The organism is Actinoallomurus sp. NPDC052308, assembly GCF_040679195.1.
Lineage (GTDB): Bacteria > Actinomycetota > Actinomycetes > Streptosporangiales > Streptosporangiaceae > Actinoallomurus > Actinoallomurus liliacearum.
This window is the reverse complement of sequence record NZ_JBFAUM010000011.1, coordinates 126,474-182,819: the sequence shown is the minus strand read 5'-3', so window position 1 is coordinate 182,819 and position 56,346 is coordinate 126,474. Positions and strand designations below refer to the sequence as shown.

The window sequence follows — 56,346 nt, the reverse complement described above, 5'->3', positions numbered from 1 at the left end:
AGTGCAGCCCGGTCGACGACTCCTGCCACGCCCCGACGGAGTCCGGGGAGCGCCCCACGTCGGGCGCGTGCGTGTCGCCGTCGAACGACTCCCGGATCTCGGTGACCACGATCCGGTCCGCGACCGGCAGCGCCGCCCGATACACCGCCGTGCCGCCGATCACCCACACGTCCCCGGACACCGCGGCGAGCGCCTGTGACAGGTCGGGGAACGTGTCCACGCCCTCCTGCGGCGTGCGCGACAGCACGAGATTGCGCCTGCCCGGCAGCGGCCGGAACCGCGGTGGCAGCGACTCCCAGGTGCGGCGGCCCATGAGCACGGCCGCGCCCGCGGTCAGGGAGCGGAAGTGCTTCTGGTCCTCCGGCAGGTGCCACGGCAGCGTGCCGTCGCGGCCGATGACGCCGTTCGCCGACTGCGCCCAGACGAGCCCGATCACACCGCCACCGGCGCCTTGATGCCCGGATGCGGGTCGTAGCCGTCGAGCGTGATGTGCTCGTAGGTGTAGTCGAACAGGCTGTCCGCCGGCTTCAGGCTCAGCGTGGGGAACGGCCGCGCCTCGCGCGTGAGCTGCGTGCGGACCTGGTCCTCATGGTTGTCGTAGATGTGACAGTCGCCGCCGGTCCAGACGAAGTCACCGACGTCGAGGCCCACCTGCTCGGCGATCATGTGCGTCAGCAGCGCGTAGCTCGCGATGTTGAACGGCACGCCGAGGAACAGGTCCGCACTGCGCTGGTACAGCTGGCAGGAGAGCCTGCCGTCGGCGACGTAGAACTGGAAGAACGCGTGGCACGGCGGCAGCGCCATCCGCGGGATGTCGGCGACGTTCCACGCGGACACGATGATCCGCCGGGAGTCGGGGTTCTCGCGCAGCGTGCGCAGCACCTCGCTGATCTGGTCGACGTGGCCGCCGTCCGGGGTCGGCCACGACCGCCACTGCACGCCGTAGACCGGGCCGAGATCACCGTCCGGCGCCGCCCACTCGTCCCAGATCGTGACGCCGTTCTCGCGCAGCCACGTGACGTTCGCGTCACCGCGCAGGAACCACAGCAGCTCGTACGCGATCGAGCGGAAGTGGACCTTCTTCGTCGTGATCAGCGGGAAGCCGTCGGCCAGCCGGTAGCGCAGCTGGTGACCGAAGATCGACCGCGTGCCCGTTCCGGTGCGGTCCTCCTTGCGGGCACCCGTGTCGAGCACGTGGCGGAGCAGGTCTTCGTACTGCGTGTCCGGCATGCTCACGAGCCTAGACGAGTGGTCGCATCACTCGCGCCCCAGGCGAAGCGGCGCCCACCGGAAGGAGCCCCGTCGCCCGGCGCCGGTGAACGGCTACGCCGACTTCTCCGGGCGCTCCGCCCCGTCGTACGGGTGCTCGCGCGGCACCAGCGTGGGGTTGACGTTCCGCAGGACCGTCTCACGGGTGACCACGACCTTGGCGACGTCGTCCCGGCCCGGCACCTCGTACATGACGTTGAGGAGGACCTCCTCGCAGATCGCGCGCAGGGCCCGGGCGCCGGTGCGGCGCAGCAGGGCCTGGTCGGCGATCGCGTCGACGGCGTCGTCGGTGAACTCCAGCTCGACGCCGTCCATCGCGAACAGCTCGCGGTACTGCCGGAGCAGGGCGTTGCGCGGCTCGGTGAGGATGCGGACGAGCGCCGCGCGGTCCAGCGGCTCGACGGCCGACAGCACCGGGAGCCGGCCGACGAACTCCGGGATAAGCCCGAACTCCCGCAGGTCCTGCGGCATCACCCGGGCGGAGGAGTCCTCCCGGTCCTCGGCGCCGAACGCGGCGCCGAACCCGGCCGCCCGGCGGCCGGCCCGCCGCTCGATGATCCGCTCCAGGCCGGCGAACGCGCCACCGCAGATGAACAGCACGTCGGTCGTGTCGATCTGGACGAACTCCTGTTGGGGATGCTTGCGGCCGCCCTCCGGCGGAACGCTCGCGACCGTGCCCTCGAGAATCTTCAGCAGCGCCTGCTGGACGCCCTCCCCGGAGACGTCCCGCGTGATGGACGGGTTGTCGGCCTTGCGGGCGAGCTTGTCGATCTCGTCGATGTAGACGATCCCGGTCTCGGCCCGCCGGACGTCGTGGTCGGCGGCCCGCAACAGCGCGACCAGGATGTTCTCGACGTCCTCTCCGACGTAGCCGGCCTCGGTCAGCGAGGTCGCGTCGGCGATCGCGAACGGCACGTCGAGGAGCCGGGCCAGGGTCTGGGCCAGGTGCGTCTTGCCGGAGCCGGTCGGCCCGATCAGGAGGACGTTGGACTTGCCGACCTCGACGGCGTCCCGCCGGTCCGTACTGCGGCCGGGCCGCGCCCGCAGGCGCTTGTAGTGGTTGTACACGGCCACCGCGAGGATCTTCTTCGCCTCGTCCTGGCCGACGACGTACCGATCGAGGAAGGCGTGGATCTCACGGGGCTTCGGCGGCGCGCCCGCGGCGGCCGGACCGTCCTCGTCGTCCTCGATGAGCTCGTTGCAGATCGCCACGCACTCGTCGCAGATGTAGACGCCCGCCGGGCCCGCGATCAGCCTTCGCACCCGCCGTTGGCTCTTGCCACAGAATGTGCAGGTCAGCGGGTCGCCGTCGGCCTCGGTGCGGGTCATCGACAACGTCTCCTCACGAGTCCGCCAGTGCCGGATGACGAGACCATATGATCTCATCATCTGGAGGCGACGGTATCTTCTACCGCCACGTACGGCAATCCGGCGATCGGGGGACGATGATCCGGCTCACCAGGGCGGAGGCCCAGGAGCGCAACCGCGCCCGGGTCCTGGCCGCCGCCCGGGCGGAGTTCACCGAGTGCGGATACCGCGACGCCAAGGTCGACCACATCGCCGAGCGCGCGGGTCTGACCCGCGGCGCCGTCTACTCCAACTTCCCCGGCAAGCGGGCCCTGTACTTCTCGGTGCTGGCCGAGGACGCCGAGCGGGCGGCCCCGGCGCCCGCTCCGGCGACGGCCGGCACGGCGCGGGAGGCGCTCGCGGCGTTCGCCCGCGCCTGGGTCGGCCGGTTGCCCCTCGTCACCGACGAGGCGGACGGCCGGCGGATCGGCCGGGAGGTGCTGCCCGAGATCCTCGCCGATGACGCGGCCCGGGAGCCGTTCGCCCAGTTGATGAGGCTGGACGCGATCCTGCTCGGGCTGGCCCTGGAGCGGCTGCGCCCGGCAGGCGCGCCGCCCGTCCGCCTCGTCCGCGTCGCGGAGGCCGCGCTCACGATCCTGCACGGCGCGAGCCAGATGAGCGCCGCCGCGCCCGGCCTCCTCGAGCCCTTCGACCTCGTGACCGTCTGCGCGAGCCTGGCCGACCTCGATCTGGGGGGTGGGTGGCCGCCGGTGCCACCGGTCCCGCCCGCCCGGCCCGCCGACGACCCGTGGGACCCGCCCGACGCCGTCGACGCGGTGCGGGCGGCGCCCGTCCGGCCGGCCGGCGACGGCGTCGTGGCGATCCTCGGCCTGCGCCGTCTCGAGGCCGTGGAGGAGGCCGTCCGGGCCGCTCCGCCCGGCACCGGGGTCACCGCCGCCGTCGTCACCGGCGACCCCGGTGAGCTGGCGCCGCTGGCCAGGCTGGCCGTCGCCGACCTGTGCGACTGCCTCCGCCGGGCGTTCCCGCCGTCGGCGTGGCCGGGCCTGCGCGTCGTCCACGACCCGGCGGGGACCCTGGCCGCCGCGGCCGGGCTGCCCACGGTGAGCGACGTGACCGAGACGGCCGTCCGCGTCGAGGCCGGCCGGATCGTCGCCCGCGCCGACGGCCGGGGCGCCTGCCACGCCGCCGCCTCGGCGCCGTCCGGCCCGAAGCGGGCGCCCTCCGGCGAGCGACCCTGATGGCGGGACCCCGGATGGCCGGACGGCGCGGCCGGCCGGGCAGGATCGGGCCATGCGCGACCTGAACCCCGCGGACCTCTGGATCGTCTCCGGCCCGCCCGCCGCCGGTAAGTCGACGGTGGCGCGGCTGCTGCTGTCCCGGCTGCGGCCGGTGCCCGCTCTGCTGGACAAGGACACGATGTACGGGCCGTTCGTCGGCGCGACGCTGCGGGTGGCGGGACGCCCGGACGGCGAGCGCGAGGGGCCCTGGTACGACGAGTACGTCAAGGTTCACGAGTACGCGGGGATGACGGCCACGGCCCGGGAGGTCCGGTCGTACGGCTGCCCGGTGCTGCTGAGCGCGCCGTTCACCGGTCAGATCCACGACGCCGGGGGCTGGCGGGTCTGGGTCGAGGAGCTGGGTGGGCCGCCGGTCCGGCTCGTCTGGGTCCGGTCCGACGCCGAGACGCTGCGCGCCCGCCTGCTCAGCCGGGGGCTGGGGCGGGACGCCGGGAAGCTGGAGGGCTTCGACCGGTTCCTCGCCGGCGTACGGGCCGGCGAGCCGCCGGTCGTGCCGCACACCGCCCTGGACAACCGGTCCGGGGCCCGGCCGCTCGCCGACCAGGTCGACGAGGCGTTCTTCAGCGGTGGAACAGCTCGCGAAGGTTGACGACCAGGAGCACTCCGGCGACCACCACCAGCGGGGCCAGCAGGACGTACCGGCCGCCGTACTTGACCGCCAGTCCCAGCCCCACCGCCACGGCCAGGCCGCCGGCGAGCATCAGCAGCCCGGTGGCGAACGCCAGGAGCTTGCGCCGGACCCACGCCTCCATCGTGACGAACAGCAGCACGACGGCGGCGAGGAGGAAGGCGACGGGTTCGTGTGGGATCACGAAGACGCCGACCACCGCCAGCAGGAACAACGGCGTGCTCAGCGCCGCCCACGCGTGCAGGAACCGCGTGCGCGGCCCGCGGAACGGCGTGTACGGCAGGTGCGGCTCCCGCAGGTGCGCCTGCGGGGCGTCCGGAACGGGCGGGCGGGTCAGCGTCGCCTCGTGCGCGCTGCGTTCCTCGGCCAGCTCGGTGCGGTCGCGGACGAGCACGGCCAGGGCGGCCTCCGCCTTGGCGACGTCGGCGCTGCGCCGGCGGGCGAGGTTCCTGGTGTTGCGGTGCCCGGCCAGGGACGCCGCCGTCGTACGGAGCCGGCGCAGCTCCTCGCGGCCTCGTTCGATCTCGGCGTCGGCGGCCTTGATCTCCTCGTCGAGGGCCACGATCCGGGCTCGCAGGTCACGCCGCTCCGCCTCGGGGCTCGGCGGGATCTTCTGCAGCCCGGCCCAGCCGAGGGGGTCGGCCCACAGGGTTCGCACGCGGCCGTCCCGGTCGTAGCGTGGGCCGGCCGGGGCGCGCTCGCCGCCGACCCAGTCCCGGGTGTCCCGGCCCCACAGCCCGCGGAACCCCCGGACCCACGGCGTCTCGTCGGAGATGAGCACCGGACGCCACGTACGGTCCCGGCCGGGGCCGACGCGCTCCCCGTCGCCGAGGGCGTAGTCGATGAAGGGGATGCCGACCCCGTGATGCCGTTCCTCCCGCGACCAGGGGAAGGCCAGTCCCATCAGGCGCTGCACCCAGCGGACGTAGCGCCGGAGCCGTACGGGGTTGACGGTGACGAGGTACTGGCCGGGCAGGAACGCTCCGGAGTGCGACCCGGCCCCGACGAACACGATCGGGTGGTCCCCCTCCTTGCGCAGGTCGGGGTCGTCCCATCGGCGACGCAGGTCGTCGCCGCGCTCGTCGTGCGCGGACACCGCCACCCACGCCGGGCGCGGGCCGTCCTCGGTGTCGGCGAGGTACACGGTCACCGACTCCCAGTCGCCCTCGTGGTCGTTGACCCCGGCGAACGTCGTCCGCCAGTCGTTCATGGCGTACAGGAACCAGTACTGCAGCACGATGTAGCCGCCCTCACGGACCACCCGGCCGTAGTAGGTGGCGCGGTCCCGGCTCAGGTGCCGCTCGCCCAGGTCGGCGGCTGCCGCCGCGACCCCGCCGGGCACCGAGCCGCGCAGGAACAGCGAGGCGCGCAGCAGCACGTCGAAGACCCGCCCGATGAGGCCGACCGCGGCCAGGCGGCCGGAGCGGGCGATGGGCGGCTTGGCGTGGGCGCGGTGGGCGCGGACCTCCCGCCGGTCGAACGGCCGCTGCACGAGCAGCAGCGACAGAGCGGTGCCGGTGCGTTCGGCGGCCGTGGCGACCAGGCGCTCCGCCGTGAGCTCACCCGCCTCGACGAGCTGCCGCTCGCCCTGCCACAGGCTGCAGCAGCGGATGTAGTCCTCCGCGTCGACGGGGAAGAACCGCTCCCCCCGCGTGTAGGTCAGGATCGGCTCGTACCGCCGCAGCAGTGCCAGGTCGCGGTCGCTCGGAACGGCCCCGACTTCCTCTGTCACCAATCCCCCCATCGTGACGACGACTCCGCCCGTTTATACCGGGCCACATCACCACAAAGCGCGGAGGAACGACGCGCTTGAAAGGTTTCTTCCCGGGTAATCCGTAGGCGCCCGAGACTTCAGGGAGCTGATTTTCGATGACCGGGATGCTACGAGTACCTCGCAGCAGGGGTGCGCTCAGCGGCGTGATCCTCGTGCTGCTCGGCCTGTGGGGCGGGCTGGCCGCGCTCCTCGGCCCGTACTTCCACTTCGCGTTCGCTCCGGACAAGGCGTGGTCGTTCACGGCCGGCCGCGTCTGGCTGGAGCTCCTGCCGGCCTGCGCCCTGCTGGTCGGCGGCCTGATCCTGCTGGTGAGCGCCAACCGGGCCACGGCCGCCGCCGGCGCGTGGATCGCCGCGCTCGGCGGCGCCTGGTTCGTCGTCGGTGGCCCGCTCAGCGCGCTGTGGTCCGCCTCCGATCGGCTCGGCGCCCCCGTCGGGGGGACGACGCGCCAGGTGGTGGAGCAGATCGCGCTGCTGTACGGCGTGGGCGCGGTGGCCCTGTTCTTCGCCGCGGTGGCCCTCGGCCGTCTCGCGGTGGTCGGCGTCAAGGACGCCCGGCTCGCCGAGCGTGAGGCGCCGTACGTCGAGGAGGCTCCGACGGTGGAGGCACCGCGGCCGGTCCGTGAGGACCGGCCCGGGCCGATCCAGGCGACGCAGCCGCTGCCGCGCCGTACCGCCCCGCCTCCGATGACCCCGCCCGAGCAGCCGATGCCCCGGCCGGCCGAGCACACCGTGCCGCGGGCGCCCGAGCCGACGGATCGCCGGGTCGCCGGCGGTTCCGCCGACGACACCGGCACCTTCCGGCGGCCGGGCGAGGACACCGGAACGTTCCGGCGACCTGGCGAAGGCGTCTGATCCGCGAGCGTCCCGCCGGGGTGGGCGTCGGCCTCCCCCGGCGGGACGTTCCATGTCCGGCGGCGGCGCCGGCGAGCCGGCCCGTGCGACCGAGGAGTCAGGCGCCGTAGCGGTCGAGCATGGCGCGCGCGGACGCGATGACGCGCTCCCGGAGCTCCGGGGGTTCGAGGACCTCCGCCTCCGCCCCGAACTTGAGCAGCTCGGTGTGGGCGTGGCGGACGGACTCGATGGGGATCACGGTGCGCACCCAACCGTCCTCGTCCGGAGGTCCGGCGTTGCGCCGCGCCGCGCGGATCACCTCCGGCGTGACCAGGTGCTGGAGGATCCGCATCCCGGTCGGGGAGAACCGGACGACCGCCTCGCCGGTGAACATCGTGTCGCGGAACCGCGCCAGGTAGGACCGCCAGAACTCGGCGAGATCGAAGTCCGCCGGCCGCTCGAATCGTTCCTCGAGCATCTGCAGCGTCTGGATCCGGTCGACGCGGTAGGTGCGTTCGCCCCCCTCCGAGCGGCCGACGAGGTACCAGCTGCCCGCCTTCAGCACGAGGCCGAGCGGGTCGATGGTGCGGGTGACGGGCGTCGGCGTCTTCCACCGGCGGTAGCGCATGTGCAGGCGGCGCTGCTTCCAGACCGCGTCGGCGACGGTGTTGAGGTACGGCGTGGGCTCGCCGTCGTGGAACCAGCCCGGCGCGTCGAGGTGGAAGCGCTCGCGGAGCCGCGTCGCGCGGTCGGCCAGCTGCCGGGGCAGCGCCGCCATGAGCTTCAGCTCCGCCGCGGCGAGAACCGTGCCGAGACCGAGCTCGGCGGCGGGTCCGGGCAGGCCGGTGAGGAAGAGCGACTCGGCCTCCTCGGCGGTCAGCCCGGTCAGGCGCGTCCGGTAGCCGTCGAGCAGCTGATATCCACCGGCCGGGCCGCGGTCGGCGTACACCGGCACGCCCGACGCGGACAGGGACTCCACGTCGCGGTAGATCGTGCGCAGGGACACCTCCAGCTCATCCGCCAGCTCCTGGGCGGTCATGCGGCCCCGCGACTGCAGCAGCAGGAGGAGGGACACCAGGCGGCTCGCGCGCATGCGCCAAGTCTGCCCTGCGGTCGTCAGATGACGATGACCGTCTTCCCCCGGGCCCGCCCGGCCCTGCTGCGGGCGAGCGCGTCCGGCGCCTGGGGCAGGGTGACGGTGTCGCCGATGAGCACGCGGAGGTGGCCGGCGTCGATCTCCCGCGCGAGGTGTTCGAGCCGTTCGGTGCCCGCCTCGTTCAGGAAGTTGACGGCGTCGACGCCGGGCAGCCCCTCCTCCGGGACCGCGAACACCGGGCTGAGCACCGTACCGCCGGGCCGGACGACCGACAGCAGCTCACGCAGCCCCTGCGTGTCGCTGACCAGGTCGATCAGGGCGTCGACGGGGGCGGAGAGCCGTCCGGCGACCGGGCCGGAGGTGGGGTCGACGATCTCGGCCGCGCCCAGCGCCCGCATCAGGTCGGCCTTGTCGGCGGTCGCGGTGGCGACGACGATGATCCCGCGGGCGGCGGCCAACTGCGTGGCGAACGTGCCGACGCCTCCCGTCGCTCCGACGATGAGCAGCCGGCGGGCGTCACCGACCCGATCGACCAGGTTCAGCGCCGTCGTCCCGGCGGTCGGCACGGCCGCGGCCTCGCTCAGCGCGATCGTCCGCGGCGGAGCCGCGATGGCGTCCACCGGGGCGACGGCCCGCTCGGCGTACGAGCCGTGTCCGCGCCGGGGGTCCCCGAACTGGCCGAACACCGGATCGCCGGGCCGTACTCCGGTGACGCCCGGTCCCACCCGCTCGACGGTGCCCGCCCCGTCGGTGCCGACGACCAGCGGGAAGACCGCGTCCGGGATGGCGCCGTCGATGACCTTCCAGTCGAAGGGGTTCAGGCCCGCGGCGCTGATCCGGACCAGGACCTCGCCGGGACCCGGCTCGGGTACCGGCTGCTCGGTCAGCTCCGGCTGGGCCCCGAAATCGGACACCGTCACGGCTCGCATTGGTCCCCCCGAAATCCAGTGCGCTGCTCCGAGCACTACCCTGGGTAATCAAGGCTCATTCGTCGCGACGCGAAATGGCGATCTTGCTCGCCGCGGCGGATAACCTGCAGGGGTCCGTGCCCCTGGGGATCATTGGCAGGTTCGACAAGTGCGACCGACACGCCGTGGAGCGACCATGGCACGTCTTCATCTGGCCCGATCCGGCGCCGCGCTGGCGCTGCTCGCCGCGACGGTGACGGGGTGCAGCAGCGATTCCGGCGGAGGTACGGCGCACCCGCCGCGCGCGGCAGGAACCTCCGCGTCCCCGGCCGCCACGCCCACGCCCAACCCCCTCGCCACGTCGCCGGCGCCGTCCGGCGACCCGAGCGCGGCCGCGATCGACTCCTACCTTCGCGGGCTCGCGAAGAAGGGGAAGTTCACGGGGGCGGTCACGGTGGTGCGGCGCGGTCAGGTGCTGGCCCGCTTCGCCGCCGGTCAGGCCGACGAGGCGAAGAACGTCCCGAACAGTCCGGACACCATCTTCCGGATCGCCTCGGTGAGCAAGCAGTTCACCGCCATGCTCGTGCTGAAGCTGCAGGACCAGGGCAAGGTGAAGCTGGACGACAAGGTCTGCCCGTACCTCGTCCCCACCTACATCAAGGCCTGCCCGGCCGCGTGGAAGCCGATCACGGTCCGCGAGATCCTCGTCCACACCTCCGGCATCCCGGATATCTCCGAGATGCCAGACTTCTTTACGAAGCTGGACCAGCCGACCACGCCCAAGGAGATCATCAGCCGGTTCGTCCACAAACCCCTTGATTTCAAACCGGGCACGAGCTGGAAGTACAGCAACTCCGGCTACATCCTCGCCGGCGCGATCATCGAGAAGGTCACCGGCAAGGGCCTCGGCGACGTGCTGCGCGACGAGATCACCTCACCACTCGGGCTGCAGCACACCGGCTACAGCGACGGCGACCCGCCGGACGGCTGGGCCAAGGGCTACCTCTCGACCGGCAAGCCGGCCGGCCGCATCAACGGGTCGCAGGCCTACGCGGCCGGCGGCGTCTACACGACCGCCGACGACCTGACCCGCTGGGACCGTTCGTTCGGCGCCCACCTCGTCGCGCCGGCGGACACGGTGAAGCTGGCCTTCACCTCCCAGGCCGACTGCCCGTCCGGCGGCTGCCTCGACTCCCCCTCCACCGGGTACGCCTTCGGGTGGCTCGTCGACCGGCTGAACGGGCACCGGTACCTCTACCACCCCGGCCTGCTCGAGGGATACCACGCCAGCAACGTGTACCTGCCGGACGACGACATCGCCGTCGCCGTTCTCAGCAACGTGCAGGACACCGATGTCAACGGCATCGCCCGCCACCTGGCCGAGCTGGCCCTCAAGTCCTGACGGCGGCCGCGCCGCTCGCTCAACGGCCGCCCGTGGCGCGCAGGCCGTCGAAGACGACGGCGAGGGCGCGGGCCCGTACCTCGGCGTCACCGCCGACGTGCTCGGCTGCCTGTGACGCGCCGACCAGGAGGGTCAGGATCTCGGGCAGCCCGACGTCCGCCCGCACCGTCCCGGCCTCTTGGGCACGGCCGAGCAGCGCGCCGAGCGCGCGCCTGAGCTCCCGGCCCGTCCCGGCCGTGGTCTCCCGGACGTCGACGCCCGCCTCGGCCAGCGCGGCGGCCAAGGCGTTCTTGGTCGCGGCGTGGCCGACGACGCGGGCGAAGAACCCGAAGAAGGCCGTGCCCGGGTCCTCCGCGCTCATCAGCGCGTCGGCCTCGGCGGCCAGCCGGCCCAGCCGCGCGACGAACACTGCCTCGAGCAGCGCCTCCTTCGTCGGGAAGTGACGGAAGACGGTGCCGACGCCGAGGCCGGCCCGCCGGGCCACCTGTTCCGTGGAAGCGGTCGTGCCGTGCGCGGCGAACACCGCCTCCGCCGCCTCCAGGACCCGCGCGCGGTTGCGCAGCGCGTCCGCGCGGACCGGCCGTCCGCCGTCCGGGGTGGACGCGCGCCGCGGTGCGGTCATGCACACCTTCCTCATTGACAGACGGAGTCGCCACTCCGGATAATTCGATCCGGAGTGATCACTCCGATTAGCTTCGACGATCTGGACAGGAGTCTCGCATGCCCGAACCCACCGGTCCGCGCGCCGTGTTCGAGCGGTTGATCCGCGGCATCGCGGAGGGACGCTGGAACGACCTGGCGGACCTGTACGCCGAGGACGCCGTGGCCCATCAGCCGTTCGCCCCGCCGGGACCCGGCGCCCCCCGCCTCCTGGAGGGCAGGGAGGTCATCCGGGCGCGGTTCGCCGGCGCGGCCCGGATGGGCCTGCGGTTCGGCGTCCGCAACGTGGTCGTGCACGAGACCGCGGATCCCGAGGTGGTCATCGCGGAGTTCGACTACGACATCCCGGCCGGCGACGAGGTGCTGACCGCGGCCAACATCCAGGTGCTGCGCGTCCGTGACGGCCTGATCGTCGAGACGCGCGACTACCACGACCACCTCACCATCGCCCGCGCCACCGGCGGTCTCCGCGCCCTCGCCACGGCCCTCGCCGAGGAGCCCGCGTGACGCCCCGCGAGGTCTTCGAGCGGCTGATCGAGGGCGTCACGGCCCGCGACTGGGACGCGCTGCCCGAGTTGTACGCCGAGGACGCCGTCGTCGTGCACCCGATGGCCACGCCGAGCGAACCCCTCGTCGGCCGGGAGGCGCTGCGCCGGCACTTCGCCGACGCGGCCGCGCTCCCCCTGCGGATGAGCGCGCGCGACGTCGTGGTGCACGAGACCGCGGATCCGGAGGTCGTCATCGGGGAGTTCGAGTACGTCGGCCGGATCACGACCACCGGACGACGGTTCGCGATCCGCAACGTCTTCGTCCTCCGGGTCCGCGACGGCCTCGTCGTCGAGTCCCGGGACTACGCCGACCACCTGGCGTTCGGTGTCGCGATCGGCCGGCCGCCCGGCCCGCTCGCCGCCGTCCTCGCGGACGACCCCTCCCGCGACGACGCGCTATTTCCGGACATGTAACAACACTTACGAGTGTGGCCGCAGGTGGCCAGGATTTACCGCGTTCATTACTGTTTGTCGGGCCGCCCCCTAGGCTTGTCGATCATGGAGGCACGGGTCCCCGACGTCATCGACGTCCACACGCCGTCCCCTGCCCGCATGTACGACTACTGGCTGGGCGGCAAGGACAACTTCGCAGCCGACCGGGAGGCGGCCGAGAAGGTCATCGCCGCCCACCCCGAGCAGCGCAAGCTCGTGCGGGCGAACCGCGACTTCCTCGTACGCGTCGTGCGCCACCTCGCGGAGCAGGGGGTCGAGCAGTTCCTGGACCTCGGGACGGGGATCCCGACCTCACCGAACGTGCACGAGGTGGCCCGCGAGATCCGCCCGGCCGCCCGCGTCGTGTACGTCGACAACGACCCGATCGTCTTCGCGCACAACCGGGCGTTCCGCGCCACCGACGACCGGATCGCCACCGTGCGGGCGGACATCCGCCGCCCCCGCGAGATCCTGGGCGACCCGGCCGTCGAGCGGCTGCTCGACTTCGACCGGCCGATCGCCCTGCTCGCCATCGCCGTCCTGCACTTCGTCCCAGAGGGCGAAGAGGTGATCGGGACGCTGCGGGAGAACATGGCGCCCGGCAGCTTCCTGGCGCTGTCGACCGGAACGTACGAGGGCCTGACCCTGGAGCAGCGCGAGCGGATAGAGAACGCCTACGCCAAGTCCAGCGCCCCCGCCGTGATCCGCTCCCGCACGGAGATCGAACGGCTGTTCACCGGCTTCGACCTCGTCGAACCGGGCCTCGTCCACGTGGCCAGGTGGCGGTCCGACGGCCCGGAGACCAAGGGGCGGCTGCTGGCCGGCGTCGGCCGGCTCGGAACCTCCTCCCCGGTCGGCTGAGCGCTCATGAGGTCGGCTCTCGGCGGCTCAGCGGTTCCTCCAGCACCGTCCGGGCGATCTCCTCGGCGAGCCGTTCCAGCAGTGGGCCCGCGTCCTCCATGCACCGCGCCGGATCGGGTTCGAGATCGGTGAGCGCGTACGCCCCGGCGAATCCCGCCTCGCGGAGCTGGTCATCGCTCAGCGCCCGCCGCCCGGACACGGCGACGACCGGCACCCCCGCCCGCCGGGCCGCCCGCGCCACGCCCACCGGCGCCTTGCCGCGCAGGCTCTGCGTGTCCAGGGAACCCTCGCCCGTCACCACGAGGCGCGCGCCGTCGAGCTGCGCGGCGAACCCCAGCAGGTCGAGGAGGTAGGCGATGCCCGGTTCGACCCGGGCGGCCAGGAACACCAGTGCGCCGAACCCCACTCCGCCGGCCGCGCCCGCCCCGAGGTACCCGGCCATCACCAGGCCGAGGTCGCGGCGGACGATCGCGTCGAGGCGGGCCAGCCCCGCCACGAGGATCTCGACCTGCTCCGGATCGGCCCCCTTCTGCGGCGCGAACACGCGGGCGGCGCCGTCCGGGCCCAGCAACGGGCTGTTCACGTCGCTCGCCACCACGACCGTGACCCCCTGCATCCGGTCGGTCAGCGCCGACGTGTCGACGGCGTCGAGGTCGCGCAGCGCGGCGCCGCCCGGCGGGAGGTCCCGGCCCTGCGAGTCCAGGAGGCGGGCGCCCAGGGCGGCGGCCATGCCCGCGCCGCCGTCGGTGCAGGCGCTGCCGCCCAGGCCGAGGACGACCTGGCGCGCCCCGTCCGCCACCGCCGCGGCGATCAGCTCGCCGGTGCCGTGGCTGGAGGCGGTCAGCGGCGCGGGCACGCCGCCGGGCAGCAGACGCAGCCCGGACGCCTCGGCCAGTTCGACGACGGCCGTCTCGTCACGGATCGCGTAGGACGCCGTGACGGGCTCACCGGTCGGCCCGCTGACGACGGCGCGGCGCCGGGTGAAGCCGGCGGCGACCGCGGCGTCCACGGTGCCGTCGCCGCCGTCCGCGACCGGCATGGTCGTCAGCCGGACCTCCGGATGGACGCGGCGCAGCCCGGCTGCGACGCGCGCGGCCACCTCGGGAGCGGTCAGCGACCCTTTGAACTTGTCGGGTGCGATGACGACGTGGCTGCTCATGGATTCCCTTCTCAACGGACCGGAATCACGATCTTGTGCCGCCGATTATCCAGTCTCGTCCGGGTCCTTCCGCACAGGTCGGCGGCCGGACGGGTCCGCACCCCGGTCCGAGGGCCCGCCGCTCCGGCCGGTCCTACCCGCATCCGTGGACGTCACCGCCCCTCCGGTCACGTGAGCAGGGACGACAGGACACCGGACGGAATCACCCGACCTTGGCAATGGTTACTCTTCATCGGAGGCACACGATTGGGGTTCCATCGATGACCGGCGACCAGCTCACCACCGACGAGCAGCCCACCACCGGCGACCAGCCCACCAGCGGCGAGCAGCCCACTCCGCGCAAGAAGTCCTATGAGGAGAAGTTCGCGGAGCGCCTCGCCAAGCGGCAGGCCGGGCGGGCGCCCCTGAAGGAGGGCAAGGTCTTCGAGCACGGCCCCGCCAAGTTCGTGTTCATGTTCATCATCGGATTCGTCATCGTGACGCACGTCGCCATCCTCATCGTCATGATGGCCAGCGGGATGCGCTGACCGCGCGGAACGCGCCGGCCGCCGGGACGCACCGACCGGCCGGCACGGACAAGCCGAACGATCTTGCCGTCGGGCGACCGCGCCTCTAAGGTGCGGAGTCCTACCGGTCAACGCACGTCGACGACGGCGCGCCGGCCGTTCCCCGTGACCCGGGACCGGGTCGCGATGGCTGCCTTCGAGGAGATCGTCCATGCGCCTGCGCCGGCTCGCCTCCCTCGTCTCCGTCGCCGCCGTCACCGTGTCGCTCGGCACCGCACCGGCCGCGGGCGCGACGACGGTGCCCGACGACCGGCCGCTGCCGCCGTACACGATCAGCAACCCGGCGCTCCCGCCGCTGACGGCCGACGGCCGGACGACCACCGTGCGCCAGGGCGTCTTCCATCACGCGGCGTACGACATCGAGGTGCCGGCGGACTGGAACGGCGAACTGGTGATGTGGTCGCACGGCTACCGCGGCGCGTCGACGACGCTGACCGTGGATCCGCCCGCCTTCGGGCTGCGGCAGAAGCTGATCGGCGAGGGCTACGCCTGGGCCGCGTCGTCGTACGCCGACAACGACTACGACGTGCGCTCCGGAGTCGTGGAGACCCGCGACCTCGCCGACCTGTTCACCCGGCTGCTGCGCAGACCACGCCGTACCTACATCGCGGGCGTGTCCATGGGCGGCCACGTGATCGGCCGGTCGATCGAGCAGTACCCGAACTTCTACTCCGGCGCCCTGCCGATGTGCGGGGTGCTCGGCGACGACCGGCTCTTCGACTTCTTCCTGGACTACAACCTGGTGGCCCAGGACCTGGCGGGCGTGCGCGCCCATCCCGCGCCGGCCGACTACCTGACGAACGCCGTGCCGAGGATCGAGCAGGCGCTCGGGCTCGACGCACTGCGGCCGGGCGGCCCGGACACCACCAACGACCTCGGAAAGCAACTGCGGGCCATCACGATCGACCGCTCCGGCGGCCCCCGGCCCGGCGCCGAGGCCGCCTTCCCCCTCTGGAAGGACTTCCTGTTCAGCCTGGGGGCCCCGGCGGCCGGCACGAGCCTGGCGCAGGACCCCGCGCGGGTCGCCGGCAACGCCGGTACGCGCTACACGCCGAACACGCCGGTCGATGTGAACGCCACCGTGCAGCGGGTCCGCCCCGCCGACCCGGTCGACCGGTACTCCGCCCGGCTCTCCCAGATCCCGCGCGTCTTCGGGCTGCCCACCGCCAAGGTCGTCACCCTGCACGGTCTGGGCGACATGTTCGTGCCGTTCTCGATGGAGGAGATCTACGGCTCGGAGGTCGCCCGCGCCCACCGGTCGGGCCTCGTCGTGCAGCGCGCCATCCGGACCGCGCAGCACTGTGAGTTCTCCGCCGCCGAGGCCGGGCAGGCCTGGGACGACCTGGCCCGCTGGGTGCAGGGCGGCCCCCGCCCGGCCGGCGACCCGGTCACCGACCCGGCGGCGGTGGCGCGTCCCGACTTCGGCTGCCGGTTCACCGACGCGACCGCCTATCCCTCCGGCACGCGCGGGCTGTTCCCCGCCTGTCCCCGGTCCTGACGAGGCCGTCGCGATGAACGTCGAAGAGCAGCGGGGGTACGCGCGGCGGCTCGCCGCCGAGTCGATCGCCGCGGGCGACGCCACGGGATGGTTCGAGCGTCTGTACGCGGCGGCCGACCGCGGGGAGGCGTCGGTGCCCTGGGCCGACCTGGTGCCCAACCCGATGCTGCGGGCGTGGGCGCGCCCGGGTTCGGATCGCGCCGTGGTCGTCGGCTGCGGGCTGGGCGACGACGCCGAGTACCTCGCCGGGCTCGGCCACCACGTGACCGCCTTCGACGTCTCCGAGTCCGCCGTCGCGCGGGCCCGCTCCCGTTTCCCGGACTCCCGCGTGGAGTACCACGCGGCGGATCTGCTCTCCCCTCCCCCGGAGTGGCGACGGGCCTTCGACCTGGTCGTCGAGAGCTACACCGTCCAGGTGCTGCGCGGGGAGGCGCGGAGGCGCGCCATCGCCGGCGTCGCCGACCTGGTCGCCCCGGGCGGGACCCTGCTCGTCATCGCGCGCGCCAGGGAGGAGAGCGACGATCCGGGCCGGATGCCCTGGCCGCTGACCCGCGCCGAGGTCGAGTCGTTCCCCTTGCCCGCCGTACGGGTCGAGGACCTCTTCGACGACGAGGACCCGCCCGTACGCCGCTGGCGCGCGGAGTTCCGCAGGCCCGCCGGGTCCTGAACCTCCGGGTCACGCGACCGGCGAGTCTCCGGTGACCTCCCGCAGGATCGCGCGCGCCTCCTCGGGATAGCTCTCGATCAGCCGCCGCAGCTCGCCCAGATCCGCGAGACGGCTCGCCCGCCCGACCGTCGGCAGCGCAAGGACGCTGCGGAACTCCTGAAGCGCCCGGGCGAGGTCGTCGTTCACGCGAGCCGTGCCCGGGACGCGGCGAGCCGACCATGCGCACGGGACAGTGCAGCCACATTAAGTAGTCAACTCGCTACTTTCGGTATACGCAAGCATCCTGTCGCTCTGTTCATAGTGTGAGACGATTCTTCTTGTAATGTGAGATAGCCGCTAAGGTGATCGACGAGAAGGGGTGATCACCGTGATCAGAGAATGGGACGCCGCGACGTACGACTCCCTCCCGCTGCCGCATCTGCGCTGGGGCCGGCGCACCCTCGAGCGGCTGCCGCTGACCGGCGCCGAGACGGTGCTGGAGGCCGGCTGCGGCACCGGCCGCGACACGGAGGCGCTGCTGGACCTGCTGCCGCGGGGACGCGTCATCGCGGTGGACGGATCGGCACGTATGCTGGACCGGCTCCGCGACAGGCTCGCGGACCGCCTCGACCGGGTCGACGTGCATCAGGCCGACCTCACCCGGCCGTTGCCGATCACGGGCGCCGACGCCGCGTTCAGCGTCGCGACCTTCCACTGGATCCACGACCACGACGCGTTGTTCGCGAACATCGCACGGGCGCTTCGGCCGGGAGCGCCGTTCGCCGCCGACTGCGGTGGGCACGGCAACGTCGCCCGGGTGCGGGCGGCCCTGGCGAAGGTCACCGGGGAGGAGCCCCAGACGTGGAACTTCGCCGGCGCGGAGGAGACCCGGCGGCGCCTGGAGGCGGCCGGCTTCACCGACGTCGAGGTCACCCTCGTACCGGACCCGGCCCGGCTGGAAGCGGGCGAGCAGTTCGAGAGCTACCTGACCACCGTGGTCCTCGGCGCACAGCTCGACCGGCTCCCGGCCGCCGAGCACCGCGACTTCGTGCGGGCGGTCGCCGCGGAGCTGCCCGAGCCGGTGGTCGACTACGTACGCCTCGAGTTCTCGGCGCGGCGCGCCGGGAGCTGATCGACGCGGTCGCGGCGGCGACTCTCGCCGGTGGAGGAGCCGCCGCCTTTACGTTGTAGATCATTAAGCCCGATGCCGGTCAGTGGGCCCGGTCGAGGAGAAGACCGAAGAGCACCGCGAGGTCCTCGGAGGCCGGGCCGCCCACGCCTTCGGCGTGGAGGACGTGGAGCGCCCGGCGCAGGCAGGCAGCGGCCCGCTCCCGGGTCCGCCGCCGTCCACCGGCGTCCTCGATCAGGTTCCGTGCCAGATCGAGCTCCTCCTCGCCGGTGAGCGGCGCCGCGAGGACCTCCTCCAGCCGCCGCGCGGCCGGCGTGCCGGATTCCAGCGCGGCGAGGACCGGCAGGGTCTTCTTGCCGCGCCGCAGGTCACTCGACGCGGGCTTGCCGGTGACGGAGGGATCGCCCCAGATGCCGAGAAGGTCGTCCGTCATCTGGAAGGCCAGACCGAGTTGCCGTCCCATCACCGCGATCCGCTCCGCCCGCTCCGGCGGGCCCCCGCCGAGCAGGCACCCGATCGCCGCGGCGCAGCCGAGCAGCGCACCCGTCTTGGCCTCCGCCATCGCGACGTACTCCTCGACCGTGACCGCGTCCCGCCCGGTCCAGGGCCGGCCCTCGAAGGCGATGTCCTCGGCCTGACCGTGCACCAGCTCGATGAGCGTGGCCGACAACCGCTCCATGGCGGCCGCCGCGCCGGGTCCCGGCACCCGGGCCAGCGTCGCCATCGCCAGGGCGAGGAGCGCGTCGCCGGTCAGGATGGCGGGCCCCACCCCGTAGGCGCGCCACACCGACGCGCGGTGCCGGCGACGCTCATCGCCGTCCATGATGTCGTCGTGCACGAGGGAGAAGGCGTGCACCAGCTCGACCGCGACCGCGCCGGCCAGTGCCGAATCGGCGGGCGCCCCGGCCGCTCCGGCGCACAGCAGCACGAGCGCGGGCCGGAGGCCCTTGCCGCCGGTCGCCGGGCTCCCGCCCGACGGCCGTCCGTCGCGGCCGGCCCACCCGAAGGCGTACGCCGCCATCCGGGCGGGCCAGGGATGCAACGTCTCGACCGCCGCCCGCAGGGCCGGGGCGGCCAGCGAACTCCAACGGGACAGGATCACGGCGGCGTCGTCACCGGCCTCCGCCGGCGGGGAGACGTCGAGGGGCATACGGGGTCCGTTCCGCGGCCAGGGGAGGAAGATCGACGAACTACGCATTCCCGACAGTCGGACAGGCCCAAACCTGGATTTCGCTGAGAAGAAAATCACACTCCGCACCCCGGCGAGCGCGGGCCGTGGGACTCCGGCCCCCTCTGGCACCCGCCGCGCACTCCCGCCGCACCGCCCTCCCGTCTCCGGCCACGCCCGCGGCCACGCCTCCTGAGGGCCCGTTCGCGCTGCTCAGCGCGGACCGCGCCGCGTCGGCTCCGTCGCGTCATCCGGCCCTGCCCGCAACGCCGGCCGCTCTCCGCGCGCTCCTTCGAGCCGCCCCGGAGACCGGCACCGCCTCCGGCGTTCCGCCCCTCCTGAGCGCTCCCGACGAACGAGGTAACGACATCCTTACCTTATAGTTAGTAGCGTCATGTGTACGACTCATGTGACATTTCGGATCGCTGACCACAAAGAGGCGAGGATTGGCGTGTTAAACGAGTCATCGGCCGCAACGGCGGTCTGAATTCCGTCTTCCCCGCTCGGCTGACACCCTCCTGACCAGACGGGACTCGATCGCCGCTCCTCCTTTATCGATCACGACGGCGAAACTCCCCGGCGTCGATCCGCCATTCCCGGATTCCGCTATCGACTTTCCAGATTGGGACGACTGTGACGTCGACCGACGCTCGAATGCCCAGACCACGGGACGCGAAGACCATTTCCTCGTTCCGCTTTCTCCCGGCACTGCTGCGCGACCCCGTTCAGGCGACGGACGAGGTCGGAAGGATCTCCGATGGCGACATCGTGCGACTGGGCGTCGTTGGACCGTTCCGCCCTTACCTGGTGACCCATCCCGACCATGTGCAGCACGTCCTCCGCGATCACGCCGACAACTACCGTCGCGAGGGTCTGCTGTGGAAGCCGCTCAGCCGGCTGGTCGGCGAGCCCTCGGGCGCGGACCCGGCGTGGGCGCTCAAGAAGGGCGCCTACCAGGCCATGTTCTCCGGTCCGAACATCGCGTCCTTCACGGACGACGTGGCCAGGGCCATCGTCGAGGCCGTCGACGAGCTCGCCGGGCGAGCGGTCGGCCGCCCGGTCGACGCCGCCGACGAGATGACCCGGCTGGTCTATCGGGCGATCACGCGCGTCATCGTCGGCGACAAGATGCCCCTCGACCAGATCGACGAACTCGGCCGGGTGCTGGCGACCGCGACGACGTCCTCCTTCCGCTCGCGGATGCTGCTCCCGTTCGTGCCGTTCTGGGTGCCGCTCCCGGGCGACCGCGCGTTCCGCCGCGCCGTCCAGGCGGTCGACGACCTGATCTTTCCGATCGTCCGCGACTCCCGCCGACGGGGCGCGGACGGCGGGGACATCGTCTCCCGGCTCATCCGGGCGCGCGACGAGAACGGCAACGGCCTCGACGAGCAGAACATCCGCGACGGGGTGGTCGCCCTGTTCGTGGCCGCGACGGAGACCTCGGTGAGCATCCTGTCCTTCCTCTGGATGGTGCTCGACTCCCGGCCGGACATCGCCGCCAAGCTCTACGCGGAGATCGACCGGGTGGTCGGGACGGATCACCCGAGGCGCGCCCACCTGTCCGAGCTGCGGTACGCCAAAATGGTCACCCAAGAGGTACTGCGGCTCTACAGCCCGGGGTGGATCATTCCCCGAACCGTCGTCGCGGACGACGTCATCGACGGCGTCCGCATTCGAAAGGGATCGATCCTCGTCATCAGTCCCTATCTCACGCACCGGCTGGCCGATGTATGGCCCGATCCGCGGGTCTTCGACCCCGAGCGGTTCGCGCCCGGGCAGTCGCGGCACCGGTTCGCGTTCCTCACCTTCAGCGGCGGGCCGCACCAGTGCGTCGGCAGCTACTTCTTCACCATCGAGGCACAGCTCATCATGGCGGCGATGCTGAGCCGGTTCGAGCCGGTGATCCACGGCTCACCGTCGATCGAGCCCCGGCTCGGGCTGACCCTGAAGCCGAGCGAGCGGATCCAGTTCCTGCTGCGTCCTCGCGGCCGCGTCACCTCGAACGTCTGAGGCGCGCTCATGACCGAGCGAAGCGAGGGAATCGGTGAGCAGAGCATCTTGGTCATGAGGCCGACGAAGGAGGCCTCATGACTCTTTCCGACATCGGTGGCACGGTCCTGCCCGCCGTCGAGAGCGGGCGGGTCTGCGCCGTCGCCGGCCGCGCCCAGCGCGAGGCGCGAGAGTGGACCGCGCGCTACGAGGGCCTGTTCGGCGCTGAGCCGTTCGACGCCACTCTGGTCAACACCGTCTGCCTCCGCACGGCGTTCAGCGCGCCGTGGCTCGGCGCGGCCGAGCTGCGGATGACGAACCGCGTCGCCGTCTGGAGCTCCGGCGTCGACCGGCTCATCGGCCATGCCGCGACGCCCCGGTCCGAGGTGCGGAACGTGGTCGAGCGGTGCCTGGCGGTCGCCGACGGCGCGCCGGCCCCGGACGGCGACGACCTGGCCCGTGCCCTCGCCGACATCCGTGACGACCTCGCGTCGTCGCCCGCGTTCCCCGCGCTGCGGGACGTCTGGCGCGAGGAGCTGCGCCGCTTCCTCACCGCGATGACGCTGGAACGGGACGGGAACGCGGCCCGCGCGGACGGCTCCGCACCCGCCTTCGCGGACCACCTGGAGAACGCCGACGACCTGGGCTTCTCGTTCGCGTTCGTCTCGCACTGGGCGGCCACCGCCGAGGCGCCCCCGGTCGAGGACGTTCCCGCCGTCATGGCGGTGAGCCGGGAGGCCCAGCGGACCATGCGCCTGATCGACGACCTGGGCACCTTCGAACGCGACCTGTCCCGGGGCGACCTGAACGCGCTGCTGCCCGGGGTCACCGAGGGCGAGGTACGGGACCACCTCGCCGCGGTCGGCGCGCGGTTCCGGGCGCTCCTCGACCCGCTGCGCGCCGGTCACCCGCACCTGGCCGCGTACATGGAACGCCAGGTCGACTTCTGCGAGGGGCTCCAGGAGCCCACCGACCACTGGGAGGCCCTGTGACGGTCGGCGGGGACCCGTCCGCGCGCACGATCGAGCAGGCCGGCCCGGCGGCGCCGGACGTCACGGCGGCGGCCGCCGAGCTGATGGCGGGGCTGGCGGCGACGCCCTGGGGCCAGGTCTCCCCCTCGGTGTACGAGACGGGACGGCTCGTGGCCCTGGCGCCCTGGCTGGTGGGCCACACCCGGCGGCTCGGCTTCCTGCTGGCGGCGCAGCGGCCGGACGGAGGCTGGGGCGGACCGGGCGGCTACGCCGTCGTCCCCACGCTGAGCGCGACCGACGCACTGCTGGCCGAGCTCCGCCGGTCGGGCGACGACCACGGCCGTACGGATCTGGCCCGGGCCGCCGACCGGGGGCTGGCTGCGCTGTCCCGGCTGGCCGACGAGCTGGACGGCCGGACGATGCCGGACATGCCCGCCGCCGACCTCATCGCGGCCGCGCTCGTCGAGTCCATCGACCGGGCCCTGGCGGGTCCCGTCCCGGGCGTCGCGGGCGGGCCGGCCGGTGGGCGTCCGCGCACGCCACGCGGGCTGGACGGCACCAAGCGGCTCTCCGCCGTACGCGCGTTGCTCAGCGTGGGGGCCGCACCGCCGGAGAAGCTCCTTCACGCCCTGGAGGCGGTGGGCGGGGACGCGCGCGGCGTCCCGGCGGCGCGCCCGGGCCCGACGGGGATCGTCGGCGCCTCGCCGGCCGCCACCGCGGCCTGGCTCGGCGGGGAGGCGCCCGTCCCGGAGGACCCCGCCCGGCGGTTCCTGGAGATGGTGGTCGAGCAGCACGGCGGCCCGGTGCCCTGCGGGCTGCCGATCACGGTGTTCGAGCGCGCCTGGGTGATCACCACCCTCGTACGGGCCGGGATCGGCGTGACCGTGCCGCCCACCGTCCTCTCCAGTCTGCGGCAGGCCCTCGACCCGGTCGGGACGCCCGCCGGGGAAGGACTGCCGGCCGACGCGGACACGACGGCCGGGGCGCTGTACGCGCTCGGCCTGCTCGGCCTGCCGTTCGGGCTGGACGGCCTGGAGCCGTACCGGATGGAGAAGCACTTCTGCACGTGGCAGGGTGAGGACGGGTTCTCCGTCAGCACCAACGCCCACGTCCTGGAGGCGTTCGGGCAGTACCTCGTCCGGCACCCGGACTCCCCGCCGCGGATCGCGGAGGTCGTCCCCGGGCTGGCGGCGCTGGTGCGCGACCATCAGCGGGCCGACGGGAGCTGGCACGACCGGTGGCACGCCTCGCCGTACTACGCCACCGCGTGCTGCGTGCTCGCCCTGGGCCGGTTCGGCGGCGACCGCGCGCGGGCGACGGTCCGGCGCGCCGTGCGGTGGCTGCTCGCGACCCAGCGCGCCGACGGTTCGTGGGGCCGGTGGGAGGGCACCGCGGAGGAGACCGCCTACGCGACGCAGGTCCTGCTCCTGGTCGGACCGGGCGACGGCGCCTGCCGGGCCGCGGCGGCGCGCGGATACGCCTACCTGGTCCGGACCGGGGATTCGGGAGGGGACGGTCCGGCGCTCTGGCACGACAAGGACCTCTATCGGCCGACGGCGATCGTACGGGCGGCGGTCCTGGCCGCGGTGCGTCTTGCGCGGCGCGATCCCGGAGTGATGGCGCTGGTCCGGGAGGACACGGCGATCGGCGGCTGACGGCCCCGCCCCGTTTCACGGCGAATTTTTCCGACACTAGTGGACAAATCACCACATAAACGGTCAAAGCCTGCGCGTTTCCTGTAATTGCAGTCTGTAAGTCATCCATTGCTAAAGTGCGACGGGCGTTGATCGGCGCGACGGTGCCGTGAGGCGTTTCGACATCGGGTGCCGGCACCGTCCATACCTTCGTGACGGGCTGCGGATCCCTGAGGATCTCGTTTGGAACTGGTGGATGCGCTTTCGTAACTCGCGTCTTCGCACGAAGATCACCGCACTTCTCGTGTCGCTCGCCGCGCTGTGGGCCTTCGCCGCCTGGGTCACGCTGCGGGACGGTCTGAACCTCCTTGGCGTCAACACCATCGACCAGAAGGTCAGCCGGCCCGGCGTGACCTTGGTCACCGCGCTGCAGCAGGAGCGCCGGCTGTCCATGGTGTACCTCGGCCGGCCCGGGGCCGCGCAGCGGCAGGCCCTGGACGCCCAGCGGCCCCGCACCGACGTCGCCGCGAGGCGGTTCCGGTCCCTGGCCGCCGGCGGCGACGTCTCCCGCGTCGCGAGCTCCGTCCTCAAGGCGCGGATCAAGGACTCCTTCGCCAAGCTCGACGACCTCGGGATGAGCCGTCAGTCGATCGACACCCGGCTGGTGCAGCGCGACCGGGCGACGGCGGCCTTCGACGACATCATCGACGCCACCTTCCGGATCTACCGCGCGGCGGGCGCCCTCAGCGACCAGGGAGTCGCCGCGGACAGCCGCACGCTGGTCTCGATGACCTGGGCGAAGGAGGTCCTCTCCCGGGAGGACGCGCTCCTCGCCGGGTCCCTCGCGGCGGGCCGCTTCACCGGCACCGAGCACGCGCAGTACGCCGAGCTGGTGGGCGCGCAGCGGCTGCTCCACGAGCAGGCCGCGGCGGAGCTGCCCGCGGCCGACCGCGCCCGGTACGACCGGCTGACCAAGAACGCCGAATTCGTCCGGTTCCGTCAGATGGAGGACCGGCTGGTGGAGAAGGGACGGACGGGCGCGCGCCCGCCCGTCTCGGCCGCGCAGTGGCAGACGACCGTACAGCCGATCATGGCCCAGCTGGAGAAGCTGACCCTCGACGCCGGAAACGAGCTGGTGGACCGCGCCGAACCGGTCGCCATCGGCGTCATGGTCCGGCTCGCCCTGGCGGGCGGCCTCGGCCTCATCGCGGTCATCGCGTCCGTGGTCGTGTCCATCACCACGACCCGCGCCCTCCTCCGGCAGCTGGAGAAGCTGCGCAACGCCGCGCTCGAACTGGCCGACCAGCGTCTGCCCGGCGTCGTGGAACGGCTCGGACACGGCGAGAACGTGGACGTCGCCGCCGAGGCGCCGCCCCTGGTGTTCGGCAACGACGAGATCGGTCAGGTCGGCCACGCGTTCAACACGGTGCAGGAGACCGCGATCCGTACCGCGGTCGAGCAGGCCGAGCTGCGGCGCGGGTTCCGCGACATCCTGCTCAGCCTCGCGCGCCGGTCCCAGGCCCTCGTCCACCGGCAGCTCACCCTCCTCGACGAGATGGAGCGCCGGAACGACGACCCGAAGGACCTGGAGGAGCTCTTCCGCGTCGACCACCTCGCGACCCGAATGCGGCGCAACGCCGAGAACCTCATCGTCCTGTCCGGTTCCACCCCCGCCCGCGGCTGGCGGCGGCCCGTCCCGATGATCGACGTCGTCCGGTCGGCCGTGGCCGAGGTCGAGGACTACACCCGGGTGACCGTCGCCTCGACCATCGGCGACGTCTCGCTGGCCGGCCGGTCCGTCGGCGACATCGTCCACCTGCTCGCCGAGCTGATCGAGAACGCGCTCTCCTACTCCCCGCCCTACACCCAGGTCGAGATCAGCGGCCGCAAGGTCGCCAAGGGCTACGTCATCGAGATCGAGGACCACGGCCTCGGCATGACCGACGAGCTGCTGGCATCCCTCAACGACCGGATCAGCGACCCGCCCGAGTTCAACCTGTCGAGCTCGGTGCACCTCGGGCTGTACGTCGTCGGCCGGCTGGCCGAGCGCTACGACGTGCGGGTCTCGCTCAAGCACTCGTCGTACGGCGGGACCACCGCGGTCGCGCTGATCCCCCGGGAGCTGATCAGCGAGACGGCGCCCGACGACGCCGCGCCGAAGAAGAGCACCCGGGTCCTGGCCGAGAGCCGGCCCGTCGCGATCGGCGCCGCCGCGCCCGCGGCCACCGCGACCGCCGTGGCGACCGCCGTCTCCCCTGTCCTGTCCTCCGACGAATCCCACGATGCCGATGACGAGTCCAGCACCGGTCCCGGCGACGAGCCCCTGGAGCGGACCCCCGACGGCTTCCCGCGGAGACGGCGGAAGACCCCGAGCCGCCGTCCGACCGGCCGATCGACGGGGCGCACGGTGGCGCCCGTGACGGCGCTCGCACCGCTCCCACGGGACAGCCCCGAGACGGTCCCGGAAGAGAAGGACGACGAGCCGGCGCCCGCCGCCGAGGCGTCGACCACGCCCTCGGGGCTGCCGATCCGCGTTCCCCAGGCGAACATCGCCGCTCCGCTGCGGACGGACGGGCCGACCGTCGTCGCGGGGAACGAGGACAGGAACGTCGGCGACGGCCGATCGCCCGAGAAACTTCGCAGGTCCATCAGCGGCCTGCAGGCCGGCACCCGGCGTGGCAGAGCCGAGGCGACCAGGTTCCAGCGGGACGCCGACCCCGAAGACGACCCGACCGCAGACGAAGAAGCGTAGAAGGACTAGTAGTGGCGCAGAAGACAGAACCTCCCGCCGAACTGGCCTGGTTGCTCGACGACCTCATCAAGCGCGTCAAGGAGGCCAGGCACGCGATCGTCCTGTCCGCCGACGGCCTGCTCATGGCCGCGTCGAAGGACTTCGACCAGGACGACGCCGAGCACCTGTCCGCGGTCGCGGCCGGTATCCAGTCCCTGGCCAAGGGGGTGGGCGAACGCTTCGACGGCGGTCCCGTGCTCCAGACCATCGTCGAGATGCGCTCGGCCTACCTCCTCGTGACCGTCGCCGGCCAGGGCGCCTGTCTCGCGGTCCTCAGCAGCGAGGAGGCCGACATCGGCCTGATCGCGTACGAGATGGAGATGCTCGTCACCGGACTCGGCCACCACCTCACGGCCGCGTCCCGCTCCGCGGACCCGGTGCCGTGACCATGACCAACGACCCGTCCGAGCAGGACCCGAGGAACGTTCCAGACGCCACGTCCGAAGGCACCCCCGTGGAGGGGGACGCCCACGAACGATGGCTCGACGAGCAGGCCGGGCCGCTCGTCCGCCCGTACGTCATGACCCGCGGCCGAACGGAACCGGTGCACGGCGAGTTCGACCTCATCACGATGGTCGTGGCGACGGGGCTGCCCCCGGCCCCGGAGCTCGGCCTGGACCCCGAGCACCAGGCCGTCGTCCGGCTCTGTGACGAGCCGATGTCGGTGGCCGAGATCGCGGGTCACCTGAACCTTCCGACCGTCACCGTCCGCGTTCTTCTCGGCGACCTGCTCGCCAAGGGCCTCATCTCGGTCGAGGACCCGCAGACGGAGGCCGAGCTGGCGGACGACGACGACCTGTACCTGGCGGTGATCGATGGACTCAAGGCGCTTTGATCGACGGGGCCGGAGACTGCCGAAGGCGATCAAGATAGTGGTCGCCGGCGGCTTCGGCGCGGGAAAGACGACGCTGGTCGGCGCCGTCTCCGAGACCAAACCCCTACGGACCGAGGAGCTCCTCACCGACAAGAGCGTGGGCGTCGACGACGTCGCGGGGGTCGAGGCGAAGGCCACGACGACGGTCGCGATGGACTTCGGGCGCATCACGATCAAGGATGAGTTCGTGCTCTACCTCTTCGGCACGCCCGGCCAGGAGAGGTTCTGGTTCATGTGGGACGAGATCTCGCTCGGGACGCTCGGCGCGGTCGTGCTCGCCGACACCCGGCGGCTCGCCGACTGTTTCCCGGCGGTCGACTACTTCGAACGGCGCGGCACGCCGTTCATCGTCGCGGTGAACTGCTTCGACGGTGCCCGGCGGTTCGAGCTGGCCGAGGTGGAGATGGCGCTCAACCTCGGGGAGCACGTGCCGATCGTGCTGTGCGACGCACGGGACAGGGAGTCCTGCAAGAACGTCCTGGTGACACTCGTCCAGCACGCCATGAAGACGCGGAAACATAAACGGCCCGTCAAGGTGTAGCCACCGGGCCCGGCCCCGCCGGGCCCGCGGGTCAGACGGGGATGCTGAGGAGGGTGCCGCCGCCCTCCACCTCCACGTCGAACCTGCCCAGGTCCTGGCGCGGGACGGCCGTACCGCCGTGGACCTGGAGGTGGTCGGGCGAGCGCGGCAGGCCGTAGCCCCTGGGCGGCACGGCCCACTCGGTCACCACGTGCCGCTGCCCCGACCGGGTGACCGCGACGAGTCGGCAGGTGAGCGGGCCGCGGATGTCGCCGAGGTCGAGGGCGACGTGCGTGCCCCAGGCCTTGCGCTCCAGTGCCACGATGCCGCGCGCGCCGGTACGGGGATTCGCGGCCTCGTGCGTCTCCCCCCATCCGAGGAGGTCCGCCGGCAGGTTCTGGTGGTCGTGCGTCAGCACCGTGCCGTCGCCGCGCCCGGCCGCGGCGGCGCCGACGGCGGCCCCGCACGCCAGCAGCGCCAGACCGGCCGCCGTACCCAGGATCGCGGTGCCCCGGCGCCGGCGCCGCGCGGCGACCCCGCGCCGGCGGAGCAGGCTCGCGACGTCGGCGGAGCCCGCGGCGTCTCCCGCCCCGGCCGAGCCGTGCCCGGCCGCCTCCGTCCCCACTGTGTCCGGCGCCGGATGGAGGCCGACCAGCAGGTCCCGGAGGCCGGACAGGTCGTCCGCCTCGGCCGAACACGCGGGGCAGTCGGCGAGGTGGGTCTCGAAGGCCCGCCGGTCGCCCTCTTCGAGCAGTCCCAGGGCGTACGCGCCGACGTCGGTGTGCCGAGGAGTCCCCCGCTCGGTCACGAGTCCTCCTTCGTCGGAGGGGCGACTCGCAGGGGCTGCTCTCCGATTCCCTCGCTCCGCTCGGTCACGGCGTCACCCCCATCTCCTCGAGCACGACGCGCAGCGCCCGCAGTGCGTAGTAGACCCGTGACTTGACCGTTCCGACGGGGATGCCGAGCACCTCCGCGGCCTCGTTGACCGTGCGGTCGCGCAGGACCGTCTCGGTGAGCACCTCGCGGTGCGCGGGGCTGAGCGCCTTCAACGCCTCGGACACGACCACGCCGCGCAGCAGATCCTCCATACCGTCCGGAGTCTGAAGCTTCTCGAGAGGGCCCTCGCCCGCCTCCTGGGGCCGTGCTCCTCTGCGGCGCCTCTCGTCGATGACGATACGGCGGGCGACCGTCGCCAGCCAAGGCATCAGGCTGGCCGCCTCCGCGTCGAGCTGGTCGAGGCTGCGCCACGCGCGGATCATCGTCTCCTGCACGATGTCCTCCGCCCACTGGCGGTCCCCGCCGGTATGCCGGATCACGAAGGCGAGCAGCGGGTCGTGGTACTCCTCGTACAGCCGAGCGATGATCAGCTCGTCGTCGGCGTCGGTCACCGGGCGCAGCGCGCGCAACCAGGTCCGTGCCTTCGTCCTGCCGCGCGCTCCGGGAAATGCCATGGCGGGGGTTCTCCGGGACGGTCGGGAGCGCGGTGGTCAACGATAGACCTCGCGGCGGCCGGATCGCGGGTGCCGCGCCGCGTACGCCGACTCGTCCATGGCCGTGCGGACCCACGGAGCGTGGCCGTGCCGATGTGGTCCCATCGTGATCCCTCCCGCGTGCCGGCGGTGGTGGAGCCGTCAGGCAGTACGGGTCCCGCCCGGGGCGTGGTTCAACGCCGGTACGGAGGAGGCGCGGCGGCGGGTCAGAGGGCCTTGCGCAGCCACTGCTCGACGCCGGCGACGTGCACGGTGGCCAGGGCGTGGGCGACGTCGGCCTGCCGGGCCGCCAGGGCGTCGAGGATGGCGTGGTGCTCGTCCAGAGTGCGCCGGAGCGCGCCCTCCTGGGTGAGCCCGCGCCACACGCGCGCTCGGATGGTCGGGCCGCAGAGGGTGTCGACGAGGGAGTACAGGACGGAGTTCCCGGCGGCTTCGGCGATCCGCCGGTGGAACTCCAGGTCGTTCTCGACGAGGTCCTCCACGGCGGACTCGTCGGTGACCTTCGCCAGGTGGTCGCGCAGGGCGTCGATGGTCTCGAGGCTGATCTGCCGGGCCGCCAGCGCCGTGGCGGCGGGCTCGAGGATCCGGCGTACCTCGAAGAACTCCAGGACGGTCCTGTCGTGGTGCAGGTCGACGATGAAGCTGAGCCCGTCGAGCAGCGCCTTCGGCTCGAGGCTGGTGACGTACGTCCCGTCGCCCTGCCGGACGTCGAGGATCCTGACCAGTGACAGGGCCCGGACGGCCTCCCGCAGTGAGTTGCGGGACAGGCCCAGTTGGGCCGCCAGGTCCGCCTCCTTGGGAAGCCGGTCACCAGGCCGCAGCTCACCCGACACGATCATGCCCTTGATCTTCTCGATCGCGTCATCCGTGATCGGCATCGTCGCCCCTCCCCTACCGGCCCCTCCGATGAACGCCAACAGATCGTCGCGCGTTCCCAGCCTGCCATGTGGCCCACACCGGCCACCCGCACGGCGGGGCTTGACATGGACCGTCGGGTGGTATGACATCTACGGTCATAGGTTAGGAAGGTTTCCTAACCTATGACCGTTACTCGGACATTGCCTGCCGGGAGCGCGTCGGGGGCCGCGTACCGCGTCGGCGGAAGGAGCCCGACCCATGCCCATTGCCCCGCGCACCCTGCTCGTCGCCGCCGCCGCCGTGACGGCCGCCCAGATGGTCGCCACGCCCTGCCACGCCAATCCCGCCGCCCGCGACGCGGGCCCAAGCGCCGCCGCCTCCCCCGGCGTGGCCGTCGCCCCGTACGAGTACCTCGGCTGGGGGAACCCGCAGGCACCCGCCTCGGTGCTGTCCGCGACGGGTGTCAAGTGGCTCACCCTCGCCTTCGTCCTGTCGGACGGCGGCTGCAACCCGAAGTGGGACGGCAGCCGCTCCCTCACCGGCTCCGACAAGACGGCCATCAACTCCATCCGCTCCGCGGGCGGCGACGTCGTCGTCTCGTTCGGCGGCTGGAGCGGGAACAAGCTCGGCGAGCACTGCTCCAGCGCCTCCACCCTCGCCGGGGCGTACCAGAAGGTGATCGACGCCTATGGACTGAAGGCCATCGACATCGACATCGAGTCGACCGAGTTCTCCAACGGGACGGTGCAGCAGCGGGTCATCGACGCACTGAAGATCGTCAAGTCGAAGAACTCCGGGATCAAGACGTACATCACGTTCGGCACGACCCCCAGCGGCCCGGACTCCACCGGCAAGTCGCTGATCAACCGGGGCGCCAAGGCCGGGCTCGACAATGACGGCTGGACGATCATGCCGTTCGACTTCGGCAGCCACAGCGGCTCGATGGGCAGCGCCACGACGTCCGCCGCGGACGGGCTGAAGAACGCCGTCAAGAGCGCGTACGGCTACAGCGACTCGCAGGCCTACGCCCACATCGGGATCTCGTCGATGAACGGCAAGACCGACGAGTCCGACGAGACCGTGTCCACCGGCGACTTCCAGACGATCCTGTCGTACGCCAAGAGCCATCACATCGCGCGGCTCACCTTCTGGGCCGTCAACCGCGACCGCAAGTGCGGCTCCGGCGAGAGCGCCGGCGACTCGTGCAGCGGCGTCTCCCAGTCGGCCTACGCCTACTCCAAGATCTTCGCCCAGTACACGGGCTGACGCTCTCGCCCGGCGTGCCTCCGTGTGAGGCACGCCGGGCGACCACCAGGTGGATACATCCGATGTATGTGCCCACAGGCACACCTCGGTCCGGCCACCTGACGACCAATCGAACACCCGGTGGATCTGCATCTACCAAAATCCAACAAGCCATTGACAGCGGAAAAGTCGCTGTTAGATTTCCAGCAAAGATCCCATCTTTACCGCAGAGCGGCGGCAGGATCATGAAGAAAACCTTTGCCTGGCTCAGCGCGAGCGCGCTCGGCGCCGGGCTGTTGATCGCAACCTCCTCGGCGCACGCGGCCGCGCCCGTGCTGCTGAGCCAGAACAAACCCACGACGGCGTCCTCGGAAGGCGGATCGGGGTACGCCGCGAAGTACGCCGTCGACGGCGACACCTCCACGCGGTGGGCGAGCGTACGCGACTCCGACCCGCAGTGGATCTACGTCGACCTCGGCGCGACCGCCCAGATCAGCGAGGTCAAGCTGACCTGGGACGCCTCGTGCGCCACGGCGTACCGCGTGCAGACCTCCGGCGACCACTCCACCTGGACGGACGTCTACTCGACGACCTCCGGCGACGGCGGCACGGACGACCTGACCGGGCTGAAGGCGAGCGGCCGTTACGTCCGCGTGTACGGCACGAAGCGCTGCCGGAACACCAGCGGCTACGGCTACTCCCTGCAGGAGCTGCAGGTCTACGGCGCGACGGGCGGCGACACCCAGGCGCCGACCACCCCGGGCGACGTCCACTCGACCGGAGTGACCAGCGACAGCGTCACACTCGCCTGGGAAGCCTCGACCGACGACGTCGGCGTGGCCGCCTACGACATCTACAACGACGGCAACAAGATCTCCGAGGCCGCCGGCACCGCGACGAGCAAGACCATCACCGGGCTGACGCCGAAGACGCAGTACCGGCTGACGGTATTCGCGCGGGATGCCGCGGGCAACGTGTCGCCCAGCAGCGCCACCGTCACGGTGACCACCGCGGCGACCGACGACACGCAGCCGCCGACCGCGCCGGCGAACCTGCGCTCCACCGGCGTGACGAGCGGCAGCGTCTCCCTGGCCTGGGACGCGTCCACCGACAACGTGGGCGTCACCGGCTACGACGTCTACAGCGGCGGCACGGCCATCGTTACCGGAGTCAAGACCACCTCCACGACGATCAACGGCCTGGCCGCGAACACCTCCTACACGTTCACCGTGAAGGCGAAGGACGCGGGCAACAACGTCTCCGACGCGAGCAACGCGGTGACGGTGAAGACGGGGGCCTCCTCCGGCGGCGGCGTGCCCTCGACCATCACCACCGTCTCGTCCGGCTGGACGATCCCCTGGGGGATGTCCTGGCTGCCGGACGGCTCCGCGCTGATCACCGAACGCGACTCCTTCAAGGTCTTCAAGCTCACCCAGAGCGGCACGAAGACCCAGGTCGGCACCGTGCCGAACACCATGACGACCGACGGCGAGGGCGGCCTGCTGGGCATCGCGGTCTCGCCGAACTGGAACAGCGACCACTACGTCTACATCATGCACACGGCCTCGGAGGGCAACCGGATCGTCCGGATGACCTACGACGGCAGCTCGCTGAGCGGCTACACGGTCCTCGTCCAGGGCATCAAGAAGAACCGCTACCACAACGGCGGGCGGCTGAAGTTCGGCCCGGACGGCTACCTGTACGCCACCACCGGCGAGGCGCAGACGCCGGACCTCGCGCAGGACAAGACCTCCCTGAACGGCAAGATCCTGCGGATGACCACGGACGGCAAGCCGGCCCCCGGCAACCCGTTCGGCACGCTCGTCTACAGCTACGGGCACCGCAACCCGCAGGGCATCACCTGGGACCCGCAGGGCCGCCTGTGGGAGGCGGAGTTCGGCAACAGCAAGTACGACGAGGTCAACCTCATCGAGCCGGGCAAGAACTACGGCTGGCCGACCTGTGAGGGGAAGTGCAGCACCTCCGGGATGACCAACCCGAAGGTGCAGTGGTCGGTGTCCCAGGCCTCGCCCAGCGACATCACGTACGCCGACGGCGCCCTGTACGTCGCGGCGCTGAAGGGCCAGCGGCTGTGGCGCGTCCCGGTCGACGGCACGACCACCGGCACGCCGGCGGCCTACTACGTGAACACGTACGGCCGACTGCGGACCGTGGAGACCATCCCCGGCAAGAACGCGCTGTGGCTGTCCACCACCAACTGCGACAACAACGGAAACCAGGCCGACGGCTCGGACAAGGTGTTCCGGATCGACCTGAAATAGCCCTCCCCCGAATACGTGACCGCGTCCCCGGTGCGCCAGGGGCCCGGGGCGCGGTCACCCTCATCCCGGCCCCACCGGCCGGGGCGCGGTCACCCCTCACCCCGACCGCGACGGTCCCTCTCCCCCAGGAAGAACCCCGCCCATGCGACGACGATCACTGCTCCTGCCGGCCGCCGGTCTGGCGGCGCTCGCCCTCACCCTCACCACGACGGCCGGCCCCGCCCGGGCCGAGCTGACCAACCCGCGCCAGGACTGGCTCCGCAACTCCACCGCCGGGCTGTTCCTGCACTGGGGCCTGCGTACGAGCCCCGCCCACACGAGTTGCAGCGCCTGGGAGTCCGACGTGACGAACGGCGGCTGGAGCGCGGACTACTGGGTGAGCGAGGCCCAGAAGCTGCACGCTAAGTACCTCGTGCTCGCGTCGTTCCACAGCCGGCTCGGTTACGCGCGGGCCTGGCCGTCCAAGATCCCTGGCAGCTGCACCACCAAGCGCGACTTCCTGGGCGAGCTGATCAGCGCGGCGAAGGCCAAGGGCCTGAAGGTCATCCTCTACATGACCAACGACCCGCAGTGGCACGACGAGGGCGGCCACGAGTGGCTCGACTCCTCCGCCTACTCCAAGTACAAGGGCAAGACCGTCGACCTCACGACCAACGACGGCTTCGGGCAGTTCTCCTACGACAACTTCGTCGAGGTCATGCAGAACTACCCCGACCTGGCCGGGTTCTGGATCGACAACGACAGCCAGTACTGGATCGACCACGGTCTCTACGAGAAGATCCGCAAGGACCGGCCGGACATGCTGCTGTCCAACAACAACGAAGACACGCCGATCATGGACACGGTCAGCAACGAGCAGAAGACCGGCATGACCCCGGCGTACGACTACCCGGCCGCGACCTGGTCCCCCGCGCCCCGCCTCACCGAGGCCTGCTACAAGCTCCCGTCGACCGGCGCCTGGTGGTACGACGGCAGCAACTCCTCGGTCGACAAGGCGCTGAACGTCGGGCGGCTCGTCAGCAACGCCGGCTCCTCCATCAAGTCGCTGATGGCCGAGACGGCGCAGGTCAACGGCAAGTTCCCGTCGAACCAGACCTCCTACAACGACTTCCTCAACACCTACCTCGGCCCGATCTGGAGCTCGATCGACGGGACCGAGGGCGGCGGCTACATGTACGGCGGCCTACAGCCCGGCTCCTGGAACGACGGGGCGTACGGCGTCACCACCATCAGCAAGACCGACCCGAACCTGCACTACATCCACGTGCTGACCAAGCCGTCGACGAGCACGCTGAAGGTCCGCGACAACGGCTACAAGGTCACCGGGGTCACGAACCTGCGCACCGGCGCGGCGATGAGCTTCAGCCAGTCCGGCGGCTCGGTGACCATCACCGGCATCAGCAGCTGGGACCCCTACGACACCGTCTTCAAGGTCCAGACGTCCGGCCGTACCGGCATCTACTCCGGCGTGACCGCGACGGCGAGCGCGTCCAAGAGCGGCTACCCGGCGGGCGACCTCGTCGACGGCAGCTACCTGAAGTGGTGGGACAACAACGGCACCCTGCCGGTGACCGTCACCCTCGACCTCGGCTCCGCCAAGAAGGTGGCCTACCTCGGCGTCAACCAGCGCGAGTGGTCCGTGAGCTACAAGCGGTCGGACACCGAGGACTCCGCACGGATCAAGGCGTACAAGGTCCAGTCCAGCACCGACGGCAAGACCTGGTCGACGGTGAAGTCCGGGACGATGCCCAGCGCCCGCGGCGTGCGGTTCATCGACCTCGGCATCTCCTCGGCGCGCTACGTCCGCCTCGAGGTCGACAGCACGTGGGCCGCGTCCTCGGCCACCAAGTTCTACAAGAAGCTGCTCATCGACGAGATGTGGCTGGGGTCCGACTATGCGTAGGCCGAGAAAACGCATTCTGGGCTCGGGGCGGCCCCTCGTCGCGCTCACGGCGGTGTTCTGCGCGGCGCTGACCGCGTTCACCGCGCCGGCGTCGGCCGTCCGCCACGGGCGCGCCGCCACAGCGGCCACCGACTGGTCGGTGGCGGTGGTCGACTCGACCATCGCGCGGGACACCCCGAGCGAGATCGGCGGCTGGTCGTACCCGGTCGGGCTGTACCTGTACGGCCAGTACCTCGTCTACCAGCGCACCCACGACGCGAAGTACCTGTCGTACATCAAGAGCTGGGCGGACCGCTTCGTCGACTCGAAGGGGAACATCGACCAGAGCTTCGACAACCTCGACAGCATGCAGGCGGGCCGGATCCTCGTCCTGCTGCACCACGAGACCGGCCAGGCGCGCTACCGGACCGCCGCCGCGAAGATCCGCAACCGGCTGAAGACGTACCCGCGGAACTCCGACGGCGCGTTCTGGCACGGGACGTCCAGCAGCCGCGCGCACCAGCTGTGGGCCGACGGGGCGTACATGGTCAACCCGTTCCTCGTCGAGTACGGCGAGGAGTTCGGCGACGCCGCCTACACCGACGACGAGGCGACCAAGCAGCTCGTGGCGTACGGCACCCACCTGCAGGTCTCCAACGGCCTGCTGCGGCACGCCTACGACGATTCCAAGAAGGCGAGCTGGGCGGACTCGAAGACCGGCCTGGCGCCGGAGCACTGGTGCCGGGCGATCGGCTGGTACGCCATGGCCACCGTCAACGTGCTGGACGCCGTCCCGGCGACCAACGCGCGGAGGCCGCAGATGCTCACCATCCTGCGCGACCTCGCCGCCGGCCTCGAGCGCTACCAGGACTCGGCAACGGGTCGCTGGTTCCAGGTGGTCGACAAGGGCACGCAGTCCGGCGACTGGACCGAGACGTCCTGCTCGAGCATGTTCGCGTTCGCGCTGTCGCGGGCGGTGGAGCAGGGCTACGTCGACGCGCACTACAAGGCGGTCGCCGACCGCGCCTACCAGGGCGTGCTGAAGAAGATCTCGCTGGGGAGCGACGGACGGACGAACCTGACCGACATCTCGGTCGGCACGAACGTCGGCTCGTACTCCTACTACGTCGGCCGGACCCGGGCGACCAACGACTTCCACGGCCTCGGCGCCTTCCTGATCATGAACGAGCAGTTCATCCGCACCGAAGGAACGACGCGATGACCTCCGAACCGCTCCGCGCCGGCCTCTCTCGGCGCACGATTCTCGGCACGGCGCTCGGCGGCGCCGCCGCCACGGCCCTGCCCGGCGCACTGCGCGCCCCGGCCCTCGCCGCAACGGCGTGGACGCAGAAGTGGGCGCCCGCCGCGAGCAGCGTCGGCCTCAAGGCGTTCGAGACGATCGAGGACGACCGCGCGGACTCGCATCCGGCCGGGCAGCCGCACATCTTCGCGCAGGGCGACAACTTCCGCTTCAACATGCACATGGTCGACCGGGACACCTCCACCGACCGGCAGCGCCAGGAGGTCACCGGGATGCGCAACGGCGACTCCTACCTGACGTGGCACGCCGGTGAGATCTGGCGGATGACGTACTCGATGTACATCCCGAGCTCGCTCAAGGCGACGACGACCTTCACGCACATCATGCAGCTGAAGCAGCCGGGGACGGGCAGCAGCCCGATCGTCGTCCAGTCGCTGCGCCGGGTCGGCGGTGCGGAGACCATCGAGCTCAAGGTCATCGAGGGCGACGTCCTCGTCGGCCGGACCGCCCTCGCGCCGCTGCACGACACCTGGATCGACGTCGACTTCCAGGTCACCATCGGCGACGGATCCACCGGCGCGGTCCGCTGGATCCTCAAGAAGGGCGGCACGACCGTCATCGACGCCGCGAAGAGCGGCGTCGACACCTTCCTCGCCGACCGCGTCCGGCCCAAGTGGGGGATCTACCGCTCCCTCGGCGACACCTCCGGCTCCCTCCAGGACTGCTACATGCTCCTCACCAACATGCGCGGATACCAAGGGAAGAAATCGTGAAGACCACACTGAGACCCCTCGCCCGGGCACTGGCGGCGCTCATCGGGCTGGTCGCCGTCCTCGGGCTGGTGCAACCGCCCGTGCTCGCGGCCACCGCCCGTACGACGGCCGCCGGCACCTTCAACGTCAAGGACTACGGCGCGAAGGGCGACGGCGACGCCAACGACACCTCCGCGATCAACAAGGCCATCACCGCGGCCAACGACGCGGGCGGTGGAACGGTGCGCTTCCCGTCCGGGACGTACAAGTCCTCGAACACCATCCGCATGAAGAGCAACGTCACGCTGCAGCTGGACTCCGGCTCGACCATCAAGGGCGCGAGCGGGAGCGGCTACGACAAGGCCGAGTCGAACTCCAACGACAAGTACCAGGACTACGGGCACAGCCACTTCCACGACGCGATGATCTACGGTGACAAGCTCACCAACATCGGGTTCACCGGCTCCGGGACCATCGACGGCGGCGGCCACCTCATCACCGGCAACCCGGACAGCGGTCAGGCCGACAAGATCATCTCGCTGACCCGCTGCACGAACCTCACGCTCAGCGGCATCACGCTGCGGCGCGGTGGCCACTTCGCGGCGCTCGTCAACGGCTGCGACCACGTCACGTCCGACCATCTGACCATCGACACGGCGAGCGACCGCGACGGCTGGAACATCATCAGCACGACCAACGTCGCGATCAGCAATGCGAACATCGCCGCCAACGACGACGCCCTGCCGTTCAAGAGCGACTACGCCCTCGGCACCAAGCTGCCGAACGGCCACGTCACCGTCACCGACTCGAAGCTGTCGGCCAAGTGCTGCAACGCGCTGATGTTCGGCTCGGAGACCTGCGGCGACTTCACCGACTACAGGTTCTCCCACATCACCATCACCGGCGCGGAGAAGTCCGGTCTCGGCATGGTGTCGATGGACGGCGCGAACATCTCCGACGTCCACTACAGCGACATCACGATGTCCGGCGTGCACTCGCCGATCATGCTGAAGGTCGGCACCCGGAAACGCTGCGGCAACAGCCCCGGCGTCGGTCACATCTCGGCCATCACGTTCGACAACGTCACCGGCACCGGCGTGAGCCCGTCGTTCAGCCCGACCATCTGGGGCCAGTCCGGCGGCAACCAGATCAGCAACGTGACGTTCACGAACGTCAACCTGACCGTGCCCGGCGGGAACGGCACGATGGGCACCGGCGTCCCCAGCGACAGCGGTGACTACAACCCGAAGAGCATCGGCACCCGCCCCGCGTACGGCTGGTACATCCACAACGCGAACAACATCAAGTTCGTCAACAGCTCCGTCCGGTTCAGCAAGGACGACGGCCGGCCCGCGGTCATCGCCAACACCGGCAGCGCGATCAGCTTCGACCACTTCACCGCGCAGCGCGGCGGCGACAGCCCCTCCGACATGCTCTTCCAGAGCATCGACGGCTACTGCGCGACGAACAGCGCCAACACCTCCGGCGAATCGCTGCGCGTCGCCACCAGCGGCGGCTCGACCCGGTCGTGCAGGAGCTGACGATGAGGGCCCGTCGTGAGCGGCGCGCGTCGTCTGGACTGAGGAGCGCCGGGAGCGCAGCGACCAGAGCGACGAGGGAAGACGGCGCGTTGGGCGCCGCGAACCGCGCTCGCGGAGCGAGCGCCATCGGGCGCGCCCTCGTTGTGGCGGCCACCGCGCTGGCCGTACCGGGCGCGGCCCACGCGTCGGACAACGGTCAATCGGTCCGGCCCGCGATGGGCTGGAGCAGCTGGAGCTTCGTCCGCCGCTGGCCGACCGAGGCGAAGATCAAGGCCCAGGCCGACGCTCTCGCGAGCAGCGGCCTGAAGGACCACGGCTTCGTCTACGTCAACCTCGACGACTTCTGGCAGAAGTGCGACTCGAACGGCTTCACCGTCGACTCGTACGGCCGCTGGGCCGTCGACACGTCCAAGTTCCCGTCCGGCATCAAGGCGCTCGCCGACCATGTGCACGGCAAGGGACTGAAGTTCGGCTTCTACGTGACGCCCGGCATCGCCAAGAACGCCGTCACCAAGAACACCCCGGTGGAGGGCACGTCGTACCACGCGAAGGACATCGCGGACACGTCCAAGACGGAGAAGAACTACAACTGCAAGAACATGTACTACATCGACTACTCCAAGGCGGGCGCCCAGGAGTTCGTGAACTCCTGGGCGAAGCAGTTCGCCTCGTGGGGCGTCGACTACCTCAAGATCGACGGAGTGGGCGGCGCCGACGTCGCCGACGTCCAGGCGTGGGACAAGGCGCTGCGCGCCACCGGCCGTCCGATCAACTTCGCGCTGTCCAACAATCTGCCCATCGCCAACGCCGCGACCTGGAAGAAGCTGGCCAACAGCTGGCGCACCCAGGGCGACGTCGAGTGCTACTGCGGCTCGGGTTCCAACGGCAGCGGCTACCCGCTGACGGACTGGTCGCACGTGTCGACCCGGTTCGGGTCAGCCGCCTCCTGGCAGCAGTACGCCGGGCCGGGCGGCTGGAACGACCTGGACTCCCTGGAGATCGGCAACGGTGACCAGGCCGGCCTGACCGCCGACCAGCGCCGGTCGATGTTCACGCTGTGGGCGATGGCGGCCTCACCGCTGCTGCTCGGCACCGACCTTACGGCCCTGAACGGCACCGACAAGGCGATGCTGACCAACGACCGGCTCATCGGCGTCGACCAGGACGGTGTCGCCGCGAGCCGGATCGTGAACAGCGGCGTCAAGCAGGTCTGGCGCAAGAAGGAGTCGAACGGCGACTACGTCGTGGCGCTGTTCAACACCGGCACGTCCGGCGACTCCACCATCAGCGTCACCTGGTCACAGGTCGGCTTCTCCGGCAGCGCCGACGTCACCGACCTGTGGTCCGGCAAGGACACCGGCATGGTGACGGACTCCTACAGCGCGACCCTCCGGCCCGGAGAGACGCGCCTGATCCGCGCCCATCCCCTCTGACCCACGATCCAGACCGGTTGACCGGCCGTCCCAGCCCCTCGCGACGGCCGGTCCACCGCACCTGTCCGGTTCTTCGATCCGAAACCGAGTATCCATGGCACTGCTCATCCCAGGGAGCGACACAGGATGCGTTCGAGATCGGGGTCACCCGCCGGCGTCGCCGGGCCGGGGACGGTCGGTCGTGTCGGCGCGGTCGATCTCGGCCATGTGCTCCTCGGCCCAGTCCCGGACCGCGGCGAGCACGACCTCGAGCGACAGCCCCAGGTCGGTGAGCCGGTAGTGGACGCGCGGTGGCACGGTCGGCTCCACCCGGCGGGCGACCAGGCCGTCGCGGGTCAGGCTCCGCAGCGTCGTGGACAGCATCTTCTGCGAGACCCCGGGCATCCGCCGCTGGAGCTCGGCGAAGCGCACCTCCTGCGGCGACGCGTCCGCCAGGACCTTGACGGCCATGGACGTCCACTTTGTGCCGATGCGGTCCAGCAGCCGACGGGTCGGACATCCGGGGTCGAAGAGGTCGCCGCGCGTTCCCTTCGGTGTACGGGCCGGAGAGGAGGTCACCTGGAGCTCACCGCCTGTCGAGAAAGTGCCGTCTTGGGAGAGGCACAAAGGTTACCTAATCTCTCCTTGTCACCATTGGTAACCACCTGGGAGAGACCATGCCCGGCACAGCCCCCTCGCGCCCCTCCGCACCCGAGATCTCCCTGAACCGGGTGCCGGTCAACGGCATCGAGGTGAACGTGGCGACCGCCGGGGTCGGGCCCGCCGTCCTGCTGCTGCACGGCTTCCCACACACCTGGCGGCTGTGGACCGAGGTGATCGCCGGTCTCTCCGGGCGGTACCGCGTCATCGCCCCGGACCTCCGGGGGTTCGGCGCCACCACGAGGGCACCGGACGGCTACGACCCCGGCACCCTCGCCACCGACGCCGAACGGCTCCTGGACGCTCTGGGCGAACCGACGGCGGCGGTCGTCGGCATCGACGCGGGTACCCCGCCGGCGTTCCTGTTCGCCATGCGGCGGCCCGACCGCGTCAGACGGCTCGTCCTCATGGAGTCACTGCTGGGCCGGTTGCCCGGCGCCGAGGACTTCCTCGCCGGCGGTCCGCCCTGGTGGTTCGGCTTCCACTCGGTTCCGGGCCTCGCGGAGACGGTCCTGACCGGCCACGAAGCCGAGTACATCGACTGGTTCCTCACCACCGGCACCCGCGGCCGCGGCGTGCCGCGCCCGATTCGCGACGCGTTCGTCGGCGCCTACACCGGAACCGACGCGCTGCGCTGCGCCTTCTCCTACTACCGGGCCCTGCCCGCCGGCGCGCGGCAGATCCAGGACGCCGTCGAGTCCCACCGGCTCACCGTGCCCACCATGGCCATCGGCGCGCACCCCGTCGGGAACGCCCTCGAACGCCAGTTGCGGCCGGTCAGCGACGATCTCACCGCCCACCTCATCGACGACTGCGGCCACATCATCCCGCTGGACCGCCCCGACGCCCTCCTCCCGCTGCTGACATCGTTCCTCGCCGCCGACCGGCACCTGTGACCGCGACGAGGGTCGCGTGTCGTCGTCCACATGACCGGCGACCCGCACCGCGTGAACGCCGCGAACACCTTGACTCCGCGGCTTACCCGGCTTACAAGGGCATGGGTGTCGATCTCGAAAACGACGACGAGGAGGACTCCGGTCGCATCACGGATTACACGGTCCACGTCGGTGATGACGGCGCGACCTGGGGCGACCCGATCAGGACCGGAACACCGGAAACGCGAAGGCCGTGCGGTTCATCGACCTGCCGACGACCCGCATGGCGCGGTGGGTCAAGCTGGAGGTGGACGGCACCCGGGCCGCCGAGAGCGTGCCCGTCTTCCACGAGGACTTCCACAGCAGCCGCGATCGACGAGGACCGCGTAGGCGGGGACTTCCCCACCGGCCGCGGCACCCGATGAACGACGTCCGGCGGGCACCGTCCGCCGGAGGCACCGATCGATCGAAGGGATGGTGACGATGGCAGACATCCACGGCAAGGGGAAGCGCCGGGGTGGCGAGCAGACCACCTGGAGGAAGCCGGACTACGACATCGTCGAGACGTCGATGGAGGCGTCCGCGTACTTCCTCTCCACCCGGTAAGACCCTTGCTGCTGCAGATCCTCGGCACGGCCGCCGGCGGCGGCGTGCCCCAGTGGAACTGCGCATGCCCGGGGTGTGCCGGTGCCCGCTCCCACCCGGAGCGACGGCGCCGGCACGCCTCGGCGGCGATCCGCGTCGGCGACCGATGGTTCGTCATCAACGCCACGCCGGACATCGCCGACCAGGTCGAGTTCTGCGGCACGCCGGTCCCCGGCTCGCGTGACACGCCCCTGGCCGGGGTGATCCTCACCGACGCGGAACTCGACCACACCCTCGGCCTCGCGCGGCTGCGCGAGGCCGCGTCCGTCGACGTCATCGCGACACCCGCGGTCACCGGCGCGCTGCGCGACCGGCTCCGCCTGGACGACGTCCTGACCCCGTACACCCGCCTGACCTGGCACGACCTGCCCGAGGACCGGCCGCTGCGGCTCGGCGGAGCCGTCACCGTGCAGGCCGTACGCGTGTCGGGCAAGCGGCCGCGCTACGCCGCCGACGCCGGCGCCTACGGCGCGTGGTCGGTGGCGCTGCTCCTCGCCGACGGCGACCGGACCGCGGTCTACGCGCCCTGCGTGGCCGACTGGTCGCCCGCCCTCGACGAGGTCCTCGCGCTCGCGGACTGCGTGATCATCGACGGCACGTTCTGGGACGACGACGAGCCCCGCCGCATGGGGATCTCGGAGCGGACCGCCACCCAGATGGGGCACCTGCCGATCACGTGGACCGCCGGCCCGCTGTCGCGGCTGCGGGCCCGGCGGCGCCTCTACACCCACCTGAACAACACCAACCCACTGGTCGACCCGACCGCCCCGGCCCACGCGTCACTGGCGGCCCTGGGCATCGAGGTCGCGCCCGACAGGACGGTGATCGAGCTGTGAGCGTCACCGACATGGACCCGGACCTGAGCCCCTGGACGGCGGCCGGGTTCGAGGAGCGGCTGCGGGACGTCGTCCTCCGCCGCTACCACCACCGCCATCCCTTCAACCTGCGGATGCACGAGGGCGCGCTGACGCCCGAGGAGCTGCAGCGCTGGATCCTCAACCGCTTCCACTACCAACGGCACATCCCGATCAAGGACGCCCTCATCCTGGCCAAACTGGAGACGTCCGAGCTGCGGCGGATGTGGATCCACCGCATCCACGACCACGACGGCACCGCCCCCGGCGAGGGCGGCATCGAGCGGTGGCTGCGGCTCGGTGAGGCGGCCGGCCTCGACCGGGACCGGCTGCTGTCGGGCGAGGACGTCCTGCCGGGCGTACGCCTCGCCGTGGACGGCTACGTCAACTTCTGCCGTCTGCGCTCCCCCTTGGAGGCCGTGGCGTCCTCGCTGACCGAGCTGTTCGCGCCGGACCTCATGCGCGTGCGCATCGAGGCGTTCGAGCGCCACTATCCCTGGGTCGACGCGGACGGGCTGCGGTACTTCCGCGGCCGGATTACCCAGGGGCGCAACGACAGTCAGGAGGCGATCGGTCTCGTACGGGACTGGGCGCGGAGCCGCGCCGACCAGGAGCGCGCGCTCGCCGCCCTGGCGTTCAAGTGCGACGTCCTGTGGAGCCTCCTCGACGCGGTGGAGCGCGGATGAGCGCCGAGTGGCGGCCGGCGCTGGCCGCCTCGATCGTGCTGCGCCGGGACCGGGTGCGGGACCGGGACCTGCTCGTGATGCCCGAGCGCGTCGTCGTCCTGAACGCGGAGGCGGGCCGGATCCTGCGGCTGTGCGACGGGAGCCGCACGGCGGACCAGATCGTCGGCGAGCTGGCGCAGGACTTCCCCGGCGCACCCGTCGCCGACGACGTCGGCGCGTTCCTCGACCGGGTCCGTGACGAGGGGTGGCTGCGGTGAGCGCCCAGGGGGTCGAGCCGCCGTGGGCGCTGCTGGCCGAGGTCACGCACGCCTGCCCGTTGCACTGCCCGTACTGCTCGAACCCGCTCGAGCTGGTGCGGCGCTCCGCCGAGCTGGACACCGCCGAGTGGGTTCGGCTGATGGCCGAGGCGGGCGACCTCGGCGTCGTACACGCCCACATCTCCGGCGGCGAGCCCCTCCTGCGGCCCGACCTGGCCGAGATCGTCGCGGCCGCCGAGCGCGCCGGGATCTACACCCAGCTCGTCACCAGCGGCGTCGGCCTCGACGCGGACCGGCTCGGCGCGCTCGTCGACGCCGGGCTGCACAGCGTCCAGCTCTCGGTCCAGGACGCGACCGCGGCGGCCTCCGACCGCATCGCGGGCCGGCGGTCCTTCGCGGACAAGGAACGTGCGGCCGAGGTCGTACGCGCCGCCGGCCTGCCCCTGGGCCTCAACGTCGTCCTGCACCGGCACAACCTCGCCGGCCTGGACGGGATCATCCGGCTGGGCGTTGAGTGGGGCGCCGAGCGGATCGAGCTGGCCAACACCCAGTTCTACGGCTGGGCGCTGCGCAACCGGGCCGCCCTCCTGCCGGGCCGGGAGGCGCTGGCCGCCGCCGAGGAGACCGTACGCCGCTGGCGGGAACACTCCCCGATCGAGTTGATCTGGGTGGTGCCGGACTACTACGAAGGCGTGGCCAAACCGTGCATGGGCGGCTGGGGCAACCGCTCGATCACGATCGCCCCGGACGGGCGCGTGCTGCCGTGCCCGGTCGCCTACGCCCTGCCGGCCCTGTCCCCGCCGAACGCCCGCGACCACTCCCTCGCCTGGATCTGGGCGCACTCCCCCGCCTTCAACGCCTACCGCGGCACGGAGTGGATGCGCGAGCCGTGCCGCACCTGCCCGCAGCGGGAGGTCGACTTCGGCGGCTGCCGCTGCCAGGCCTTCGCGCTGACCGGCGACCCGGCCCGTACGGACCCGGCCTGCCGGCTGTCCCCCGACCACCATCTGATCCGGGAGCTCACCGAGACCCCCGCCGACGCGGACTTCGTCTACCGCCGCCCCGGCGCCTGACCACCGGCCGGGGGATCCGTCAGGTCGTCAGGCCGAGGGCGAGCGCGGCGATCGCCAGCGCCAGGAAGCCGCACGCCAGGCCGAACTGGGACGAGTAGTCGCTCGCGCGGATGTGGGTGTACAGGGCGCACACGAAGAAGAGGATCAGTCCGATCGCCGCGGCGGCGCCGACCAGCGGAACGCCGGCGAGGCCGAGCAGCAGCCCCACGGCGCCCGCGAGCTTCAGGGTGCCGATCGGGAACGTCAGCCACGACTCCGGCACTCCGGCCCGGGCCATGGGCGGCAGGATCGGCTTGAAGTGGGCGATGGCCGCGATGCCCGAGAAGCCGTTCGCCGCGATGGCGAGTACGGCGACGACGACATAGGCGGTGAGCACGGGAGACTCCCTCGAGACGGTCGGCCCGGCGGTCAGCCGAGGCGGGACAGCTTGTCCGGGTTGGTGACGGTGTAGATGCCGCTGACCTGGGTGCCGTCGGCGGTCAGGTCGAGGACGACGACCGCGCGGACCGTGTCGCCCGACAGCAGCACCGCCGACGGATCGCCGTTGACGTACCGGTAGCGGACCGTGAGGTCCGGGATGGGGCGCCGGACCGCGTCGCCGACGATCAGGCGGGCGATCCTGTCCCGTCCCCGGACGGGCCGCGAGCCGGCCGCGCGCGCCTTGCCGCCGCCGTCGGCCCACAGGGTCACGTCCGGTGCCAGGACCTGGATGAGGGCCTGGACGTCGCCCTCGGTCACGGCGGCGATGAACCGTTCGGTCACCTGACGCCGTACGCGCGGGTCGGTCCGGTACCGGGGACGGCGGGCGTGCACGTGCTCACGGGCGCGGTGCGCCAGTTGCCGGATCGCCGAGGCGCTGCGGCCGAGGGCGACGGCGATCTCCGGGTGGGAATAACCGAAGACCTCGTGCAACACGAAGACCGCGCGCTCCAGCGGGGAGAGCGTCTCCAGGACCACGAGCAGCGCCATCGACACCGACTCGGCGCGCACGACGCCGTCGGCCGCGTCACCGTCGCCCGCGTCACCGTCGCCCGGGTTCGGCGCGGTGGCGAGCGGCTCGGGCAGCCACGGCCCGACGTACTCCTCCCGGCGGCGGCTGACGCTCGCCTGCCGGGCCAGCGCCCGGTTGACCGCGACCCGGACGAGGTAGGCCCGCGGGTTCACGACCGGTTCGCCGTCGGACGCGCGGCCGCGGGCGTCCCACGCCAGCCACGTCTCCTGCAGCACGTCCTCGGTGTCGGCGACGCTGCCGAGCATCGAGTAGACGATGGAGAACAGCAGCTCACGGTGGTCGACGAAGACTCGCGTCGACGACTCCGCGGCCGCCGCGGGATCTGGCGGGCTGTGGGACATGGGGTTCCTCCGGGGTGAGCGTTCGAGTCACCACCTGAGAGCGATGCCGGCGCGGAAGTGTGACATCGCTCTGGCGGATTCGCCTTCTCGAAATCCGCGGTCGCCGCACGGTAACGGTTGGCGGGGCCGCTTGTGACGACTCGGGCTTTGGGGAACACTGGTCAGCCGACAAAAGGTGACAACAGCACAAACTCGCTTGCACAGCGGTGCTTTCCGGGGTCGACCCGCGTGCGGGCTAGAAGTGGGACGGGGGCCGGTGAACCGGGACGAGGTGGACCGTGTCCTCGGCCGCCTGCGCGACGAACGGGACCGCATCACCTCCGGGCTGCTCGAACTCGAGGCACAGCAGGGGTACAAACTCCTCAAGGGCGCGCCGCTGACCGGACGTACCGCCGACAGCTGGGCGGAGATCGGCGACCGGATGGCGTCGATGTGGCGGCTGTTCGAGGCGTACGGCGGCGTGCTCGGCCGGGCCGAGGAGATCCGGGCCCGGCGGAAGCGGCCCGATGACGACGAGCTGACGGAGCTGGAGCGCCTGCTGCGCGGCCCGTCGATCGAGCTGGCCACCTCGATCCCGCTCGAGAAGCGGACGCTGCTCGGCCCGTCCACCGAGCGCCTGTCCCTCGACGACGTCGTCGCCCGGATGACCGCGCTGTACGAGAAGGCGGCGCGCGACATCGCCGAGGTGGACACCGCCTGGTCGGCGCTGCTCACCCGGCTCGACCGGGCGGCCGAGGCGGCGCGCGCCGTCGAGCGGATGCTGGAGTCCCTCGGCCCCGACCCGGAGTACGACCGGATGAAGGGCGAGCTGGACGGACTCCGCGAGACGGTGCGGACGGACCCGCTGTCGATCGGCCCGGCCGCCTTCGACGATGTCGACGCGGCCCTCGCTTCGCTGCGCTCCCGCCTGGAGGAGGCGGTCCGCGTCCGGGCCGACTACGGCCGGCGGCTGCGGCGCATCGAGGAGACGATCGGCCTGGTCCGCGCCGCCGAGGACGAGGCCGTGCTCGTACGCGACCGGGTCCTCGCGAAGATCGCCTCGCCGATGCTGCCGGACCTGCCGGGCTCGTCGGCGGCGCTGGCCGACCGGCTGGCCGCGATGGGCGCCGTACCGGGCCGGTGGACCGAACTGGCCGCGCGGGTCGCGCAGTTGGAGGAGGCCGCCGCGGGCGCCCTCGAACAGGCGCGGACGACCGTGGCGACGATCGCCGGGCTCCTGGAGCGGCGCGACGAACTCCGGGGCCGGCTCGACGCGTACCGCGCCAAGGCCGGGCGGCTCGGCGGCGCGGAGGACCCCGAGCTGACGGACCTCTACCAGCGTGCCTACGACCTGCTCTGGACCTCCCCCTGCGACCTGCGGCGATCCACCGCGGCGCTGGCGGAGTACCAGCGTGCGATCGGAGACAGAAAGTGAACTGCACTCAGCCCGGCTGCACCGGAACCGTGGAGGACGGGTACTGCGTCGTATGCGGTATGGCACCCACCGCCGCCGCGCCGGTGAACGACCGGTGTACCCAGCCCGGTTGCACCGGGACCGTCCAGGACGGCTACTGCGACGTCTGCGGCATGGCCGCCACCCCGGCCCCGGCGGCCGCCGTCCCGCCTCCGGCCGCCGCCGTCCCGCCGCCCGCGGCCGCGCCCGACGACCGCTGCGCGCGGCCGGGCTGCGGCGGCACGATCGTGGACGGGTACTGCGACCTCTGCGGGCTGGCGCCGGCCGCCGGATCCGGGGCGGCCCAGGCTCCGGCGGGCGGGTCCGCGGCGGCCCCGGGCTCGGCCCGGACGTCCCCGTCCGCGCGGTCGGCGCCGGTCAGCCGCGGGACGGGCGTCACCGGCATCACGGGCAGCACGTCGAGCCGCAGCGTCCGCACCGGCTCGTCGCGGTCCTCGTCGCGCCGGCGCGGGATGCTCGGCGCGGGCCTGGTCGAGGTGCCCCGCGTGCCGTACCGCGACCCCGCCTCGGCGGTGCTGGCCAACCCCGTCGTCGCGGAGAACAAGCGCTTCTGCAGCGTCTGCGGTGAGCCGGTGGGGCGCTCGCGCGGCGACCGGCCGGGCCGCGCGGAGGGGTTCTGCCCGAAGGACGGCACCCCCTTCTCGTTCTCGCCGAAGCTCAAGGCGGGCGACCTGGTCGGCGGGCAGTACGAGGTGCTGGGCTGTCTCGCGCACGGCGGCCTGGGCTGGATCTACCTGGCCCGCGACCGGAACGTCAGCGACCGGTGGGTCGTGCTCAAGGGCCTGCTCGACACCGGGGACGCCGACGCGCTGGCCGCGGCGGCGGCCGAGCGGGCGTTCCTCGCGGAGGTCGAGCACCCCAACATCGTCAAGATCTACAACTTCGTGCAGCACGACGGCTCCGGGTACATCGTCATGGAGTACGTCGGCGGCCGGCCGCTCAAGGACATCCTCAAGGATCGGCGCGAGCAGGAGGGCCCGGACGCCGCGCTGCCGCTCCCCCAGGTCATCGCGTACGGCATCGAGGTGCTGCGCGCCTTCGACTACCTGCACGGCCTCGGCGTCCTCTACTGCGATTTCAAGCCGGACAACGCCATCCAGTCCGAGGAGCAGCTCAAGCTGATCGACCTCGGCGGCGTCCGGCGCGTGGACGACGTGGACGGCGCGATCTACGGGACGGTCGGCTACCAGGCGCCCGAGATCGCCGACGTCGGCCCGTCGGTGGGCTCCGACCTGTACACGGTGGGCCGGACGCTGGCCGTGCTGAGCTTCCCGTTCAAGGGCTACACCACCAAGTGGGAGACGAACCTGCCGCCGCGCGAGGAGGTGCCCGTCCTCGCGCGCTACGAGTCCTACGACCGGCTGCTGCGCCGCGCCACCCACGCCGACCCGGACTTCCGGTTCCAGGACGCCTCCGACATGGCCGACCAGCTCACGGGCGTGCTGCGCGAGGTGCTGTCCGCCGAGGACGGCAAGCCGCGCCCGGCGGCCTCGACGCTGTTCGGGCCGGAGCGGTTCACGGCGGGGGACGTGTTCGACCCGCTCGTGCCGGCGGACGCCGCCGCGACGTTGCCGGCGCCGCTGGTGGACTCCGCCGACCCGGCCGCCGGTTTCCTCGCCGGTCTCACCGCGCTGGAGCCGGAGCGGCTCGCCGACGCCCTGACGAACGCGCCCACCCGTACGCCCGAGGTCGACCTGACGCTGGCCCGGGTGCGCGTCGAGCTAGGCGACACGGCGGGGGCGCACGCGGTGCTGGACGCCCTGCCGCAGGAGGACTGGCGCGTCGGCTGGTACCGCGCGGTCGCGGTACTGGCGGCCGGGCAGGTCCCGGAGGCGGCCGGCCTGTTCGACGAGCTGTACACGCTGATGCCGGGTGAGGCGGCGCCCAAGCTGGGCCTGGCGTACTGCCGCGAGCTGCTCGGCGACCACGCCGGGGCGGCGGGCCTGCACGAGGCCGTGTGGCGCACCGACCGGGCGTTCGTCACGGCGTGCTACGGGCTGGCCCGGGCGCGGCTCGCCCTGGGGAACCGCGCCGGGGCGTCGCAGGCGCTGGACTCGGTGCCCAAGATCTCCAGTCACCACGTCGCTGCGCAGATCTCCGCGGTGCACACGGCCGTGCGCGACCGGGACCCGGCCGAGATCACCGAGCCGGACCTGGTCGGCGCCGCCGCCCGGCTGGCCGCCCTCGACCTCGACCCCGGCCGCCACGGGCTGCTCGCCCTCGGCGTGCTGGAGGCCGCGCTCGAACGGGTGCGCCGCGCCGGCGACGGCACCGGCTCGGTGCTCGGCACGCCGCTGACCGAGTCCGGGCTGCGCCGCAAGCTGGAGGAGACCTACCGGTCGCTCGCCCGGCTGGCCACGACCCGCGCCGAACGGCACCGGCTGGTCGACCAGGCCAACGCCGTACGCCCGATGACGGTGATCTGAGCGTGGGCGCCCAGGAGAGCTGCCCGTGGTGCGGCAGCGAGGTCTTCGCCGGTGAGGCGTTCTGCGAGGCGTGCGGCCGGTCCCTGACCGCCGCGCCCGCCGCCGGGGACGGCGGGTCCCCGGCGGGCGGGCCGGCGCCGGCCGGGGCCTGCGCGGAGTGCGGTTCGACGGCGTTCAGCGAGGACGGGTACTGCGAGCGGTGCGGCCTGCTGCGGCCCGGCGACCGGGACCACGTCGAGGTCGAGGCGGGCGGCGCCGCCGGGGTGACGGACCGGGGCCTGCGGCACAGCCGCAACGAGGACGCGATGGGCCTGGCCGTGGCCGGCGCGGGCGTCGCGGCGATCGTCTGCGACGGCGTGTCGAGTTCTCCCCTGCCCCAGGTGGCCTCCCAGACCGGCGCCGACGCGGGCCTGGCGGTGCTCACCGAGCGCCTCACGGCGGGCGACGACCCCGAGAAGGCCACCCGGGCGGCGCTGACGCGGGCGGTGGAGGCGGTCACGGCGCTCGCCGAGTCGCCGCACGACGCGCCGGCCTGCACGTACGTCTCGGCGTACGCCGGGCCGGCCGGGGTCACCGTCGGCTGGGTCGGGGACAGCCGCGCGTACTGGCTCGGCGGGGAGGCGTCACGGCAGCTCACCGCCGACGACTCCTGGGCCGCCGAGATGGTCGCGCACGGCGCGCTGACCGAGGCCGAGGCGCAGGCCCACCCGAACGCCCACGCCATCGTCGCCTGGCTCGGCGCCGACGCGGGCGAGGTCGAGCAGCACGTGACGTCCTTCGTCCCGGAGGGACCCGGCACGCTGCTGCTGTGCAGCGACGGGCTGTGGAACTACTACCCGGAGGCGGCGGGCCTGGCCGCCGTCCTGCCGGACGCCGACCCGCTGACCGCGGCCCGGCATCTCGTACGCCTCGCGCTGGACGCCGGAGGGCGCGACAACATCACCGTCGTGGTGATCCCTTTCACACAGGAGAGCACGCGCAATGAGTGAACAGCCGGACTTCAGCATCCGGATCGACCAGAACAAGTACCTGCCGCAGGGCGGCCAGGAGGTCCACGCGGTCATCACGGTGGAGTCGACCGGGGCGCCGGTCGCCGCCGGCACGGGCGCCGGGACGTCCGCCGCCGAGGTCATCATCATCGACACCTCCGGGTCGATGGACTATCCGCGGAACAAGATGATCTCGGCGATCAAGGCGGCGCAGGCCGCGGTGGACACCCTGCGCGACGGGGTGAACTTCGCCATCGTCTCCGGGTCGAGCCGCGCCACGATGGTCTACCCGCGAGCCGAGGAGCTGATCCCGGCGAACGCGCAGACCCGCGCGGAGGCCAAGGACGCGCTGAGCCGGCTCAAGGCGACGGGCGGCACCGCAATGGGCGCCTGGCTGACCCTCGCCGGACGGCTGTTCGCCGGGCACCCGGACGGCATCCGGCACGCGATCCTGCTCACCGACGGCAAGAACCAGCACGAGTCGCCGGAACAGCTCGACGCGGCGGTGGCCCAGGCCGTCGGCCGGTTCGTCTGCGACTGCCGCGGCGTGGGCACCGACTGGGAGGTCGCCGAGCTGCGGAAGGTCGCCTCCGCGCTGCTCGGCAGCCTGGACATGGTGGCGAGCCCGGAGGCCCTGGAGGCCGACTTCCGGGCGATGACCGAGGCCGCGATGGGCAAGGCCGTCGCGGACGTCGCGCTGCGGGTGTGGACGCCGCAGTACGCCAAGCTGCGGTTCGTCAAGCAGGTCCTGCCGAGCGTGGAGGACCTCACCGGACGGCGGGCCGACGTCGACGAGCGGTCCGGGGACTACCCGCTCGGCGCGTGGGGCAGCGAGAGCCGCGACTACCACGTCTGCGTCGAGGTCCCGGCCGGCGAGGTCGGCCGGGAGATGCGGGCGGCGTGGATCAAGCTGATGCTCGGCGACCAGGTGGTGGCCAGCGGCAACGTGCTGGCCGAGTGGACCGACGACGAGGCCCAGTCCACCCGGATCAACCCGAAGGTCGCGCACTACACCGGCCAGGCCGAGCTCGCCGAGAACATCCAGGCCGGCCTGCAGGCCCGCAAGGACGGCGACCTCGACACCGCGACGGCACGGCTGGGCCGGGCCGTCGCGCTGGCCCACCAGTCGGGCAACGAGGCGATCGCCTCGCTCCTGGGCAAGGTCGTGGATGTCGACGACCCGGCGACCGGTCGCGTACGGATCAGGAAGGACGTCGACAAGGCCGACGAGATGTCCCTCGACACCCGCTCCACCAAGACCGTGCGCACGCGCCGGAGCGAGGGCTGAGCATGGCGACCTGTCCGGCCGGGCACACCTCGACGGCCACCGACTACTGCGACGTGTGCGGCGCCCGCATCGGCGACGCGGCGGCGGTCCCGGCTTCCGCGTCGGCCGCCCCGGTGACCCCCGCCTTCGGCACGCCGGCCCCGGGGGCCCCGGCGGCCGGTGAGCCCTGCCCCGACTGCGGCGCGCCGCGTACCGGGCGCTTCTGCGAGGCCTGCGGGTACGACTACGCGGTCGGCGGCGGCCGGCCCACCCCGCCTCCCCCTGCGGCGCCGCCCGTGCCGCCCCCGGCGGCCGGGGACCCGGGCGAGGAGGATCCCGTCACGCGTGACTGGGCGCCCCCGAAGGCGCCCCAGCCCGATCCGCCGGCCACCGACTGGGCGGCCGTCGTCATCGCGGACCGGGAGTACTACGACCGTGTGGTGACCGAGGACGAGGGCTTCACGTTCCCGCCGTACTGCCCGTCCCGGCGCATCCCCCTCTCCGGCGAGCAGGTGCTGATCGGGCGGCGGAGCGCGTCGCGGGGGCTCACGCCGGAGATCGACCTCAGCGAGCCCCCCGCCGACCCGGGCGTCTCGCACACCCACGCGGTCCTGCTCGCCAAGCCCGACGGCACCTGGACGCTGGTCGACCCCGGCTCCACCAACGGCACGACCATCAACGAGAGCGACACGCCCATCCCCGTCAACGTGGAGGTTCCGCTGCGCGACGGCGACCGCGTGCACGTGGGCGTCTGGACCACCATCACGCTGCGGAGGCTGCGGTGACGATCACGACGACTCCTCCGTCCTCCCCGGTCCGGCGGGGACGGGTGACCGGGCGCCTGCGGATCCGGACGATGCCGGGCCGCATCCGCGCGCTGGCCGCCCTCGCGGCCCTGGCGGTGCTCGTCGTGCTCCTCGTCACCACGCTGACCGTGCGGGACGCCCGGGACGGGCTGCGGGTGATCGGCCACGACGCCGGCCCGCAGGTGGTCGCCACCGGCGACCTGTACTTCGCGCTCAGCGACATGGACGCCCAGCTCGCCGACGCGCTGCTGATCGGCGGCGACCCCGGGCTGGCCGGCCGGCGCGCCGCGGCGCTGCGGTTGTACGAGCAGCGCCGGTCCGAGGCGAACGGCGCGCTGCTGCAGGGCTCGCGGCTGGCGGGCAGCGACCCGACCGAGCAGCGCAACGCGCAGGCGATGCTGGACGCGCTGGGCCGGTACGAGCGCCTGGCGGGCCAGGCGCTGCTCACCGACGAGAACTCGAGGCACGCCGCCGGGCCGCCGCCGTCCGCCGTCACCGCGCTGTACCGGCAGGCGACCGACCTGATGAAGCTGGACGTGCTGCCGAAGGCGTACAACCTGACGCTCGACAACGGCACGAAGGTGCGCCGCACGTACGAGGCGAAGCGGTCGGCGGTGCTACGGGGCCGGATCTGGGTCGTGCTCACCGGCCTGCTCCTCATCGTCGTCCTCGCCGGCGTCCAGGTCTACTTCGCCACGCGCTTCCGCCGCCTGGTCAACCCGTTCCTCGCCCTGGCGACGGTGGGCACCCTCGTGCTCGTCGTGGTGAGCGTGGCGCTCCTGTCCAGCGAGGCCGGGCGCCTGCGGACCGCCAAGGAGGACGGCTTCGACTCGGTGCTGGCGCTGTCGCGGGCCCGGGCGATCAGCAACAGCGCCCACGCGGACGAGAGCCGCTATCTGCTCGATCCGGGACGTGCCGACACGTACGAGCAGGTCTACCTCGACAAGTCCGAGGCGATCCTCTACGTCCCCGCGGGGAACCTCGACACCTACTACTCCCTGCTCGACGAGAAGATCGGCGGCAGTGACTTCCTCGGCTTCTACGGCACCGAGGCGCACCACATCACGCTGCCCGGGCAGCAGGCGGCGCTGCGGAAGGTGCTGTCCGGTTATCAGAAGGTCCAGAACGACGACCGGACGATCCGGCTGGTCGCGACCGGCGACCGCCGCCGGGCGCTCACCGTCAAGCTCGCCGGCGGGACCGACGACTTCGACGCCTACGACAAGGCGCTGGTCGCCCTGAAGGACCTGCACGGTCGCGCGTTCGACCGGGCGATCGCCTCCGGTGACCACGGGCTCCGCGGGTGGAACGCCATCCTGCCCGGCGCGGCCGTCGTCCTCATCATCCTCATCCTCGCCGGGGTCCGGCCGCGGCTGTCCGAGTACCGGTAAGGGAGCACGCAGATGCGACTACGTCGAATCGGCCTCGCGGTGGCGCTGTTGCTGGCGGCGGCCGGGTGCGGGGTGGCCGGCGGAGAGACCTCGTCGGTCAGCGGCAAGGACCACCTGGTCGTCGGCGTCTCCAAGGACCAGCCCGGTCTGGGCTTCCGCGACTCGAGCGGCACCTACAAGGGCTTCGACATCGACGTCGCCCGCGACGTCGCGCGGCGGCTCGGCGCCAAGCACCTGACGTTCAAGCCGCTGACCAGCGGCCAGCGGGAGGCGGCGCTGCGGGGCGGCGACGTCGACATGGTCGTGTCGAGCTACTCCATCACGCAGGAGCGCAAGACCCAGGTCGTCTTCGCCGGCCCGTACTACGTCGCGCACCAGGACACCCTGGTGCGCGCGGGCGAGACGACCGTACGGAACGTACGCGACCTGCGCGGGAAGCGGCTGTGCCAGGTCACCGGCTCGGTCTCCTGGCGGCGCGTCACCGAGGAGCGCAAGATCGCCGCCCGGCTCGTGCCGGCCTCCTCGTACGGGGAGTGCCTGGACGACCTGGTCTCCGGGACGGTCGACGCCATCTCCACCGACGACCTGATCCTCGCGGGCTTCGCCGCGCAGCGCGGGAACCAGGTCCGGTTCGTCAACGCCCCGTTCTCGGACGAGCGGTACGGCGTCGGGCTGCGCCCCGGCGACATCCGGGGCTGCGAGGACATCAACAAGGCGATCACCGAAATGTACCAGGACGGCACGGCCGCGACCCTGCTCAAGCGGTGGTTCGGATCGACGGGACTGAACGTCACGACGACGGTCCCGCAGTTCGAGGGCTGCGGCTGAGCCGGTAGCACACGCCCGGCCCGCGCCCCTGTCGGCGCGGGCCGGGGGCGCGGGCGGGCGCGGCGCGCCGGGGGGCGCGCCGGGCGCGGGGAGTGGGG

At 72.1% G+C, this 56,346-nt stretch carries 54 protein-coding genes (1 of these 54 cut by a window edge); 38 read left to right on the top strand and 16 right to left on the bottom strand.

The annotated features are described in order from the left end of the window. From AB0L00_RS25645 to clpX, 3 genes are all read right to left on the bottom strand, one after another. Positions 1-436, bottom strand: the 5' portion of a protein-coding gene (locus tag AB0L00_RS25645) for a dihydrofolate reductase (RefSeq protein WP_364438898.1). The gene continues 23 nt to the left of window position 1, outside the view; the window shows 436 of its 459 coding nt (coding positions 1-436); it begins with the start codon at positions 434-436; the stop codon falls past the left edge of the window. Then, positions 433-1,230, bottom strand: coding sequence for a thymidylate synthase (locus tag AB0L00_RS25640; RefSeq protein WP_364438895.1), 798 nt, complete (start codon positions 1,228-1,230; stop codon positions 433-435). Before AB0L00_RS25640 ends, AB0L00_RS25645 begins: the two co-directional genes overlap by 4 nt. Positions 1,231-1,323: 93 nt before the next feature. Beyond that, positions 1,324-2,598, bottom strand: coding sequence for an ATP-dependent Clp protease ATP-binding subunit ClpX (clpX, locus tag AB0L00_RS25635; protein ID WP_364438893.1), 1,275 nt, complete (start codon positions 2,596-2,598; stop codon positions 1,324-1,326). Between the two features lie 116 nt (positions 2,599-2,714). Between clpX and AB0L00_RS25630 the strand changes: the two genes are divergently transcribed. Both AB0L00_RS25630 and AB0L00_RS25625 read left to right on the top strand, forming a co-directional pair. Then, positions 2,715-3,815: a TetR/AcrR family transcriptional regulator gene (locus AB0L00_RS25630; RefSeq protein WP_364439004.1), complete on the top strand. Its 1,101-nt coding sequence runs from the start codon at positions 2,715-2,717 to the stop codon at positions 3,813-3,815. Between the two features lie 52 nt (positions 3,816-3,867). After that, complete coding sequence (locus AB0L00_RS25625) at positions 3,868-4,464, top strand: AAA family ATPase (protein ID WP_364438890.1); 597 nt, start codon at positions 3,868-3,870, stop codon at positions 4,462-4,464. Here the strand turns inward: AB0L00_RS25625 and AB0L00_RS25620 are convergent. Further along, a complete protein-coding gene (locus tag AB0L00_RS25620; protein ID WP_364439001.1) occupies positions 4,436-6,235 on the bottom strand; it encodes a hypothetical protein in 1,800 nt (599 codons plus the stop codon). The two genes, AB0L00_RS25625 and AB0L00_RS25620, sit on opposite strands and share 29 nt — an antisense overlap. 146 nt (positions 6,236-6,381) lie before the next feature. On the opposite strand from AB0L00_RS25620, the gene AB0L00_RS25615 reads away from it, so the two are divergent. Beyond that, positions 6,382-7,131 carry a hypothetical protein gene (locus AB0L00_RS25615; protein WP_364438887.1) on the top strand — a complete coding sequence of 250 codons (750 nt, stop codon included), beginning with the start codon at positions 6,382-6,384 and terminating at the stop codon, positions 7,129-7,131. A gap of 97 nt (positions 7,132-7,228) precedes the next feature. Here AB0L00_RS25615 and AB0L00_RS25610 read toward each other — a convergent pair whose 3' ends face one another. Both AB0L00_RS25610 and AB0L00_RS25605 read right to left on the bottom strand, forming a co-directional pair. Next, a complete protein-coding gene (locus AB0L00_RS25610; protein ID WP_364438884.1) occupies positions 7,229-8,203 on the bottom strand; it encodes a YafY family protein in 975 nt (324 codons plus the stop codon). A 23-nt stretch (positions 8,204-8,226) separates the two neighbouring features. Beyond that, positions 8,227-9,135: an NADP-dependent oxidoreductase gene (locus tag AB0L00_RS25605; RefSeq protein ID WP_364438881.1), complete on the bottom strand. Its 909-nt coding sequence runs from the start codon at positions 9,133-9,135 to the stop codon at positions 8,227-8,229. A 175-nt stretch (positions 9,136-9,310) separates the two neighbouring features. On the opposite strand from AB0L00_RS25605, the gene AB0L00_RS25600 reads away from it, so the two are divergent. After that, positions 9,311-10,516, top strand: coding sequence for a serine hydrolase (locus tag AB0L00_RS25600; protein WP_364438878.1), 1,206 nt, complete (start codon positions 9,311-9,313; stop codon positions 10,514-10,516). Positions 10,517-10,535: 19 nt separating this feature from the next. On the opposite strand, the gene AB0L00_RS25595 is transcribed toward AB0L00_RS25600, so the two are convergent. Then, on the bottom strand, positions 10,536-11,138 hold the full coding sequence (locus AB0L00_RS25595; RefSeq protein ID WP_364438875.1) for a helix-turn-helix domain-containing protein: 603 nt from the start codon (positions 11,136-11,138) through the stop codon (positions 10,536-10,538). 98 nt (positions 11,139-11,236) lie between these two features. On the opposite strand from AB0L00_RS25595, the gene AB0L00_RS25590 reads away from it, so the two are divergent. The 3 genes from AB0L00_RS25590 (at position 11,237) to AB0L00_RS25580 (ending at position 13,017) form a co-directional block, all read left to right on the top strand. Next, positions 11,237-11,683, top strand: a complete 447-nt coding sequence (locus AB0L00_RS25590) for a nuclear transport factor 2 family protein (RefSeq protein ID WP_364438872.1) — start codon at positions 11,237-11,239, stop codon at positions 11,681-11,683. Then, positions 11,680-12,138 (top strand): nuclear transport factor 2 family protein, encoded by a 459-nt coding sequence (locus AB0L00_RS25585; RefSeq protein ID WP_364438869.1) that lies wholly within the window; start codon positions 11,680-11,682, stop codon positions 12,136-12,138. Before AB0L00_RS25590 ends, AB0L00_RS25585 begins: the two co-directional genes overlap by 4 nt. 84 nt (positions 12,139-12,222) lie before the next feature. Next, complete coding sequence (locus tag AB0L00_RS25580; protein ID WP_364438867.1) at positions 12,223-13,017, top strand: SAM-dependent methyltransferase; 795 nt, start codon at positions 12,223-12,225, stop codon at positions 13,015-13,017. Between the two features lie 4 nt (positions 13,018-13,021). Here the strand turns inward: AB0L00_RS25580 and AB0L00_RS25575 are convergent, their stop codons facing one another. Beyond that, entirely contained in the window at positions 13,022-14,176 is a 1,155-nt protein-coding gene (locus tag AB0L00_RS25575) for a glycerate kinase (protein WP_364438864.1), read from the bottom strand. 260 nt (positions 14,177-14,436) lie between these two features. On the opposite strand from AB0L00_RS25575, the gene AB0L00_RS25570 reads away from it, so the two are divergent. From AB0L00_RS25570 to AB0L00_RS25560, 3 genes are all read left to right on the top strand, one after another. Beyond that, positions 14,437-14,703: a hypothetical protein gene (locus tag AB0L00_RS25570; protein ID WP_364438862.1), complete on the top strand. Its 267-nt coding sequence runs from the start codon at positions 14,437-14,439 to the stop codon at positions 14,701-14,703. 190 nt (positions 14,704-14,893) lie between these two features. Next, the gene (locus tag AB0L00_RS25565) at positions 14,894-16,240 is read left to right on the top strand and encodes a hypothetical protein (RefSeq protein WP_364438859.1); all 1,347 of its coding nucleotides are present in this window, start codon (positions 14,894-14,896) and stop codon (positions 16,238-16,240) included. Between the two features lie 13 nt (positions 16,241-16,253). Further along, positions 16,254-16,907, top strand: a complete 654-nt coding sequence (locus AB0L00_RS25560) for a class I SAM-dependent methyltransferase (protein WP_364438857.1) — start codon at positions 16,254-16,256, stop codon at positions 16,905-16,907. A 9-nt stretch (positions 16,908-16,916) separates the two neighbouring features. Here AB0L00_RS25560 and AB0L00_RS25555 read toward each other — a convergent pair whose 3' ends face one another. Further along, complete coding sequence (locus AB0L00_RS25555) at positions 16,917-17,093, bottom strand: hypothetical protein (RefSeq protein ID WP_364438854.1); 177 nt, start codon at positions 17,091-17,093, stop codon at positions 16,917-16,919. 181 nt (positions 17,094-17,274) lie between these two features. Here AB0L00_RS25555 and AB0L00_RS25550 point away from each other — a divergent pair, with 181 nt between their 5' ends. Beyond that, positions 17,275-18,018 (top strand): class I SAM-dependent methyltransferase, encoded by a 744-nt coding sequence (locus AB0L00_RS25550; RefSeq protein WP_364438851.1) that lies wholly within the window; start codon positions 17,275-17,277, stop codon positions 18,016-18,018. Positions 18,019-18,097: 79 nt separating this feature from the next. Here the strand turns inward: AB0L00_RS25550 and AB0L00_RS25545 are convergent, their stop codons facing one another. After that, positions 18,098-19,165 (bottom strand): polyprenyl synthetase family protein, encoded by a 1,068-nt coding sequence (locus tag AB0L00_RS25545; protein WP_364438849.1) that lies wholly within the window; start codon positions 19,163-19,165, stop codon positions 18,098-18,100. 672 nt (positions 19,166-19,837) lie between these two features. Between AB0L00_RS25545 and AB0L00_RS25540 the strand changes: the two genes are divergently transcribed. The 7 genes from AB0L00_RS25540 (at position 19,838) to AB0L00_RS25510 (ending at position 27,983) form a co-directional block, all read left to right on the top strand. Next, a complete protein-coding gene (locus AB0L00_RS25540; protein WP_364438846.1) occupies positions 19,838-21,193 on the top strand; it encodes a cytochrome P450 in 1,356 nt (451 codons plus the stop codon). 77 nt (positions 21,194-21,270) lie between these two features. Next, on the top strand, positions 21,271-22,164 hold the full coding sequence (locus AB0L00_RS25535; RefSeq protein WP_364438843.1) for a terpene synthase family protein: 894 nt from the start codon (positions 21,271-21,273) through the stop codon (positions 22,162-22,164). Next, positions 22,161-23,798 (top strand): prenyltransferase/squalene oxidase repeat-containing protein, encoded by a 1,638-nt coding sequence (locus AB0L00_RS25530; RefSeq protein WP_364438841.1) that lies wholly within the window; start codon positions 22,161-22,163, stop codon positions 23,796-23,798. Before AB0L00_RS25535 ends, AB0L00_RS25530 begins: the two co-directional genes overlap by 4 nt. A gap of 235 nt (positions 23,799-24,033) precedes the next feature. After that, a complete protein-coding gene (locus AB0L00_RS25525) occupies positions 24,034-26,529 on the top strand; it encodes a nitrate- and nitrite sensing domain-containing protein (RefSeq protein ID WP_364438838.1) in 2,496 nt (831 codons plus the stop codon). Between the two features lie 11 nt (positions 26,530-26,540). After that, entirely contained in the window at positions 26,541-26,954 is a 414-nt protein-coding gene (locus tag AB0L00_RS25520) for a roadblock/LC7 domain-containing protein (RefSeq protein ID WP_364438836.1), read from the top strand. A gap of 2 nt (positions 26,955-26,956) precedes the next feature. Further along, positions 26,957-27,403: a DUF742 domain-containing protein gene (locus tag AB0L00_RS25515; RefSeq protein WP_345357856.1), complete on the top strand. Its 447-nt coding sequence runs from the start codon at positions 26,957-26,959 to the stop codon at positions 27,401-27,403. Next, the gene (locus AB0L00_RS25510) at positions 27,384-27,983 is read left to right on the top strand and encodes an ATP/GTP-binding protein (RefSeq protein ID WP_364438833.1); all 600 of its coding nucleotides are present in this window, start codon (positions 27,384-27,386) and stop codon (positions 27,981-27,983) included. Before AB0L00_RS25515 ends, AB0L00_RS25510 begins: the two co-directional genes overlap by 20 nt. A 31-nt stretch (positions 27,984-28,014) precedes the next feature. Here the strand turns inward: AB0L00_RS25510 and AB0L00_RS25505 are convergent, their stop codons facing one another. The 3 genes from AB0L00_RS25505 to AB0L00_RS25495 form a co-directional block, all read right to left on the bottom strand. Then, positions 28,015-28,770 carry a zf-HC2 domain-containing protein gene (locus tag AB0L00_RS25505; protein ID WP_364438831.1) on the bottom strand — a complete coding sequence of 252 codons (756 nt, stop codon included), beginning with the start codon at positions 28,768-28,770 and terminating at the stop codon, positions 28,015-28,017. 64 nt (positions 28,771-28,834) lie between these two features. Then, positions 28,835-29,323 (bottom strand): sigma-70 family RNA polymerase sigma factor, encoded by a 489-nt coding sequence (locus tag AB0L00_RS25500; protein WP_364438998.1) that lies wholly within the window; start codon positions 29,321-29,323, stop codon positions 28,835-28,837. 335 nt (positions 29,324-29,658) lie between these two features. Next, on the bottom strand, positions 29,659-30,330 hold the full coding sequence (locus tag AB0L00_RS25495; protein WP_364438828.1) for a FadR/GntR family transcriptional regulator: 672 nt from the start codon (positions 30,328-30,330) through the stop codon (positions 29,659-29,661). A gap of 238 nt (positions 30,331-30,568) precedes the next feature. Between AB0L00_RS25495 and AB0L00_RS25490 the strand changes: the two genes are divergently transcribed. From AB0L00_RS25490 to AB0L00_RS25460, 7 genes are all read left to right on the top strand, one after another. After that, the gene (locus AB0L00_RS25490; protein WP_364438825.1) at positions 30,569-31,576 is read left to right on the top strand and encodes a chitinase; all 1,008 of its coding nucleotides are present in this window, start codon (positions 30,569-30,571) and stop codon (positions 31,574-31,576) included. Between the two features lie 224 nt (positions 31,577-31,800). Next, positions 31,801-33,837 carry a PQQ-dependent sugar dehydrogenase gene (locus AB0L00_RS25485; RefSeq protein WP_364438822.1) on the top strand — a complete coding sequence of 679 codons (2,037 nt, stop codon included), beginning with the start codon at positions 31,801-31,803 and terminating at the stop codon, positions 33,835-33,837. 142 nt (positions 33,838-33,979) lie between these two features. Next, a complete protein-coding gene (locus AB0L00_RS25480) occupies positions 33,980-35,740 on the top strand; it encodes an alpha-L-fucosidase (RefSeq protein ID WP_364438820.1) in 1,761 nt (586 codons plus the stop codon). Beyond that, a complete protein-coding gene (locus AB0L00_RS25475) occupies positions 35,733-36,941 on the top strand; it encodes a glycoside hydrolase family 88 protein (RefSeq protein ID WP_364438818.1) in 1,209 nt (402 codons plus the stop codon). Before AB0L00_RS25480 ends, AB0L00_RS25475 begins: the two co-directional genes overlap by 8 nt. Then, positions 36,938-37,753 (top strand): hypothetical protein, encoded by an 816-nt coding sequence (locus tag AB0L00_RS25470; protein ID WP_364438815.1) that lies wholly within the window; start codon positions 36,938-36,940, stop codon positions 37,751-37,753. Before AB0L00_RS25475 ends, AB0L00_RS25470 begins: the two co-directional genes overlap by 4 nt. Further along, positions 37,750-39,273, top strand: coding sequence for a glycosyl hydrolase family 28 protein (locus tag AB0L00_RS25465; protein ID WP_364438812.1), 1,524 nt, complete (start codon positions 37,750-37,752; stop codon positions 39,271-39,273). The genes AB0L00_RS25470 and AB0L00_RS25465 overlap by 4 nt, the downstream gene beginning before the upstream one ends. Positions 39,274-39,362: 89 nt before the next feature. Next, positions 39,363-40,706, top strand: coding sequence for a glycoside hydrolase family 27 protein (locus AB0L00_RS25460; RefSeq protein ID WP_364438810.1), 1,344 nt, complete (start codon positions 39,363-39,365; stop codon positions 40,704-40,706). A 144-nt stretch (positions 40,707-40,850) separates the two neighbouring features. Here AB0L00_RS25460 and AB0L00_RS25455 read toward each other — a convergent pair whose 3' ends face one another. Then, positions 40,851-41,264, bottom strand: coding sequence for a helix-turn-helix domain-containing protein (locus AB0L00_RS25455; protein WP_345357664.1), 414 nt, complete (start codon positions 41,262-41,264; stop codon positions 40,851-40,853). Positions 41,265-41,362: 98 nt separating this feature from the next. On the opposite strand from AB0L00_RS25455, the gene AB0L00_RS25450 reads away from it, so the two are divergent. The 6 genes from AB0L00_RS25450 (at position 41,363) to pqqE (ending at position 45,735) form a co-directional block, all read left to right on the top strand. Next, complete coding sequence (locus tag AB0L00_RS25450) at positions 41,363-42,241, top strand: alpha/beta hydrolase (protein WP_364438807.1); 879 nt, start codon at positions 41,363-41,365, stop codon at positions 42,239-42,241. Positions 42,242-42,703: 462 nt separating this feature from the next. Further along, the gene (locus AB0L00_RS25445; protein WP_345357656.1) at positions 42,704-42,826 is read left to right on the top strand and encodes a hypothetical protein; all 123 of its coding nucleotides are present in this window, start codon (positions 42,704-42,706) and stop codon (positions 42,824-42,826) included. A 5-nt stretch (positions 42,827-42,831) separates the two neighbouring features. Further along, complete coding sequence (locus tag AB0L00_RS25440; RefSeq protein ID WP_364438804.1) at positions 42,832-43,701, top strand: MBL fold metallo-hydrolase; 870 nt, start codon at positions 42,832-42,834, stop codon at positions 43,699-43,701. Beyond that, positions 43,698-44,405, top strand: a complete 708-nt coding sequence (pqqC, locus tag AB0L00_RS25435; RefSeq protein ID WP_364438801.1) for a pyrroloquinoline-quinone synthase PqqC — start codon at positions 43,698-43,700, stop codon at positions 44,403-44,405. The genes AB0L00_RS25440 and pqqC overlap by 4 nt, the downstream gene beginning before the upstream one ends. Next, positions 44,402-44,662, top strand: coding sequence for a pyrroloquinoline quinone biosynthesis peptide chaperone PqqD (pqqD, locus tag AB0L00_RS25430; protein ID WP_364438798.1), 261 nt, complete (start codon positions 44,402-44,404; stop codon positions 44,660-44,662). The genes pqqC and pqqD overlap by 4 nt, the downstream gene beginning before the upstream one ends. Further along, positions 44,659-45,735 (top strand): pyrroloquinoline quinone biosynthesis protein PqqE, encoded by a 1,077-nt coding sequence (gene pqqE / locus AB0L00_RS25425; RefSeq protein WP_364438796.1) that lies wholly within the window; start codon positions 44,659-44,661, stop codon positions 45,733-45,735. The genes pqqD and pqqE overlap by 4 nt, the downstream gene beginning before the upstream one ends. A 19-nt stretch (positions 45,736-45,754) precedes the next feature. On the opposite strand, the gene AB0L00_RS25420 is transcribed toward pqqE, so the two are convergent. Both AB0L00_RS25420 and sigJ read right to left on the bottom strand, forming a co-directional pair. Beyond that, positions 45,755-46,111 (bottom strand): DoxX family protein, encoded by a 357-nt coding sequence (locus AB0L00_RS25420; protein WP_364438793.1) that lies wholly within the window; start codon positions 46,109-46,111, stop codon positions 45,755-45,757. A 32-nt stretch (positions 46,112-46,143) separates the two neighbouring features. Beyond that, a complete protein-coding gene (sigJ, locus tag AB0L00_RS25415) occupies positions 46,144-47,088 on the bottom strand; it encodes an RNA polymerase sigma factor SigJ (RefSeq protein ID WP_364438791.1) in 945 nt (314 codons plus the stop codon). Between the two features lie 256 nt (positions 47,089-47,344). On the opposite strand from sigJ, the gene AB0L00_RS25410 reads away from it, so the two are divergent. The 7 genes from AB0L00_RS25410 to AB0L00_RS25380 are packed head-to-tail and all read left to right on the top strand — an operon-like array spanning position 47,345 to position 56,248. Continuing rightward, entirely contained in the window at positions 47,345-48,502 is a 1,158-nt protein-coding gene (locus AB0L00_RS25410; RefSeq protein ID WP_364438789.1) for a hypothetical protein, read from the top strand. 59 nt (positions 48,503-48,561) lie between these two features. Continuing rightward, positions 48,562-50,967 (top strand): tetratricopeptide repeat protein, encoded by a 2,406-nt coding sequence (locus tag AB0L00_RS25405; protein ID WP_364438995.1) that lies wholly within the window; start codon positions 48,562-48,564, stop codon positions 50,965-50,967. 2 nt (positions 50,968-50,969) lie between these two features. Next, positions 50,970-51,956: a PP2C family serine/threonine-protein phosphatase gene (locus AB0L00_RS25400; protein ID WP_364438786.1), complete on the top strand. Its 987-nt coding sequence runs from the start codon at positions 50,970-50,972 to the stop codon at positions 51,954-51,956. Further along, positions 51,949-53,244 carry a VWA domain-containing protein gene (locus AB0L00_RS25395; RefSeq protein ID WP_364438783.1) on the top strand — a complete coding sequence of 432 codons (1,296 nt, stop codon included), beginning with the start codon at positions 51,949-51,951 and terminating at the stop codon, positions 53,242-53,244. Before AB0L00_RS25400 ends, AB0L00_RS25395 begins: the two co-directional genes overlap by 8 nt. A gap of 2 nt (positions 53,245-53,246) precedes the next feature. Next, positions 53,247-54,008: an FHA domain-containing protein gene (locus AB0L00_RS25390; protein WP_364438780.1), complete on the top strand. Its 762-nt coding sequence runs from the start codon at positions 53,247-53,249 to the stop codon at positions 54,006-54,008. Continuing rightward, positions 54,005-55,420 (top strand): hypothetical protein, encoded by a 1,416-nt coding sequence (locus AB0L00_RS25385; RefSeq protein WP_364438777.1) that lies wholly within the window; start codon positions 54,005-54,007, stop codon positions 55,418-55,420. Before AB0L00_RS25390 ends, AB0L00_RS25385 begins: the two co-directional genes overlap by 4 nt. 12 nt (positions 55,421-55,432) lie before the next feature. Then, positions 55,433-56,248: a glutamate ABC transporter substrate-binding protein gene (locus tag AB0L00_RS25380; RefSeq protein WP_364438774.1), complete on the top strand. Its 816-nt coding sequence runs from the start codon at positions 55,433-55,435 to the stop codon at positions 56,246-56,248. Positions 56,249-56,346: the final 98 nt, after the last annotated feature.

What these genes read in the sequence shown, in the direction of transcription:
- AB0L00_RS25480 (WP_364438820.1), top strand. Translation starts at nt 33,980, where the DNA reads ATGCGACGACGATCACTGCTCCTGCCGGCCGCCGGTCTGGCGGCGCTC.
- AB0L00_RS25630 (WP_364439004.1), top strand. Translation starts at nt 2,715, where the DNA reads ATGATCCGGCTCACCAGGGCGGAGGCCCAGGAGCGCAACCGCGCCCGG.
- AB0L00_RS25485 (WP_364438822.1), top strand. Translation starts at nt 31,801, where the DNA reads ATGAAGAAAACCTTTGCCTGGCTCAGCGCGAGCGCGCTCGGCGCCGGG.
- AB0L00_RS25545 (WP_364438849.1), bottom strand. Translation starts at nt 19,165, where the DNA reads ATGCCCCTCGACGTCTCCCCGCCGGCGGAGGCCGGTGACGACGCCGCC.
- AB0L00_RS25625 (WP_364438890.1), top strand. Translation starts at nt 3,868, where the DNA reads ATGCGCGACCTGAACCCCGCGGACCTCTGGATCGTCTCCGGCCCGCCC.
- AB0L00_RS25515 (WP_345357856.1), top strand. Translation starts at nt 26,957, where the DNA reads ATGACCAACGACCCGTCCGAGCAGGACCCGAGGAACGTTCCAGACGCC.
- clpX (WP_364438893.1), bottom strand. Translation starts at nt 2,598, where the DNA reads ATGACCCGCACCGAGGCCGACGGCGACCCGCTGACCTGCACATTCTGT.
- AB0L00_RS25490 (WP_364438825.1), top strand. Translation starts at nt 30,569, where the DNA reads ATGCCCATTGCCCCGCGCACCCTGCTCGTCGCCGCCGCCGCCGTGACG.
- AB0L00_RS25610 (WP_364438884.1), bottom strand. Translation starts at nt 8,203, where the DNA reads ATGCGCGCGAGCCGCCTGGTGTCCCTCCTCCTGCTGCTGCAGTCGCGG.
- pqqD (WP_364438798.1), top strand. Translation starts at nt 44,402, where the DNA reads ATGAGCGCCGAGTGGCGGCCGGCGCTGGCCGCCTCGATCGTGCTGCGC.
- AB0L00_RS25600 (WP_364438878.1), top strand. Translation starts at nt 9,311, where the DNA reads ATGGCACGTCTTCATCTGGCCCGATCCGGCGCCGCGCTGGCGCTGCTC.
- AB0L00_RS25445 (WP_345357656.1), top strand. Translation starts at nt 42,704, where the DNA reads ATGGCAGACATCCACGGCAAGGGGAAGCGCCGGGGTGGCGAGCAGACC.
- AB0L00_RS25395 (WP_364438783.1), top strand. Translation starts at nt 51,949, where the DNA reads ATGAGTGAACAGCCGGACTTCAGCATCCGGATCGACCAGAACAAGTAC.
- AB0L00_RS25390 (WP_364438780.1), top strand. Translation starts at nt 53,247, where the DNA reads ATGGCGACCTGTCCGGCCGGGCACACCTCGACGGCCACCGACTACTGC.
- AB0L00_RS25540 (WP_364438846.1), top strand. Translation starts at nt 19,838, where the DNA reads ATGCCCAGACCACGGGACGCGAAGACCATTTCCTCGTTCCGCTTTCTC.
- AB0L00_RS25535 (WP_364438843.1), top strand. Translation starts at nt 21,271, where the DNA reads ATGACTCTTTCCGACATCGGTGGCACGGTCCTGCCCGCCGTCGAGAGC.
- sigJ (WP_364438791.1), bottom strand. Translation starts at nt 47,088, where the DNA reads ATGTCCCACAGCCCGCCAGATCCCGCGGCGGCCGCGGAGTCGTCGACG.
- AB0L00_RS25565 (WP_364438859.1), top strand. Translation starts at nt 14,894, where the DNA reads ATGCGCCTGCGCCGGCTCGCCTCCCTCGTCTCCGTCGCCGCCGTCACC.
- AB0L00_RS25450 (WP_364438807.1), top strand. Translation starts at nt 41,363, where the DNA reads ATGCCCGGCACAGCCCCCTCGCGCCCCTCCGCACCCGAGATCTCCCTG.
- AB0L00_RS25570 (WP_364438862.1), top strand. Translation starts at nt 14,437, where the DNA reads ATGACCGGCGACCAGCTCACCACCGACGAGCAGCCCACCACCGGCGAC.
- AB0L00_RS25560 (WP_364438857.1), top strand. Translation starts at nt 16,254, where the DNA reads ATGAACGTCGAAGAGCAGCGGGGGTACGCGCGGCGGCTCGCCGCCGAG.
- AB0L00_RS25470 (WP_364438815.1), top strand. Translation starts at nt 36,938, where the DNA reads ATGACCTCCGAACCGCTCCGCGCCGGCCTCTCTCGGCGCACGATTCTC.
- AB0L00_RS25615 (WP_364438887.1), top strand. Translation starts at nt 6,382, where the DNA reads ATGCTACGAGTACCTCGCAGCAGGGGTGCGCTCAGCGGCGTGATCCTC.
- AB0L00_RS25510 (WP_364438833.1), top strand. Translation starts at nt 27,384, where the DNA reads ATGGACTCAAGGCGCTTTGATCGACGGGGCCGGAGACTGCCGAAGGCG.
- AB0L00_RS25575 (WP_364438864.1), bottom strand. Translation starts at nt 14,176, where the DNA reads ATGAGCAGCCACGTCGTCATCGCACCCGACAAGTTCAAAGGGTCGCTG.
- AB0L00_RS25580 (WP_364438867.1), top strand. Translation starts at nt 12,223, where the DNA reads ATGGAGGCACGGGTCCCCGACGTCATCGACGTCCACACGCCGTCCCCT.
- AB0L00_RS25595 (WP_364438875.1), bottom strand. Translation starts at nt 11,138, where the DNA reads ATGACCGCACCGCGGCGCGCGTCCACCCCGGACGGCGGACGGCCGGTC.
- AB0L00_RS25605 (WP_364438881.1), bottom strand. Translation starts at nt 9,135, where the DNA reads ATGCGAGCCGTGACGGTGTCCGATTTCGGGGCCCAGCCGGAGCTGACC.
- AB0L00_RS25380 (WP_364438774.1), top strand. Translation starts at nt 55,433, where the DNA reads ATGCGACTACGTCGAATCGGCCTCGCGGTGGCGCTGTTGCTGGCGGCG.
- AB0L00_RS25640 (WP_364438895.1), bottom strand. Translation starts at nt 1,230, where the DNA reads ATGCCGGACACGCAGTACGAAGACCTGCTCCGCCACGTGCTCGACACG.
- AB0L00_RS25495 (WP_364438828.1), bottom strand. Translation starts at nt 30,330, where the DNA reads ATGCCGATCACGGATGACGCGATCGAGAAGATCAAGGGCATGATCGTG.
- AB0L00_RS25405 (WP_364438995.1), top strand. Translation starts at nt 48,562, where the DNA reads ATGGCACCCACCGCCGCCGCGCCGGTGAACGACCGGTGTACCCAGCCC.
- AB0L00_RS25525 (WP_364438838.1), top strand. Translation starts at nt 24,034, where the DNA reads ATGCGCTTTCGTAACTCGCGTCTTCGCACGAAGATCACCGCACTTCTC.
- AB0L00_RS25590 (WP_364438872.1), top strand. Translation starts at nt 11,237, where the DNA reads ATGCCCGAACCCACCGGTCCGCGCGCCGTGTTCGAGCGGTTGATCCGC.
- AB0L00_RS25475 (WP_364438818.1), top strand. Translation starts at nt 35,733, where the DNA reads ATGCGTAGGCCGAGAAAACGCATTCTGGGCTCGGGGCGGCCCCTCGTC.